Source organism: Neisseria sp. HMSC064D07 (assembly GCF_001837185.1).
Lineage (GTDB): Bacteria > Pseudomonadota > Gammaproteobacteria > Burkholderiales > Neisseriaceae > Neisseria > Neisseria flavescens_C.
In genome coordinates, this window is record NZ_KV831654.1 from 67,468 (window position 1) to 114,502 (window position 47,035).

Consider the following 47,035-nt stretch of genomic DNA (forward strand, 5'->3'; position numbering starts at 1 on the left):
AAAACGCTATCAAGCGGCCTATATCCTTGATTCTTTGAATGCGCTTACGCCCGATAATACTTATTTGACTGCGTTGGAAGCAGAAAGCCCGACCAGCTATAAAATCAGCGGTCATGCCATCAGCGACAATAAAATCGCCGTTATGATGCGCTCCCTGCCAAGTACAGGTATTTTCTTGCAGCCTGAATTGTTGAGCATTAAAAAAGTAGATAACTACCAAGAATTTACTTTGAAATCTTCAATCAACCAAGTGAATACGCCGGCTCCTGCACCGACTGCCCAAAGCAGCGGTGAAATGGCCGAATCTGTGGCAGAACCTGCTCCGGAGGCTCAATAATGGCATCTAAAAACTTAAAACAATTGGACGTACAAAACCTGTACCTGCTCAATATGCCTTCAAAACTTTTGCTGGCAGGTTTATTGATTGTTGGTATGTTGGCTTTGGGCTATGTCGGCGTATTTAAAGATCAGATTGAAACCTTGAATACGCAGGAAGCCAAAGAAGAAGAGCTGAAGGAAACCTTTACGCGTAAAAGCATTCAGGCGGCGAGCTTGAACAATTTGAAGGCTGAGTTGGCTTCTATTCGCTCTGCATTTGATGTTTTGTTGAAACAACTGCCGACCGATGCGGAAATTCCGAACCTGATTCAAGAATTGCATCAGGCAGGCTCAACCAACGGACTGCGTTTGGACAGCGTCGCACCGCTCCAACCTGAAAACGATGGCCCGATTCAAAAACTGCCGTATCAGATTTCCATTACAGGCAAATATTCACAGATCAGCCAATTTACCCGTGACGTAGGCGATTTATCGCGCATTATTACGCTGGATTCTTTGAAGCTCGTAAACGCAGGCGAGGATAAAGAAGGCAAAGGCAATAAAGGCGAGTTGACACTGAGCGCGATTGCGACGACTTACAAAGCCCGTCCGGCCGAAGAGATTGCTGCCGAATTGGCTGCGCAACAGGCACAAGAAGAAGGCAAACCTGCCGAGAATGAGCAAAAATAAAAGAATAGGGAAATCATGAAAAAAATCATCTTACTCTTAAGTCTTCTTCCCTTGGCAGCCTGTACGCAAAGCTATGAAGATTTGACTCAATGGATGACACAAACCCGTCAGGAAGCAAAATCCAAGATTATTCCGTTTGAAGAGCCGACGGTTACATTGCCTAAGCCGTATAGCCCGCCGAACTTTAAAGGCATGAATGCGTTTGATTCACGCCGTTTGGACACTGCCCCTAAAGGCGGCAATGCGCCGGATGTAAACCGTCCGAAAGAAACATTGGAAGCCTTCAGTTTGGAAAATATGGCCTTTGTCGGAACGCTGCAAAGCGGCGGCAAAGTTTCCGGATTTATCAAGGTCAACGACCATGTTTATACCGTTTATCCCGGAAACTACATCGGTCAGAATTACGGCAGAATCCAAAGTATTACCGAAGACAAAATTATCTTGACCGAGCAAGTTGAAGACAGCTACGGCAACTGGGTGTACCGGAAGGCCGAATTGCCATTGAGCAGTAAAGAGGCGGATTCTTCCAATAGCTCCGATAGTTCGAATTCAAATTAATTTAGGGGTCTCACTCGATTATGAAAACCAAGCACATGACAAAATTATTTGCCGGCTTCAGCGTTGCCCTCGCTGTTCAGACGGCCTTTGCAGGCAATATTACCGATATCAACGTTTCCACTTTGCCTGACAACCAAAAAATTATCAAAATCCGTTTCGACAAAGACGTCACTACACCTCATGGTTTTGTAACATCTACTCCGGCGCGTATCGCATTGGATTTTGCCAACACCAATATCCGTTTGCCTCAGCCTGTTTTGGAATATGCCGACCCATTGCTGAATCAAATTACTGCGGCACAAAACAATGACCGCGCACGCGTGGTTTTGGGTTTGAACAAAATCAGCCAATACAATACTGAGATTCGCGGCAACGAAGTTTGGGTGTTTGTAAACGAATCTACTGACCAAACCAATGCAGCCGTTGCAAATGAACGTGCGGCTACGCCGTCTACCGCGCGCGCTGCTCAGACTTATCAAGCCGTTTCAGCAGCCAATATTGATTTCCGCAAAGGCGCACGCAATTCCGGCATTATTGAATTGTCCGCCCCAGGTTTCAGCGGACAGCCGGACATTAAACAGCAGCGCGACCGCGTGGTTGTTACCTTGAAAAACCATACGCTGCCGACACAAGCGCAACGCAGTTTGGATGTGGCTGACTTCAATACGCCTGTACAAAACGTTACGCTCAAACGTATCGGCAATTCTACCCAGCTCATTATCCGCAACAGTAATGCGAATTGGGACATTAATACCAAAGCCTCTTCCGGCCGTTTTGTATTTGAAGTATCGCCTAAAGCCGCCAATACCGAATCCGGCGGCTTGAACCAAAATGCAAACAAATCGTTTAAAGGCCGTAAAATTTCCTTGGACTTCCAAGATGTAGAAGTCCGTACCATTTTGCAGATTTTGGCGAAAGAGTCCGGCGTGAATATTGTTGCCAGCGATACCGTCAAAGGCACCATGACCCTGTCCTTGAAAGATGTGCCTTGGGATCAGGCTTTAGACTTGGTCATGCAGGCGCGCAATTTGGATATGCGCCGTCAAGGCAACATCATCAATATCGCACCTCGCGATGAATTGTTGGCAAAAGACAAAGCCTTCTTGCAGGCGGAAAAAGAGATTGCCGAATTGGGCCCGCTGTATTCTCAAACCTTCCAGTTGAAATACAAAAACGTGGAAGAATTCCGCAAAATTCTGCGTTTGGAAGAATACGACAGCAATAATTCCAATACCCGCAACACTCTGTTGAGCAACCGAGGCAGCGCCTTAATCGATCCGGCCACCAATACGCTGATCGTGACCGACAACCGCGGCGTGATTGAGAAATTCCGCAAACTGATTGATGAATTGGACGTTCCAACCCGTCAAGTGATGGTGGAAGCGCGCATTGTGGAAGCAGAAGATACCTTCTTCCGCAACTTGGGCGTTAAATTCGGTTCCGGTGGTGCAAGTGGCCGTAACGCATGGGGTAGCAACTGGAGCAATGCACAAACCAACTACAATACCAATGCCTCATTTAACCGTGGCGACGTAGGCTACCGCACATGGACTTTGGATCCGAACGTCAGTCTGCCGACCGCAGCCGCAGTCAACAGCATTGCGCTGGTGCGTGCGTTCTCATCCGGTGCATTGGGTTTGGAAATCAGCGCGTCTGAAGAACAAGGTAAGAGCAAAACCATTTCCAATCCGCGCGTGCTGACACAAGACCGCAAAGAAGCCAAAATTGAATCCGGTACGGAAATTCCTTATCAAGAGGCTTCTTCCAGTGGTGCGACTTCGATTACCTTCAAGAAAGCCGTTTTGGGCTTGACCGTAACGCCGAATATTACGCCTGACGGTCAAATCATCATGACTGTGAAGATTAATCGCGATACCCCGATCGACTGTACCGTGGATTCTCTGACAACCAAGTGTATCAACACCAAACACTTGAATACCCAAGCCATGGTTGAAGATGGCGGTACGCTGATTGTCGGCGGTATTTATGAGGAAGAAAGCACCAATGCAGTGAACAAAGTCCCTGTTTTGGGCGATATTCCTGTTGTCGGCAATCTGTTCAAATCACGCGGCAAACGTGAAAACCGCCGTGAGCTGTTGATCTTCATCACGCCGCGCATTATGGATAATGTGGGTAACAATCTGCGTTATTGATTTTAGAATGACAAACAGGCATATCTGCAAAGGTATGCCTGTTTTCGTTTTCAGACGGCCTGAGATGAAAAGGCCGTCTGAAAAACGACGAACTTTTCCACGAAACCACCATATCGTATAAAATGACCCACATGGAAAAAATCAACGGCAATTTAATCTTAATCGGGCTGATGGGCGCGGGCAAAACCACTTTGGGCAAGCAGCTTGCCCAAATGTTTGAATGCCCGTTTTACGACAGCGACTACGAAATCTGCGCTTCTTCGGGCGTATCCATTCCGACCATTTTTGAGATGGAAGGGGAGGAAGGCTTCCGCAACCGTGAAACCAATATGCTGAAGAAGCTCGCTTCCCGGCGCAACATCGTTTTATCGACCGGTGGCGGCTCCGTATTACGCAGTGAAAACAGACAGATTTTGTGCCAAAACGGCACGGTTGTTTATTTGCATGCCAGCCCCGAAACCTTGCTGGAGCGTACCCGTTACGACAGCAACCGGCCGCTGTTGCAAGTTGCCAATCCTTTGGGCAAACTGCAAGAGCTGTATGACCAACGCGATATGCTGTACCGTCAAACCGCCCATCTCGTCATCGAATCCGACAGCTGTCACAAAACGCTCAAACGCCTGATACAGGCTTTAGGCGAATAAATACGCTTTGCAAAGGAATACTATGCGCACACTGACTGTCCAAACCCCGTCCCATCAATACCCCATCTTTATCGGGCATAAGCTGATTGAGCAGGCCGATATGCTGCTTCAGCCCTATCTAGGTAAAAAAGCAGCCATTATTACCAACGAAACCGTTGCGCCGCTTTATCTCAAACAGCTTCAGACGGCCTTAGACAGACTGGGCGTGCCGCATTTCAGCATTATCCTTCCCGACGGCGAAGAATATAAAAACTGGCAGACGCTCAACCTGATTTACGATGGCCTGATGCAAAACCGTGCCGAACGCAAAACCACTTTAATCGCTTTGGGCGGCGGCGTGATAGGCGATATGGTCGGTTTTGCCGCGGCGACTTATCAGCGTGGCGCACCTTTTATCCAAGTACCGACCACATTGCTCAGCCAGGTCGATTCCTCGGTCGGCGGTAAAACCGCCATCAACCATCCGCTCGGTAAAAACATGATTGGCGCGTTTTACCAGCCGCAAGCCGTTTTGGCCGATTTGACCGCCTTGCAAACGCTGCCGCAACGCGAACTTTCCGCAGGCATGGCCGAAGTCATCAAATACGGCGCATTGGGCGATGCCGAATTTTTTGCCTGGTTGGAAGAAAATATGGCCGACCTGATGGCGCAACATCAAGAAAAAATGGCGGAAGCCGTTTACCATTGCTGCAAAATGAAGGCCGATATTGTTGCCCAAGACGAAACCGAGCAGGGCATCCGCGCATGGCTTAATCTCGGCCACACTTTCGGCCATGCCATCGAAGCCGAAATGGGCTACGGCGTATGGCTGCACGGAGAAGCCGTTGCCGCCGGTTGCGTCCTCGCTTCCCGTTTGTCGCAAATCTTGGGCAAAACCCGACAGGCCGACACCGACCGCATTGCCGCTTTAATGGAAGCCGCTTCCCTCCCGTCTGCGCCGCCCGTTTTCTCCTTTGAAAAATGGATTGAACACATGAGCCACGACAAAAAAGTCAGCAGCGGCATCATGCGTTTTGTCGGTTTGGAATACTTGGGCAAAGCCAATATTACCGAAATTACCGATATGGAAATCCTCCGCCAAACCTTGCAACCGTATTTGTGAGGAATGAAGTAGGTTTGCTTCAAAATATAAAAAGGCCGTCTGAAAGTCATTTTCAGACGGCCTTTGGTTTTAAAACGTTTTCATTTATCGGATTAAAGCTAGATAAACCAATTTGGGCGGGTCAATTATTTAAAGCATCTTTTTATCCAACTCGGCAATAATCAACAAGCCGCTGTCAAAGCGTCGGCTGTCGGCCAGTTTCAGACGGCCTTGATGGCGTTTGACAATGGTGTCTGCGATGGACAGGCCAAGTCCGGTGCCTTGTTGTTCGGTGCCGAGAATACGGTAGAAAGGGTCGATAACGCGTTGGCGTTCGCTTGGGGGAATGCCGGGGCCGTTGTCTTCCACCCAGATGTTGAGGTATTCGGCGGTTTCGTCAAAGCCCAAATCGATGCGGCCGCCTTTGGGAGTATAGCGGATGGCGTTGTCGGTAAAGGTTTTGATGAGGGTGTAGATTTCGGTGTCATCGGCGTGGATTTGGCAGTCGTTTTCGACGGCGACGCCGATGTCTTGACCTTTGGCCAGCGCCAGCGGCATGAGTTCCTGCAAGACGCGGCGGAACTGGTTTTGCAGGCTGATCAGGGTTTTGGGGCGTTGGGTTTCGGGCGCTTGGGCGCGTGCGAGGGAGAGGAGTTGCTCGAGCAGGTGGCGGTTGCGCTGTATGCTTTGTTGCAACAGGGCGGACTGCTCGCGCGCTTCGGCGGACAGCTGCATATTGTTGAGCCTCTCTGCCTGAAGGGAAAGGGCGGTCATGGGGCTGCGCAATTCGTGTGCGGCATCGGCGATAAAGCGTTGCTGTTGGCGGACGTTTTCATCGGTACGTTGCAACAGGTTGTTGATGGCGACGACAAAGCCTTGGATTTCGCTGGGAATGTCTTGCGTGTCCATAGGCGAGAGGTCGTTGATTTGGCGCAGCTCCAAATCGTTGGACAGGGTTTTGACGGAACGCATGGTGCGGTGGGTAATCCAGACGGTGAGCAGGATAATCAGGGGCAGGGCGAGGAGCATGGGGAGGATGCTCTGCACGGCAGCCATTTCGGCCAGCTCTTCGCGGTAGTCGCTTTCCTGCATGACGGCAATGCGGCCTTGTTTGGTGGTGCGGGTATAAACGCGGTAGTAATCGTCGTCGTCATCAGACTGAATGGTGTGCAGGCCGTCTGAAATCTTCTCAGGCAGGCTGACAATGGGGTTGGGCGTATTGGGAAATTGAACGGAAATCTTGTTGTCGTTGTCGAGTGAGTGATTCTCGTCATCGGCATCGCTCGGGTCGAGATAGTTCGCGACTTGGCGCAACAGATCGTCTTGAACCTCTTGGGTCTCGTGATAAGTATCGTAATATGAAAATATGCCTGCAAGAATGGAGAGGGGTAGGAGCATACAGATCAGGGCGAAGCTGATCCGGACTTGCAGGGATTGTTTGATGGTGTGGATAAGGCGTTGCATGGTTTGTATGTTGATATTGTTGTGGTTTTTCAGACGGCCTGGTTGTTTTGTGCAACCAGCCAGCCGACCCCGCGGACGTTTTGAATCGCTTCTTTGCCGAGTTTTTTGCGTAAGGCGTGAATAAGGAAGTCAACGGCGTTGCTTTCGACTTCTTCGCCCCAGCCGTAAATTTTGTCTTCCAAATCGCTGCGCGACAGAATCATGCCCGGACGCAGCAGTAGGGCTTGGAGGACGGCAAATTCTTTGTTGCTGAGCATGATGGCCTGTTCCTGCCCGACCACTTCCGCCTGATGGGTGGAGGGGTTGAGTGTGATAATGCCGTTGCTCAGCAGCGTTTGCGCCTGTCCGCCGTGTCGGCGCAATACGGCGCGCATACGGGCTTGCAGTTCCGCCATGTCGAAGGGTTTGACGATGTAGTCGTCTGCGCCGCCGTCTAGGCCGTTGAGGCGGCTGTGCAAATCGTCGCGCGCGGTCACGATTAAGACGGGAACGGTACAGCCGCCGTTGCGGATCTGCGCCAATACGTCCAAACCGTCTTTGCCGGGCAAACCCAAATCCAAGAGCAGCAAATCGTATGCCTGCGCCGCCACTGCTGCGGCAACTTCCGAACCGCGGCTGACCCAATCGACAGCGTAGCCGGTGTCTTTCAGGTTGGCACTGACGGCTTGGGCAATCATGGCATCGTCTTCAACCAATAATACGCGCATGGAAGTTCTCCGGAGGATGGGTGGATAGTGATTATAACCGCACTCAATTAGTAAAAATTTAGGAAGGGTTGAAAAACTGATTTCCTGCAAAAGATGAGGCCGTCTGAAATTTCGGTTTTCAGACGGCCTGTATGCTTCAATACCGATTATTTAGGGTTTTTCTCAATCAAGGTAACCAATTGGTCGATATAGCCTTGAACAAAGCCGCGCGCGGATTCGATGAGCTGGCCGTTGTCGTCAAACAGGGTAGGCGAGTTGCCGAGGAACACTTCCGGCTGGCCGGTCAATGGCATATCGAAATACGAAAGGGCAAGGCGCAGATTTTTTTGCGCGCTATAACCGCCCATTTTGCCGACAGAATGACTGATGATGCCGGCAGGTGTTTTTTTCCAGGCAACATCGGCATTGGGTTTGGAGCCGATGTCGATGGCGTTTTTCAGGCAGGCTGGTACGGTACGGTTGTTTTCGGAAGTCACGAACAATACGCCGGCAGAGGCTTTGATGGTTTCGCGGAATTCTGTATAGCTGGACGGAGTGGGGAAGTCGGTAACGGCAGGATCGTCGTAGTCGAAGTTGTATAAAGGCAAATGGCCGATTTCGACGATTTGCGCTTCGTAGCCTTCGGGGAACATGGAAATGACGTTTTGTGCGATTTTTCGTGCGAACGAGCCTTTACGCAGGCTGCCGACCAAGATGCTGACTTTCTTTGACATGTTTTTCTCCTGTTTAATAATAAAAATGAAAACAATTCTAAATTTTAGTGTTATCTGGGGAAGCGGTCAAGGTTTCAGACGGCCTGTCAAAACGGTTTATGCTAAAATAACGGTTTCGCTGATATTTCAAATTATTATGCACGCTTCTGATTCGCAAAAGGACGCAACGGTACACGAATACTTCGCCGACAACCCCGACTTTCCTGCTAAAACTATTGTCGCCACCTTATTCATCGGCGCATTTTTCGGCTATCTCAACGACACGCTGCTGAATGTCGCGCTCACGCCGATTATGAAGGATTTCGGTGTCGATAAGACCACGGTTCAATGGCTGACGACGGGTTTTCTGCTGGTCATGGGGGCATTTACGCCGATTACGGCAGGCGTGATTCAATGGTTTGAAACGCGCAAAATGGGGCTGTTTACGCAGGCAACGTTTTTAGCAGGCTCGTTGATTTGCGCGTTTGCACCGACGTTTGGCGTATTGGTGGTCGGGCGTATGGTGCAGGCAGTGTCTGCCGCGTTTTTTGTCCCGCTTCTGTTTAACGGAGTGTTGTCGATTTTTCCGCCCAACAAGCGCGGAACGGCGATGGGTGTGATTACCATGATGTTTACCGCCGCGCCTGCAATGGGGCCGACGCTGTCGGGCATCATCATCGACCATACGCATTGGCGCGTGCTGTTCGGCTTTACCGCGCCGTTTATGTTGGCGGCGATGGTATTGGTGGGTAAATATTTGACGGTCAATTTGAGCAACATCAGCCGTCCGAAGATTGATGTGTTGTCGGCCGTTTTGTCGGTCGTGGGTTTCGGCGGGCTGGTGTATGCGAGCAGTAATTTTGCCCATCTGCCGCTGGTGGAATTCATCCTGCTCTTTGCCGCTTCCGTTGCGCTGGTGGGGTGGTTTGCGCACCGTCAGTTCCGTTTGGCGACGCCTTTGCTGAACCTTCGCGCATTTGAATACAAGCAGTTCAGATATTGCGTTGTGATTTTAGCCGGCGCGGTATTCCTGTTTTTGGGATTGGAACTGATGGTGCCGATGTACACGCAGCAAGTGTTGATGCTGACCGGTACGGCAACCGGCCTGATCCTGATGCCCGCCAGTATTGCCCAAGCGGTTGCCGCACCTTTGTTCGGCAAATTGTTGGACAAAAAGGGCGGACGCTTTGTCGTCTTGCCGGCCACGGTGATGCTGGTGGTGTCGTTGGCGGTATTGTGGCTGTTTTTACGGATTGACACGCAAGTGATGATGCTGACGGCGATGTTTACGCTGTTGGCGCTTTCCGTGTCTGCTTGTGTAACCGGCGAAACCCATGGTCTGAACGCGTTGCCGAAAACGCTCAATCCGCACGGCGCGGCGATTCTGACCACCATCAACCCGATTGCCGGTGCCATCGGCGCGGCGTTTTTTGTCGGTGCGACCAATATCGGCGAGAAACTTTCCAGCGCAGATATGCCACAACAGGCAATGCTGGACGGTATCCATTTGGCGATGGGTTGCGCTTTGGTTGTCGGCGTTGGGGTCGTCATGTTTGCTTTGCGTTTGAAAGCGCATCAGAAATAAATAAAAGGCCGTCTGAAACGTTCAGACGGCCTAAGTACCTCGTAAGAATTTATAAGATTTTTGTAACACAATGAAGTTGAAAAGTATTCTATCAATCGGCCTGATGATGGCGGTTTGTCCGTCATGGGCTTTGGATTTCGGGCGTATTCCTGAAAATGAGATTTCTGTTTATGTGCAGGAATTGGACAGCGGCAAAGTGATTGTCGAACACCGTGCCGATGAATTGCGCAATCCTGCTTCGACGATGAAGCTGGTAACGGCGTTTACCGCGTTTCGTATGTTAGGCGGCGATTATCGTTGGAAAACCGAGTTTAAAACCAACGGCTCGATCAACGGCGATACGTTGAAAGGCAATGTGTATTGGGTGGGGAGCGGCGATCCTGTGTTTGACCAGCATGATCTGGTGCAAATGCAGCAACAGATGCGCGATAAGGGCATACGCCATATTGACGGACATCTGATACTCGACCGCAGCCTGTGGGGCGATGTGAAGAATCCGGATGATTTTGCTTCCGATTTTGCCGAAAGCTTTATGACGCCGCCCGATCCCAATATGTTGGCGTATAAAACTGTTGAGCTTCGTGCTGAAAAAGAAGAAGACGGAAGCTTGGTCATCCGTACCAATCCGCCGCTGCCGAATCTGAACATTCAAAACAAATTGACGCTTGAGAATAAAGAAGGGAAGTGCAGTGTTTTAAAAAACTACATGAAGACTTTCTATAAAAACAATACGCTGACCGTATCGGGCAAGCTGTCGGAAAGCTGCTTGGGCAAAGAACTGTATCTGAATATGTACAGCATGAAAGAATTTGTCGGCAAAAGTTTTGTCAACCAATGGCGCCAACAAGACGGCACGATTTCAGACGGCCTGACGACAGGTGCTGCGCCTCATGACGCGCATGTGTTGGTGAGTCATCAATCCAAACCGCTTGCCGATATCCTCACCGATATGAACAAGCATTCCAATAATCTGATTGCCCGTTCGGTTTTCCTTAAATTTGCCGGAAACATGTCTGATTACAAACTGGCGCAGACTAAGGCTGCTTCTATCGTAAAAAGCGAGCTGGCGGTTGCCGGTATCAATACGGAAGGGCTGGTGTTGGAAAACGGTTCAGGCCTGTCCCGCGTAGAACGGCTCAATGCGCGAATGATGGCGCAAATGTTGGAAAAAGCCTACTTCAGCCCGTTTAAAAACGAGTTTATCAGTACGCTGCCGATTGCCGGTAAAGACGGCACGCTTAAAACACGCTTGAAACAGCCCGGTGAAAACCTGCGCCTCAAAACCGGTACACTCAAAGATGTCCGCGCACTGGCTGGGTATTGGTTGGGCGAAAAGCCGTTGTTGGTTGTCGTCATTATCAACAGCCAAAAGTCAACCGATTATTTACGCGACTTGGATAAGCTGGTGTCTAAAATTGTTCAGCCCGGTGGCGAACATTGGATTGATGCTAAGGCTTCCTGCATGATTAGGTATCAGGCTTGATAAGCTAAAAAAGGCCGTCTGAAAATGCATTGACGTTTTCAGACGGCCTTTGTGTAAGAAGGGGAGGCAAGTATTTATGTCTATTTTGAATAGATGATATAGGGATTTAATGGATAAGCGTTTGGTGTGAATCCGCTTGAGATAGATGGTCTTTCAGGGTTTAAACCGTATGTCTGCTTTATTGTGTTGTCCTGTTTATACTATCTAAAAAGCTCGATTTTTTATAAAAAGGCATAGGGTACAGACGAAAAAAATACCGGTAAAAACCGGTATTTTTTACTTTTAACTTGATGGCGCGGCGGACGGGGCTCGAACCCGCGACCCCCGGCGTGACAGGCCGGTACTCTAACCAACTGAGCTACCACCGCGCATCCATTGTCAGGGACAATGAAAAGGAAAGTGGTGGGTGATGACGGAGTCGAACCGCCGACATTCTGCTTGTAAGGCAGACGCTCTACCAACTGAGCTAATCACCCATGCGCAAAATTGCGAAGACGCTATTAAACCAAAAAATTCTGATGCGCGCAAGATTTATTTGCCGATAATTAGATATCTCCCTGCAAGCACCAGTTTTCAAAGGAAATAATTTCTTCCTGTTTGCCTGCGACAACCAAAATATCACCGTTTTCCAAAACAAAATCAGGGTCAAGGTCTTGGATTTTTCCGGTATTGCGGCGGATAAACAATAGTTTCAGATAATGCGCTGCCAATGGCAATTCACGGATGGTTTTGCCGATGGCGTGTGCTTCGCCTTGCAATGGGAAGGCATGGCGGCAGACGGCCTTACTGTCTTCGTCGGAGAAGCTGTCATCATCACTGCCGACAAATAAGTCTTGCAAAGATGCATAGCGGCTGTGACGGATGTGGGTTATGGTTTGATAAACATGGTTGTAGGAGAGGCCGTGGCCTAACATGGCATAGCTTGCCAGAACCAGGCTGGTTTCTTTGGTATCGGAGACGGTTTCTTCAGCACCCATTTCGGTAAAGGTTTTAACGTAATCGTCATTGGTGGCGCGAACATAAACCGGCATGCTCGGATGCATGGACATGATGTTGCCGAGAACATGTTGGGTTTCATGCATATTGTTCAGCGTGATGACCACCATTTTGGCGCGTCCCAAGCCGGCGGCTTCCAAGACTTCACGGCGTTTGGCATCGCCAAAGGAAACCGGTTCGCCTGCGTTACGTGCCACTTGTACGCGGGCAATGTCCAAGTCAAGGGCAAAGTAGGGGATGCTTTCTTGCGCCAATACACGGGCAACCGATTGGCCACCGCGTCCGAAACCGATAATCAGGACGTGTTCGGATTTGCTCATGGTTTCCACCAGCATGGAGTGCAAGTCCAAGGCTTTCATGTCCCAGTCGGATTTGACGAAGCGGCTGACGATAGCATCGCTGCTGCCCAAGATAAATGGAGCGGCAATCATGGAAAGCAAGACGGCAGCAGTGGCTGCTTGTTCCAATTCGGGCGAAACCATATTGATTTTGCTGGAAATAGCCAGCATTACGAAGCCGAACTCGCCGCCTTGTGCCAAATAAAGCGCACTTTTGAGGCTGTCGCTCGTAGGGTTTTTCATGCGCAAAGCGATGATGAAGACGACCAGTGCTTTCAAGACCAACAGGATTGCCAACAAAATCAGGATTTGCTGCCAGTTGCCGATCAGCGCCTGAATATCCAGCTTCATGCCGACGGTAATAAAGAAGAAGCCCAGCAGGATATCGCGGAATGGACGGATGTCGTCTTCCACCTGAATGCGGTATTCGGTTTCGGAAAGCAACATACCAGCGACGAATGCGCCCAATGCCATAGACAGGCCTTCAAGCTCTGTCAGATAGGCCACGCCCAAAGTAACCAGCAAAACGTTGATCATGAAGAGTTCGGACGATTTGCGTTTGGCAACCAGTCTGAACCAGCGCGACATCACTCGGCTGCCGACAACAAACAAAATGCCTAAGGTCAGCAACATTTTCAAACCGGCCAAGCCCAACTCTACCCACAAGTTGCCTTCGCTGCCGCCAGCAAGTGCCGGAATCAGAATCATCAGCGGTACAACGGCAATATCTTGCATCAGCAAAACACCCATGGCCATTTGACCATGCGGCTGACCCAGCTCGGTTTTCTCCGACAGAATGCGGCTGACGATGGCAGTGGACGACATGGTCAGTGCGCCCGCAGTGGCAAACGCCCAGTTAAACGGCGTGCCCATTGCCATCAAAATGCCCATAATTGAGAGCATGGTAATGATGACTTGCAAACCGCCCAATCCGAATACGAGGCGGCGCATGGCTTTGAGCTTGGGCAGGGAGAATTCGAGACCGATGCTGAACATCAAGAACACAATGCCGATTTCGCCCAAATAGTCGGTGGCGTGGCTTTGCGGAATCAGTTTGAACATACCCGGACCGGCAATAAAGCCGACTAAAAGATAACCGAGCATGGAAGGAATGTTGAATTTGCGACAGTAGATAACCGTAATGACGGAAACCAACAGGACAATGACAATAGGACCGAGGGAGAATTCGTGCATAGAGTGGGCGGCCTTTCGTTAAAAGTAGCTATTGTTATATAGGCCGTCTGAAACACGTCGAAAACCGACAGCAAACCCAAATAAAAACGCACAGAATGAACTTCATTTCTGCGATTTGATTTCCCGTATCATGCTTATTTGGACTTACTGTTTCGAGCGTTATCTAACGGATTATTAAGATTATATCAAGATAGAATGTAAAGTAGTGTTTTGATTGACAAAAAGGGCCATCTGAAATATTCAGACGGCCTTTAAATAAACAAACGGTTTAAGGCATTAACATGCCGCCGTTGACATGAAGTGTCTGACCGGTAATGTATTTTGCCTGATCCGAAGCCAAGAATAAGACTGCATCGGCAATATCTTGTGCTTCACCGAATTTGCCCAAAGAAGTTTGCGCTTCAAAGGTTTTGCGGGTTTCTTCCGGCAGGGCGCGGGTCATATCAGTGTCGATAAAGCCGGGGGCAACGCAGTTGACGGTAATGCCGCGGCTGCCGACTTCACGTGCCATAGATTTGGAGAAGCCGATTAAGCCTGCTTTTGCGGCCGTATAGTTGGTTTGACCGGCATTGCCCATCACGCCGACAACAGATGTGATGTTGATGATGCGGCCGGTACGCTGTTTCATCATGCCGCGCAATACGGCTTTGGAGGCGCGGAACACAGATTTGAGGTTAACCTGCATGATGTCGTCCCACTCTTCCTCTTTCATGCGCATCAGGAGGTTGTCGCGGGTAATGCCGGCGTTGTTGACCAGAATATCCAGTTTGCCGAATTCTTTTTCGATGTCGGCAATTAGATTTTCGATGGTTTCAGGTTCGGCAGAATTCAATGCACGGCCTTCGCCGCCCCATTGTGCCAAGCGTTCGCCGATTGCAGCGGCGCCGCTCTCACTGGTGGCTGTACCGATAACTTTTGCACCGGCTGCAGCCAAAGTATCGGCAATCGCCGCACCAATACCGCGCGATGCGCCGGTTACCAAAGCGATTTTGCCGCTCAAATCTTGTGTACTCATGTTTTATTCCTTAATTGCGATTGGAAAAATGGTTTCAGACGGCCTTATACCACGAATAGGTTTTTTAATCTAACTTTTGTCTGCACATGCTATGAATCAGCTTCGGGCAAGTCGATTGCTATCTGCGGCGGAATATTCAGAACATGGTTGATCAAGTTGCCGAAACTGTATTTTGCAAGCAAGATTTATCTCAAGACTAATTAAAAATTTAGAGTTAATGCAGGCAGCATTCGTTTACTTATCAATAAATACATGATTATCTACAACGGATGCTGTACCATACGGAATAATTTCAAAAAAAAATAAGGAAAACACATGGCCATTTTGGTTACCGGCGGTATGGGCTTTATCGGCTCGCATACCGCTATTTCGCTGATTGAAGCGGGCTACGATGTCGTAATTCTCGACAATCTGTGCAATTCCAGTATCAACATTCTGCCACGTCTAAAAAAAATCACTGGCAAGGATATTCCTTTTTATCAAGGAGATATCCGAGATCGTGCTATGCTGCAAAAGATTTTTTCCGAACATAAAATCCAAACTGTGATGCACTTTGCCGGTTTGAAAGCGGTAGGCGAAAGCAATACACTACCTATGAAATATTACGATTACAACGTGTCGGGTAGCTTGATTTTGGCAGAAGAAATGGCTAAGGCAGGAGTATTTAGTATTGTATTTAGCTCATCTGCCACAGTATATGGTGACCCTGCTCGCACGCCGATTACCGAAGATATGCCAGTAGGAGGTACAACCAATCCTTACGGCACATCAAAATATATGGTCGAACGTATTTTGACTGATATTCAAAAAGCCGACCCACGCTGGAGCGTGATTCTGCTACGCTATTTCAATCCTGTAGGCGCACACAAAAGTGGTTTAATCGGAGAATACCCAAATGGTATTCCAAATAACCTCTTACCGTATATCTGCCAAGTCGCTTTGGGTAAACTGACAGAGTTGTCAGTATTCGGAAACGACTACCCTACCCCTGATGGCACAGGTGTGCGCGATTATATCCATGTTGTTGATCTAGCTGATGGCCATTTGAAAGCTATGCAAAGCCATTCAACCAAGTCCGGCGTACATATATTCAATTTAGGTACAGGTAACGGCTATTCCGTACTAGATATGATTAAAGCCTTTGAAGCTGCTTCAGGCCTGAAAATTCCTTATCGAATTAAAGACCGTCGCCCTGGTGATATTGCTGTTTGTTACGCCGCCCCTGCCTACACCAAAGCGCAAACCGGTTGGGAAACCAAGCGTGATTTGGCGCAGATGATGGAAGACTCATGGCGTTGGGTCAGCAACAATCCAAATGGCTACGACGATTAAGTGGAACTATATATACAAATGGAGATCTTTGTAAAAATCTTGCCTATTCATAGAAAATGTTATTTGAGTTGTCAAGTAACATTTTATCCTTCTTAAGACGTTATTTTATCATATTTCTCTTTATTTTCTTCCTTTTAGGGGTATATTCCCCACCTTATATAGTTAGGATGATGGTAGTGATTAAATTTTTCTAGCTATTCAGGATGAACTCTATTTTAAAATATAAATTTTTAAAATTTCAATGTCTCTTATTCCTTGTTTTTTAACTTGTTGTACCTTTTCTTATTAAAATATTTGTAAAAAATAAGTTTTAAGTAGTTTTTGAATTTTTTAATAAATTTAAGTTGTTCATCATATTGTTTGATAGCTGGGGATACTAATGATTGAAAGTATATGTCATTTTTTTTGTAAAAATCATAGTGTTTATTATAAATTCTTAGCATATTATCAGATAATTTATTACTATTGGATAAATTGCTGACAGATGAATTGTCTGAACGTTGGCGATAATAAAATAATGATTTATGTATTTGTTTAATCTTGCCGCCATTTTTTATTATGGAAATAAATAATTCCCAATCTTCGAGTTGAGTCATGTTTATATCGAAACCACCTGCTGCATCATAATGAGACTTTCTAATGAGAGCAGTAACGTAGATGCAATTTTGTAATAAGAACCTTCTTAATTCAAATTTAGGTAGATTCCACGGTTTGTTTTTAGAGTCAAAAAGAATAGCATCGGTATATACAATAGATAGTTCTTTATCTTTTTCAGCTGCTTCTATACAAACTTTTAGATAGTCTATTCCTAAAATATCATCTGAGTCTAAACATACAAGATAATCACCTTGAGCATGTTGAATGGCATTTACGCGTGCTTTGACGTAATAAGTATTTTTTTGAGGAATGACTTTTAAGCGAGGCTCTTTTGTGGCACATTCATATAGAATATTTAGTGTATCATCAGTGGATCCATCATCTATGGCAATAATCTCAAAATTTTTATAGGATTGTTGATAAACACTAAATAAAGTTTCTTTAATATAAGCGGCTGAATTATAACATGGAATAATAATAGATACTAAGGGGTGGGAGGTATTCATTTTCTTTTCACTGTTAAATTAATTTAAAATTTTCTCGATATTTAAGATTATAGTAAATTTTGGTGATTTTAGTCTAAGATTATTTGTTTTTTAAACATGTTGTTTCTCCAGAGTGGTTGAGTCCGCTTGGGGCAGGGTAATGGGGATGTTGGGATCGATGTTAAAGGCACAGCTGATCCAGTTGCTAAAACTGTATTTGTGTTTCAGGCAGGGGGTAAGCGGTACATACGGCAAGGTCAGGAAGGCTTTGAGTCGTCAAGGTTGCTTCCATTCCAGTAGAACATATTGTTCGGGTGATAAAAATCGTAATGTACGATGGTCGAATTGGTCGTAATCAGTTTTTTGTCCAAACCAATCGCTTCGAAAATCCGCAAAGAGAGGCCGTAGTGCTTTCGGTTGAGGAAATCTACTAATACGGAGGATTTGGCTGCTTCTTCTAAGTTTTGACGATGGGAGAGGGCGTTTTCAAATGAGAAGAACTCGACTTCTGGAATGCCTAAAGCCGCTTTTTCTTCTTCAATTTTCTTACTGGCCAAGCGGAAATCTATTTCTAAACCGATTGAACGGGCAGCTTTACAAAATGCACGGATATCATTGTTGCGGTCGGCAGCGTACGAGCCGATAAACAAGATTTTGTTTTGCGGGTTTTCAGACGGCCTGAAGCTATCAAAGTAGAGGCTGGTGGTTGGAAAGAGTTTTTCGGTGTATTCAGGTTGTTTGCCTTGGTCAAACGGATCGAAAAAGTAAAATTTGTCGAAAAATTCGATGTTGTCGAAGTCTTCTTTTAAGAAGGTCAGGGCTTCCCAGTTGTAGTACACCATTAATTTGGAATGCGCTCTGAGCTTGGCGATGAAGTCTTTCGGGTAGGCGCCCAGCCAAATCATGAAGCAATAATCCGCTTGTTCGGAATGTTCGCTTAACAGGGTATTGAGGCGTTCTTCTACGGCGCGGAACATGGTCCGTTTTTTGAAGTCTTGTTGTCCAAGAATATTTCGATACCAGATTTTTTTTCAGCCGTTGAAATACATTTTTGTATTTGAACTCTTTTTCTTCATAGGTCAGAGACAGCACTTCAAATCCGCATTTTTCCAAGTTCTCAATAATGAGTTCGTGGATTTTGAAGAGTTCCGGCATGGCGAGAATGACTTTTTTCTTACTCATAATGTATTCAATATAATATTTTGTCAGGCAGGAGTATTTGCCATAGGCAATAGGGTTAATCAATGCCGAGCAGGCGGTTTAGCCATTGTGTAAATGAATAATAGGCTTTGATTTCAGGGGCAGGGTGCTGATACGGGCGCGCCAAAAATTCAGACAATGCGTCTAAATTACCGCCGTCCCATACGAACACGCGGTTTGGGTGGTATAGGTCGGTCTCCAAGATATGTTTGTTGGTGGTAATCAGTTTTTTATCGAAACACAACGCATCAAAGATACGGAATGATAAGCCATAATGTTCGAACTGTGCAAAATCGACGACCGCGCCGCAACTTTGCACTTGGCTGAGGTTTTCTTCAAAGCTGAGGATGCTGCTGCGGTCGAGATAGTGGATGCCGTTGTGTCCAAAAGCTTTTTCAGCCCTGTCATCTTTGCAGTAGATATGAAAATCCAAGGGTAGGTTGAGGCGTTCGGTTTCTTTGATAAAGCGTTTGGTTTGTTCTTCGCGTCTAAGTTCGTAGCCACCTAAAAAGTAGAGTTTGTTGGTGGGGGCATATTCCGCCACGGGAAAGTCAAAGTAAAAATTAGTGGTGGCTTTGAAATGGCATTGTGGATATTTTTGAATATCGTCGGGGTCGAAAACCCAGCATTGGTCAAAATAATCCAAATATTCAATAATATCTGGGAAACGACCTACGCCATCCCATTGATAATTCACACAAACATTGCTGTGTTCGCGGATGGTGGCGATGATTTCTTTGGGGTAAATATTGGCGCGGATACAGAGCGCATAATCGGCTTTTTTGCCGTTTAGCAAGGCCAATTTTTGCTGAATATCGTCGACGTGGCGGCTGTATTTAAGGTATTTTTTATAGTTGCCGTCTTTGGTGATGTGTTTGTGGTAGAGGTTTTTGAGTCTGCTGCCCAAGTTCGGGTAATAGGAATCTCGGTCGTCATAGCACAGATTAATGACATCAAAACCAAGAAAACGCAGATTTTTTTCGATACATTGATCCAGTCCGTACATGTAGGGAACGGCAAGAATAATGGTTTTTTTCATAATGTGTTCGGATTGGAGTGGGCTGATTTTTCAGACGGCCTTGCCTGACAGGATAAGGCCGTCTGAAAACGTTTTAGTGGGCTTCGATAAATGCAGCCACTTGATCGGCATTGGTCAATGCGCTGCACGCGGCTTCTTTGTTGATGCGTTTGGCGAGTCCTGCGAGGACTTTGCCGGGGCCGCATTCGGCGGATTCGGTGATGCCTTCGGAAACAAGCGCGTTGACGGTTTCTGTCCAGCGCACCGGGCTGTACAGCTGGCGTACCAAGGCATCTTTGATTTTGTCGGCATCATCGTAAGAGGCAACATCGGCGTTATGAATAACGCGGATTTGCGGTTGTTTGATGGTGATGTCTTTCAATGCTTCGGCAAGTTTTTTCGCCGCAGGCTTCATGAGGCTGCAATGTGAGGGAACGGAAACGGGCAGCGGCAGGGCGCGTTTGGCTCCGGCTTCTTTGGCGGCGGCCATGGCGCGTTCGACTGCGGCGGTATTGCCGGCAATCACAACTTGGCCTGGGGAGTTGAAGTTGACGGCTTCAACGACTTCGCCTTGTGCAGCTTCGGCACAAATGGTTTTCACTTGTTCGTCTTCCAACCCCAAAATAGCGGCCATTGCGCCTACGCCTTGCGGTACGGCAGATTGCATGAGTTCGGCGCGCAGGCGGACGAGTTTGACTGCGTCTGCGAAATCCAATGCGCCGGCAGCGACGAGGGCGGTGTATTCGCCGAGACTGTGGCCTGCAACGACGGAAGGGATTTTACCGCCGGCTTCTAAGTAGGCGCGGTAGGTGGCAATGCCGGCAGCCAGCATGATGGGCTGGGTGTTGACGGTTTGTCCGATTAATTCGGCATCTTCGCCGTTAATCATTGCCCACAGGTCTTGACCCAATACGGCGGAAGCTTCGTCAAATGTGGCTTTAACGATGGCTTGCTCGGTAAAGCCGTTCATCATGCCTAGGCTTTGTGAGCCTTGTCCGGGGAAGAAGAATGCGAAAGACATGGTAATTCCTTATTGGTTTGAATGTTTGAGGGTGTCCGCCAGCAGAAGGAGGGTGGCGACAGTATTGGTTGCGGCGGTCAGTCGGAAGGTGCGGACAAAACTGGGTTTGCTGGTTTTATGCCTGAATGCGACGCTGCCGCAATAACCGCCCGGCCAGCCGCCAAGCAGGTTGAGCAGGTGCAATTTTGCTTCGGGTATGCGTCTGCCGTGGTTGCGTGCGCGCTGTTTGTCTAGGTAGTAAAGCAGGAAAATGTATGTACTCAGTGCGAGATAGGCGATTGCCAGTTTGGGCAATATTACAGCCGTTATGCTTAAAAACAGGCAGTTGATGCAGAGTGCAAACGTTAGGGATTTCATGGGTTTGAGCAGAATAGGCCGTCTGAAAGGGATGTTCAGACGGCCCAGCCGTTAGTATTTCACCAAAACCGCACCCCAGGCAAAACCGCCGCCGATGCCTTCGAGCAAAAGGTTTTGTCCGCGTTTGATTTGGCCGTTTTTAATACCGACATCCAGTGCCAGCGGAATGGAGGCAGCGGACGTGTTGCCGTGGTCTTGGACGGTTAAGATCACTTTGTCCATGCTCAAGCCTAAGTGTTTGGCGGTAGAGTCGATAATGCGCTTATTGGCTTGGTGCGGCACAAGCCAATCGATTTGATTGGTGGTATAACCGGCTTCTTTGATAACGTCATCTGCGATTTTGGACAGCATTTTGACGGCAAACTTGAATACGCCGGGGCCGTCCATGCTGATGTAGGGCGAACCGCAAATCTGGCCGTTGGCAATTTGTCCCGGGACGTTCAAAAGGTTGAGGTAGTTGCCGTCGGCTTTGAGTTTGCTGTGGATGATGCCTGGTTCGTCAGATGCGCTTAAGACAACCGCGCCCGCACCGTCACCAAAGAGGACGCAGGTGGTGCGGTCGTTCCAATCGACGATGCGGCTGAAGGTTTCCGCGCCGATGACCAAAGCGTTTTTTGCCATGCCGCTTTTAATGTAGGCATTGGCAGTGGTCATGGCATACATAAAACCGGCGCACACGGCTTGGACGTCAAAGGCGGGGCAGCCGTTGGCAATGCCCAATTTTTGCTGCACGATGGTTGCCGTAGAAGGGAACTGCATATCGGGAGTGGCTGTGGCGACGATAATCAGGTCGATATCGTCAGCCTGCAAGCCGGCATCTGCCAAGGCGCGGCGCGCTGACTCGGCGGCCAAGTCGCTGGTTTTTTCGCTGTCGTCTGCAATATGGCGAAATTTGATACCTGTACGCGTGGTAATCCACTCGTCGGAAGTGTCCACTTTTTTGGCAAGGTCGTCATTGCTGACGCGGTTGGCAGGAAGGTAGCTGCCTGTACCGGAAATTTTGGCATATTGCATGAGAACGGCCTTTTTAGAGAGTTGATTCAGATAATCGGGTATTGTAAGCGAAAATGGGGAAATTCCCAATATTAAGAATGAAGTCGGTGATTAAAGATAAAAACAGGCCAAAAACAGGCCGTCTGAACATTGTGAAGTTTCAGACGGCCTGTGTATATCAGCCTTAAGCTTCCGTTGCTGGAGCAGCGGTTTCTTCCAGTTCGGCTGCTGCTTTGGCGGCTTCCAAAGCGGCTAACTGGGTGGCTACGCCTTGTTCGATTTGAGCGAGGCCGGCGGATTTGGCTTCGTGGTAGGCTTCTTCCAAGGCATAACGGAAGCCGACTTCGTCGGTTCCGCCGTGGCTCTTAATCACGATGCCGCGTAAGCCAAGTAGGATGGCGCCGTTAAATTTACGCGGATCCAGTTTGCCTTTCAAACCTTTGAGCGCGGGCAGGGCGGCAATGGCGGCAAGTTTGTTGAACAGGGTACTTTGGAATTCACGGCGGATGGCGCCGCTCATGAATTTAACCGCGCCTTCGATGGTTTTGAGCATAACGTTGCCGACAAACCCGTCAGCGACAACGACATCGGCTTCGCCATACAAAACGCTGTTGCTTTCGATATTGCCGATAAAGTTGAGTTTGCTGCTGCTCAACAGTTTAAAGGTTTGTTTGACGGCATCCGTACCTTTGATGTCTTCTGTACCGACGTTCAAAAGGGCGACGCGCGGGCTGCCTTTTTCAGGGTGCAGCGCGTGTACCAGCTCGCTGCCGATGATGGCAAATTGAACCAGTTGTTCGGGCGTACAGTCGACGTTGGCACCCAAATCCAAAGCCAAAGTAACGTGTTCGCTGTCGGAAGGCAGGAATTTGGCGATGGCAGGGCGCTCAATGCCGGGAATGGTTTTGAGGACGAATCTGGCGGTCGCCATCAGTGCGCCGGTATTGCCTGCCGATACGGCGGCTTGCGCGTTGCCTTCTTTGACTTGGTTGATGGCGATGCGCATGGATGATTCTTTTTTGTTTTTCAGCGCAGATTGCGGCGCTTCATCCATTTCGACGACTTGCGCTGCATGGCAGACGGTAATGCGGTCCATAGGCGCGCCTGCCGAGCTTAATGCTTGGCGGACTGCTGCTTCATCTCCGACCATAATCAGGTGTACGTCGGATTGCTGTTTCAGGAAATCCACTGCACCGGGGACGGTAATCGCAAGGCCTGCATCTCCGCCCATGGCATCTACGGCCAGTGTAATCATGTTGTTCTCCGGTTTGTGTGTTTCAGACGGCCTCAGAAAATCGGACAAGCACACTCATCTGATTCTCAGGAGATTGAATGGAAAATCAGATGAAAAGGCTTGTTGCGACGGTTGTGCCAGATTATTGGTTTTGCGCGGCCAATTTGTTGTGTTCGTCAATGTCTAGCGCGTCCCAAGGATAGTTGATCCACCAGTCTTCAACGGTAATGCCGCTGAAATAAGGGACACCTTCAGGAATTTTACCGACTTTGGCTTTGATTTTTTCATGCAATACTGCTACGCCGACGGTGCCGAAATCTTCTTTCAACAATTCGTTCAGGCAGAATTCCATGGTAACGCGGCTGTCGTCCACTTCGTCAACAACCAGTACGTTTTTGCCTTTCAGTACATCGGGAACGGGATCAAGCCATTGGACTTTTTTCACTTCCTCGGTCACCTGACCTTCGTGATCGTTGTCGTAGTAGGCTGTGGTGACGGCGTAAATCGGGATTTCCAAGAAGCAGCGCAACATGCGGGCAGGGATAAAACCGCCGCCGCCAATGGCAATCATGGCATCGTATTTTGTGCCGGAGTTTTGGATTTTTTCCGCCAATCCTTTGATTACGCGGTGGATGTCGTCGTAGGTGTACCAGATTTTACGTTTCATGGTGTGCTTCCGAAGAGGAAAATACAGGGTGCAATGCAAAAAAGCCAGTCATTGCATGGCAATATTCTGGCTTTTTCAGTCAGACGAACGGATTATTCGCCTTTAGCTTTTACCACTTTACGGCCACGGTACATACCGTTTGGAGAAATGTGGTGTGGACGATGTACTTCGCCGGTTGCGCTGTCAACAGACAGAGAAGGCGCAGTCAGAGCGTCGTGTGAACGGTGCATACCGCGTTTAGAAGGGGATTTTTTGTTTTGTTGAACGGCCATTTCAAGCTCCTAGATAAATAAACTGTGTCCTAATTAACTGCTTTTCAAACCTGCTAAAACAGCGAAGGGGTTTGGTTTGTCCCGATTGACTTCGTCCAGTGTTCCATTGTTGCCGCAGTCTTCGTGTCGAGGGGAGAAAGGGAGCGACATCAGGATTTGGTCTTCAACCAGAGTCCGCACGTCAAGCTCTTTTTCGAGCAGCATGCCTTCCAATTCTTCATCGGCAAGCATGGCTTCGTCCAAACTCTCTTCATCGGCAAACAGGACGATACGGCTGGTTTCATCGAGCAGAAACGGCATGGGCGTAATGCAACGCTGGCAAATCAGGGGCATGTCGGCTTTGACGTTTAAATCGAGAAACAGACGTTGCAACCGGTCGCGACCGCCTTGCAGCGTAAACGACACGCGTGTCTGTTTGTCGGCCGGATAATCGTGCGAACTGACTCGTTCATCCAATTCTTCGAGCAGGAAGCTGCCTTGCAGATTCTGCCCTTCGGCGGCGAAAACTTCTGGGTCAATCAAATTAGGGTATGACATAAACGGAGTATGATATAATTTCGGCAGTCTAACGTCAATGTTTTTAAGTAAAAATATGGAAGTAAAACTGCCTTTGGTTTTAGGGTCGAGTTCGGTTTTCCGCTGCGGACAGCTTCGCCGTTTGGGTATCGATTTTCAGACGGCATCGCCTGATTTTGACGAAACGCCTATTGCGGGCGAGCATGCGGGCGAGACGGCGCTGCGTTTGGCTGAAGGTAAAGCCCGTTCATTGGCGGCAACTTTCCCTGCCGCGCTGATTATCGGTGCAGACCAAGTCGCATGGTGCGAAGGACGTCAATTGGGCAAGCCGATGAACGTCGCAAATGCACAACAGATGCTGGCGGACTTGAGCGGGAAACGGATTGAATTTTACAGCGCAATCGTGCTTTTGAATACTGCTACGGGCAAGGTTCAGCATCATGTCGATCATACGGTGGTTGCCATGCGACAGTTGGCGCAGGCGCAAATCAGCCGATATTTGGAACGCGAGCCGGATGCGGTTTATTGTGCCGGTGCGGCGAAGAGCGAGGGTTTGGGCGCCGCTTTGTTGGAGCGGATTGAAAGTACGGATCCGAATGCTTTAATCGGCCTTCCGATTTTCCGTCTGATTGATTTTTTGAAAAACGAAGGTGTGGAAGTTTTATAGTTTGAGGCCGTCTGAATGTGTTCAGACGGCCTGAGATTTTTTGGAGTTGCAAGAATGAAACCGATTTTGTATTTGATTCCTACCCCTTTGGGTGCGCCTGATACGTCATGCCTGTTGCCGCATGAACAACAGGCGATTGTCGGGCTGACTGATTTTGTCGTGGAAGCGGAAAAAACGGCGCGTGCGCATTTGAAACATTTGGGCGTGACTACGCCTATCCGCGAGCTGAATCTGCAAACGCTAAATGAACACACGGATTTGAAGACTTTGCCGGAACTGCTGAAACCTTTGCAAGAAGGGCGCAGTATGGGCATTGTCAGCGAGGCGGGTTGTCCGGCTGTTGCCGATCCGGGCGCGAATTTGGTGGCTTTGGCGCATAAACACGGTTTTGAAGTACGGCCTTTGGTCGGCCCGTCCAGCTTGTTGCTGGCACTGATGGCTTCGGGTGCGAATGGGCAAAACTTTGCGTTTAAGGGTTATCTGCCGTCTGAAAAAAATGAGCGCATTCAGAGTTTGAAGGCTTTGGAGCAACGTTCGCGCCAGCAGAATGAAACGCAGCTGTTTATCGAAACGCCTTATCGCAACGATGCGTTGTTGGCTGATGCGGTGGAAAACTTGCATCCCGAAACGCGCTTGTGCGTGGCTACGGACTTGACCTTGCCGACACAGGAAATCATCAGCCAGACGATTGCGCAGTGGCGAAAAAGAAAAGAAATGCCGAACTTGAAAAAACGCCCGACGATTTTTGTGTTGCATGCCGCTTAAAACTGGATTGGGTTCAATCTCAAATTGTATTTGTTTGAGGAAATAAAAAAAGGCCGTCTGAACAACAGACGGCCTTTGTGTTACCTAAACCTTTATCAAGAAACGACTTCGCCTTGGGCGCGTTGTTTTTCGATGCTGCGGTTGATGTGCCATTGTTGGGCGATGGTCAATAGGTTGTTGACTACCCAGTACAGAACCAAACCAGCAGGGAAGAAGAAGAACATGATGGAGAAAACCAAAGGCATGATTTTCATCATTTTCGCCTGCATAGGGTCGGTTGACGGCGGATTCAGATAAGTTTGTGCAAACATGGTCGCCGCCATAATCAAAGGCAGGATGTAGAAAGGATCCGGACGGCTCAAGTCGGTAATCCAACCCAACCAAGGCGCTTGGCGCAATTCTACGGAGGCGAACAATGCCCAGTACAGGCCGATGAAGACGGGGATTTGCAATAGCATAGGCAGACAGCCACCCAGCGGATTGATTTTCTCGTCTTTATAAAGCTGCATCATGGCTTGTTGTTGTGCCATGCGGTCATCGCCGTATTTCTCTTTGATGGCTTGCAATTTAGGTGCGGCGGCACGCATTTTTGCCATAGAGCGGTAAGAGGCGTTGGTCAATGGGTACAGTACGGCTTTGACGATGATGGTCAAAACGATGATTGCCCAGCCCCAGTTGCCGATGATGTTGTGCAGTTGGTTCAAGAGCCAGAAGAGTGGGGAGGCGAACCAGTGTACTTTGCCGTAGTCTTTGGCCAGTTGCAGTTTGTCGGCGATGTTGGCGATAACGGAAGTGGTTTGCGGACCGGCGTACAGGTTGATGGCGGTTCCTGCTTTTGCACCGGCTTGGATGGCGGCTAAAGGCACGCTGACACTTGCGCTGTACAGGTTGTCGTTGCGACGTTTGATGTCGATGTTGCACTCGCCTGCAGTGCATACGCTTTGGCCGTCTTTAGGCTGCAAAATCCAAGTGGACATGAAATGATGTTCAATCATGCCAAGCCAGCCGGTCGGGGTTTTGCGGATGTATTCGGCTTCGGATTTGCCGGATTTGGCATCGTCGTCCAAATCGGAGAAGCTGACTTTTTGGAAGCCGCCTTCCGGGGTGTAAACCACCGGGCCGACGTAAGAACGGGTGAAGTAGCCTTGGCCTTCAGGTTCGCTGTGGTCGCGAACGATGCGGTAGTCTGCGTTCAGGTTGACGGGTTGGCCGTTGCTGTTGGTGATGTCAAAGCGGACATTAACCAAGTAGCTGCCTTTGGTAAAAGTATAAACTTTGTCGATTTTCAGGCCGTTGGTTTCAGGTGCGCTCAGGCGGACTTCAACTTTGTCGCCTTCCAAACTGTATTGTTTTTGCGGAGCGGTAAAGCTGATGCCTTTCAGAACGTTGTTGCCTTGTGCGTCCAAAAGCTCGGATTGGGCAACGTAGGTGTATTCTTTGCCGTCGTTAAACAGGACGAAAGGTTTGTGTTCGTCGCCGGTTGCTTTGTATTGCAAGAGGGTCAGCTGACGCAGGTCGCCGCTTTTCTCATCGATGACGGCTTTGACCGTGTCTGTGGTAACGGTAATGGGAGAAGCCGGGGCAAGCGCGGCTTCGGCAGCGGCTTTTGCCGGAGTGGCGGCCGTTTGCTGTTGCGTGGCTTGTTGCGCCGGATTAGGTTTGGGGCTGGGGAAAAAATGTTCCCAGCCGGCAAAGATTGCCACTGAAATGGCAAAAAACGCCATTAGTCTTTTAAAATCCATAAGAGATTCCTGGAATTGACGGATAGGTAATCGAGATGAAAACTGCTTCAGACGGCATTATATAGAAACCGACGGGAAATTAAAGGAAATCGTGTTCTTTAAATGGTTGACAGCAGCATTATGGAACAGGGTCATGACCGTGCCCGCCGAAAGGATGGCATCGTGCGATGCGTTTGATTGCCAGCCATCCGCCTTTGAATGCGCCGTATTTTTTGACGGCTTCGACTGCGTATTGTGAACAGGTCGGGGTATAGCGGCAGCGCGGCGGAATGAGGGGGCTGATGCAGTATTGGTAAAAGCGGATGAGTGCAAGGATGAGCTTGGAAAGCAGGGTATTCATCGGCGTTTTTTCATCAGCTGGGCAAGTTGGTTTCGGGCTTCCGGAGCAGTTTCCCGATTAAACGCCTGACGCACGCGCACAACAAAATCATGCGGCGGTAGCTGGTGTTGATTCAGCCTGAACCAGTCGCGGATGACGCGCTTCATGTAATTGCGGTCATGGGCGCGTTTGGCGGTCTTTTTGCTGACGACCAAACCAAGGCGCGGATGGCCGAGCGTATTGTCTGCGGACTGGGAGACTTGCAGCAAATCGCGGCTGCGTCGGTTTTTCAACGCAAAAACGGATGAAAAATCATCCGTTTTTAATAAGCGATACTGCTTCGAGAAGCCGTAATTCAAAATTATACAGCCAGGCGTTTGCGGCCTTTGGCGCGACGAGCAGCCAATACTGCGCGACCACCGCGGGTTTTGGAGCGAACCAAGAAGCCGTGGGTGCGTTTGCGTTTGGTAACGGAAGGTTGATAAGTGCGTTTCATGATGTTTCCTAAAAATTGGTAGATAATTAAACCGTGAATTACACTCCAATTTGCCGCTTTTGTCAATCAATATAAAAACTTTTCGTTGGCCAAAGTGTGACAACGGGTTTTATGCATTGATAGAATTTGTGGATAAAATTTTGCGGCGGTTGTGGATAAAAAAGAGCGGAATGGGTATAATCGCCCAACCTTGCCTTTCTCTGTGCGCAAGGCCGTCTGAAAGCAGCGGGAGTATCGTAAAAATTTGATTTTTATCGGATTGCCGTCTGCTCTGCCTTCTTGTATTTCCCAAATCTTCCATTTTCCGAGCTTAATCTCATGACGTTAGCTGAATTTTGGCCGCTGTGCCTTTGCCGCCTTCACGAAATGTTGCCTGCCGGGCAGTTTGCGCAATGGATTGCGCCTTTGACCGTGGGCGAGGAAAACGGCGTATGGGTGGTGTATGGTAAAAACCAATTTGCCTGCAATATGCTCAAAAGCCAGTTTGCCGCTAAAATTGACGCCGTGCGTGCCGAATTGGTGCCCCAGCAGGCTGCTTTCACGTTTAAGCCGGGCGTAGGTGCGCATTATGAAATGGCGGCTCAGGCTGTTGCGCCGGTGCAAGTGCAAGAAGTCATTGAAGTTGAAGAATTTGTAGAGTCTGTTCAAATGCCTTTGCAAACTGCTGCAATGGAAGAAGATAGGCCGTTTGAAACGGTTTCCAAACCTGCCGCTGCCATGACGGCTGCCGAGATTTTGGCGCAACGCATGAAAAACCTGCCGCATGAGCCTCAAGTGCAAACTGCTGCTCCGGCTGAGTCTAAAGCAGTGGCCAAAGCCAAAACCGACGCACAACACGATGCGGAAGAAGCGCGCTACGAACAGACCAATCTGTCGCGCGACTATACATTTGAAACCTTGGTGGAAGGTAAGGGTAACCGCCTTGCCGCCGCAGCCGCCCAAGCGATTGCTGAAAATCCGGGGCAGGGCTATAACCCGTTTTTCTTATACGGCAGTACCGGTTTGGGTAAAACCCACTTGGTACAAGCCATCGGCAACGAATTGCTGAAAAACCGTCCTGATGCCAAAGTGCGCTATATGCACTCGGACGACTATATCCGCAGCTTTATGAAGGCAGTGCGCAACAACACTTATGATGTGTTCAAGCAACAATATAAACAATATGACCTGCTGATTATCGACGATATTCAGTTTATTAAAGGCAAAGACCGTACGATGGAAGAATTTTTCTATCTGTACAACCATTTCCACAACGAGAAAAAACAGCTGATTCTGACGTGCGACGTATTGCCTGCCAAAATCGAGGGCATGGACGACCGTCTTAAATCCCGTTTCTCATGGGGTTTGACTTTGGAACTCGAGCCGCCCGAATTGGAAATGCGCGTGGCGATTTTGCAGAAAAAGGCAGAAGCAGCCGGTATCAGTATCGAAGACGAAGCCGCATTGTTTATCGCCAATCTGATCCGTTCCAATGTGCGTGAGTTGGAAGGCGCGTTTAACCGTGTCAGCGCCAGCAGCCGTTTTATGAACCGCCCAGTCATCGACATGGATTTGGCGCGTACGGCTTTGCAGGATATTATTGCCGAGAAACACAAAGTCATTACCGCCGACATCATCATCGATGCCACAGCCAAATACTACCGTATTAAAATCAGCGATATATTAGGTAAAAAACGCACGCGCAACATCGCCCGTCCGCGCCAAGTTGCCATGAGCCTGACCAAAGAGCTGACCACGCTCAGCCTGCCTTCTATCGGCGATGCCTTTGGCGGTCGTGACCACACGACTGTGATGCACGGCGTCAAAGCAGTGGCGAAATTACGCGAAGAAGACCCCGAATTGGCGCAAGACTACGAAAAACTGCTGATTTTGATTCAGAACTGACCCAATGCAATTTCAGACGGCCTGATGTCAATATGAGGCCGTCTGAAAACAAAAAATATTTTAAAATACCCAAATCAACCGATTTCAAATTCAAAGGAATGGAACATGCTGATTTTACAAGCCGATCGCGACAGTCTGCTCAAGCCGTTGCAAGCCGTTACCGGTATCGTTGAGCGTCGCCATACTCTGCCAATTCTGTCCAATGTGTTGCTGGAAAGCAAAGACGGACAAACCAAACTTTTGGCAACCGACTTGGAAATCCAAATCAATACCGCCGGCCCTGAGAGTCAGGCAGGCGATTTCCGCATTACGACCAATGCTAAAAAATTCCAAGACATCCTGCGCGCCCTGCCAGACAGTGCGTTGGTGTCCTTAGATTGGGCGGACAACCGTCTAACTTTGCGCGCGGGCAAATCCCGTTTTGCCTTGCAAACCCTGCCGGCCGAAGACTTTCCGTTGATGAATGTCGGCAGCGACGTCAGCGCGACTTTCTCGCTGACTCAAGAAACCTTCAAAACCATGCTTTCGCAAGTGCAATACAGCATGGCGGTTCAAGATATCCGCTATTACCTCAACGGCTTGCTGATGCAGGTTGAAGGAAACCAACTGCGCCTTGTTGCAACCGACGGCCACCGCCTTGCTTATGCGGCCAGCCAAATTGAAGCAGAACTGCCGAAAACGGAAGTAATCCTGCCGCGCAAAACGGTATTGGAACTCTTCAAGCTATTGAACAATCCGTCCGAGTCCATCACCGTTGAGCTTTTGGACAATCAAGTACGCTTCCAATGTAATGGTACGACCATTGTCAGCAAAGTCATCGATGGCAAGTTCCCTGACTTTAACCGCGTGATTCCTTTGGATAACGACAAGATTTTCCTCGTGTCCCGTACCCAGTTTTTGGGTGCGCTCGAGCGTGCTGCCATTCTTGCCAATGAAAAATTCCGCGGCGCACGACTGTTCCTGCAGCCTGGTTTGCTGAGTGTCGTATGTAGCAACAACGAGCAGGAAGAAGCGCGCGAGGAGCTGGAAATCGCTTACCAAGGCGGAGAACTCGAAGTCGGTTTCAACATCGGCTACCTGATGGATGTGTTGCGTAACATCCACTCCGACGATATGCAGCTTGCTTTCGGCGATGCCAACCGTTCAACGCTGTTTACCGTGCCAAATAATCCGAATTTCAAATACATCGTGATGCCGATGCGTATTTAATTGGTGTGTGAATAAATAAAAAGAGCGTGTACGGTACACGCTCTTTTTTATAGGTTTGAATCAAAAGGCCGTCTGAAAATTGTTTTTCAGACGGCCTTTTGATTAAACCGGGATGATTCGGTTAAATAGGAAAACTGGGATTAACGTGGACGTGGTTCGCAGTTTTTCACCAGGAATGAGCCGTTAGGGGCGTTCACACCGACAACTTCAGAAGTAGTGTGGGTGTTTTTGTCGATGAAACCGGCAGACATTACATAGCCGCGACGGTTGGTGAAAGTAGTGCCAGTGCTGTCAGAACGTTTTTTGTCGACAACCAAAGAGGCTTTTTTGCCACCGGCGTTTACGTCAGCAGTAACTGCACGGCCGCTACGGTCAAAGCCGTACATCACGTTCAGTGATTTGCCACCGTCACAACGGTAAGAAACGAAGCCGGCAGGTGCAGCGGCAGCAGAGAAGGAAACAGTAGCCAATGCGGCTGCAGTGATAACAGAAAGTAATTTCATGATCTAAGCTCCATATGAGGGTTGTGTGTTATCTTGCAAAGTGAGAAAGGGTTTCCGTTTGCAGATGAAGCGTATTTTAGGCGTTTTGTCGGTAGTGGCAATTAGGTAAATTGCAAAACAGTGTTTACTTATGATTACCCGATTGTTTATTAATAGAAAGTTGTTTGTAATTTGGTGTTGCAAAGTGGTTATGCAGGTTGTTGCGGAATATATACATTAATGATTCTTTAAGAAATATAGCGAAAGAATACAAAAAAGGCCGTCTGAATGTTCAGACGGCCTTTGATATGAAGCGGTTTACAAGAAGAAAATTGCAGCCACAGTCACGGCGATGATGCCGTAGATGGTCATCGGGATGACAGTTTTCTTGATAATGGCACCTTCGGCGTTGTTCACGTTCAACACGCTGCACACGGCGATGATGTTGTTGATGCAGACCATGTTGCCCATTGCGCCGCCGACAGATTGCAGGGCGAGGATGAGGGTAACGGACAGGCCGGTATCAAGCGCGATTTGTTGTTGAATCGGACCGAAGGTCAGGTTGGATACAGTGTTGGAGCCTGAGAAGAATGCACCGATTGCGCCAAGGTAAGGGGAGAAGTACACCCAGTGTTCGCCTGCCATCGCGGCAAACTCTTTACCGATGATTTTCACCATGGAGTCGTCACCGCCAACCATCATCAGTTGAACCATAATCAGCGCACCCATCAGGGCAAGCAGAGGTTTTTTGGTTTGGTTGAAGGTTGCAGCGTAGAAAGACCATGCATCTTTGAATTTAGTTTTGTACAGCAGGATGCAAATCCAAACGGTGAAGACAAACGGAATCCAAGCCGGAACGTAGAGGGTTTGGTAGGAAGCGTTTACGCCTTGGCCGAAGATGTTGCCGAAGGTGATGGTCAGGGAGTCACTGACGGTGATTTTGGACAAATCAAACGGCAGTTGGAAGCTGAACCATTCTTCTTTGCTGGTCAGCAGGCCTTTGATGCCCAACTGTTTGATACGGGTGACCACCAGCATGCCGATCAGCATACCCAAAGGAGCCAGTGCTTTGGCAACTTGTGCGAAAGGTACTTTTTCTGCATTCGGGTCTTTGGCGTAATCTTTGCTCAAGCCCCAGCCGCGGTTTGCTGCGAATACGGACACCATCAGGCCGATTGCGCCGGCAACCAAAGATGGGAATTCTTCATTGACCATTGCCAATGCAACGTAAGGAAGGGTACAGGAGAATACGGCGATACCGATAAAGCCCAGGTTTTTACGGATTTCAGCCCAAGGTACGATGAAGCTCAAGCCGATAACAGGGATGATGAAACCAGCAAAGAAGTGCATTACGCCGGTTTGCATACCGATTTCCATAATGCTCTTTTGATCCAAGCCCAAAGGCGCAAAGCCGAACCAAGTTGGGGTACCTACTGCACCGAAGGATACGGGTACGGAGTTCATCACCAAAGCGAAGATGGCTACTTTTAACGGGTTGAAGCCCAAGCTCATCAGGATTGGCGCGGCAATGGCGGCAGGCGTACCGAAACCGGACGCGCCTTCAATCATAAAGGCGAAAGACCAGCCGATGATCATCAATTGGGCAATCGGGTTCGGGCTGATGGTAGCCAGCCATTTGCGGATGACGTCGATACAGCCGGTGGTTTCCATCATGCGGTTGAACATAATGGCACCGAAAATCACGGTAATCGGGGTCAGGGTAGAAACGAGGCCTGACGCTGCCGTTGCGTTGAGCAACATGGCGTTGTCGCCGAAATAAAACAGTTTGATGACGTAAATCAGCGCGGCGGTAATCGGCAGCGCAATGTAAGACGGCATACTGTTTTTCTTAACCATCAGCCAAATCAGCAGGATGATGGGGAAAATGCTGAGAAAGAGAGCCATAGGAATATCCTCGGGGCAACGGGCACCATAACCGTCAATCAATGGCGGTTTGATGCGATGTGTTGAGTAATAGATGTTTTTCGAATAAGGATTGCCACTTTTTAGATGCAACCAGTTATCAGGTAAATTGGTTTTACCAATTTATGAAAACTGTTGCACACTTTACGTAATCTTATGTAATCGGTCAAGAGGTTTGTAACAAAAAAGGCCGTCTGAAATTGGGTTTTCAGACGGCCTGAGTGCATTGCCAGTAGTGCATTTGGTCGAATATCGAATGGTATTTACATTCAATATTTTGTAAAGGTTTTGTTTTTAATTGATTTCAAACGAATTATTCTATTCCTGCCCATTTATGCGTCTGTACGCTCAGTTGCCAATGGACGGGGGCGTCGGCTCGGCTGTTTAATACGCCGATTTGGCGGATGGTGTCGTAGATATTCATCACACCGTCTTGTTCGCAAGGCGAGAGGTAGTAATGTTGGGCGCGGATTTTGCGTTCCATTTCCTGACAAAACGCAATGACTTCGCCGTCGGCGACAATGCGCACTTCATCTGCTTTCTCGATGCAGCTTTTTTCGTATTTGGCGGCGTAGCAGGCCTTAGGGCTGGTGGCAACGTAGTCGATTTGCGGCGGCGCGGGGTTGAGGCCGTTGGTTTCAATACACAGAAAATAGCCTTCGGCTTTGAGTGCATTGAGCAGGGTATCCAAATGCGGTTGGATGGTGGGTTCGCCGCCGGTAATGATGATGTTGCGTGCCGTGTAGGTTTTCAGACGGCCTAAAATATAGGACAGGCTCATCATGCCGAATTTGAGGTAGTCGGTATCGCACCAGCTGCAGGCGAGATTGCATTTGCCCAAACGGATGAAAACGGCGGGCATGCCTGTATTCCAGCCTTCGCCTTGCAGGCTTTCAAAGATTTCGACAATGCGGTATTGGGGATTGTTTGGTGTGATTTGAATGGTCATGAATGTCGGGTGTGTGGGATTTAATTGTTGTGGTGAAGCGTTTTGAGAAATCGGTTGAGGCAGCCATTCTTTCTGTTAGTTCGAGGGGAAAGAATGGCTGGTGTGTTTAAGCGTAAATGACGGCTGCGGCGGCCAAAAATGCCGGCAAGCCTTGTTTGAACAAAATGCCTTTGTTGCCGGATGAAAACGCGCCCCATGCGGCGGCGATGAGGACGAAGCCGAGGAATAGGATGGTCGCGCCGTAAACGGCGTTGTCGGGTGCGGCAAAGCGCGCCCATACTAAGCCGATGGCGAGGAAGCCATTGTACAGGCCTTGGTTGGAAAACAGGGTTTGTACGCGTTTTTGTTCCATAAATTCGTAAGGCATATTGAACAGCTCTGACGTTTTTTCGCTTGGGATTTGCGTCATTTCGAGCCAGGCGATGTAGAAATGTTCGACAGCGACGAAGAGGACGAGGAGGGTGGAGATGATTTTCATGAAGATTCCTTTTGATGTTTAGCGTATGAGGTATTTATGGGAACAGGCTGTCTGAAAAATACAAAATGCCGGTTTATTCCCCTTCATATTCTGCACATGAAGTCGGCGTTTCCCATAGTTTCACGCTGCACACTTTGACACCGGCGTTTTTCAGACGGCCATACATTTCTACACTCATGTTTTCGGCGGTGGTGCGGCAGGGCAGACGCAGGGTTTTCATGTTCCAGCCTTCCAAAAGCGCGGCGATTTGGCTTTCGCGTTCGTTGTTGCCGTGATAGATGAAGGCATGGTCGAATGGGTCAGTAATGTGTTGTTTGACGATGGCTTTCAGGTCGGTAAAGTCCATCACCATGCCGTCTTTTGCGCCGCCTTGGATAACGGGTGCGGAGACGGTGATTTCGAGTTTGTAGGTGTGGCCGTGCAGGTTTTGGCATTTGCCGTCATGCCCGTCGAGCATGTGCGAGGAATCGAAGGTAAAGATTTTGGTGATTTTCATGAGATGAGGGAAGCCGATCAGGCCGTCTGAACGGTGTAAAACCTGTTTCAGGCGGCCTTGGGATTATTGTTCGGAAGGGAGTTTGAGGAAATGCTCGCGATAATGGCGCATTTCTTCGATGCTTTCGAGGATGTCGTCCAATGCCTTGTGCGAACCGCGTTTGACCACGCTTTTAGCGACGGCCGGATTCCAGCGTTTAGCCAATTCTTTCAGCGTGGATACGTCCAAGTTGCGGTAGTGGAAATAGGCTTCCAAACGCGGCATGTATTTGACCATGAAGCGGCGGTCTTGATGGATGGAGTTGCCGCACATGGGTGTGGATTTCTCGGGTATCCATGCGGACATGAAGTCCAACAGGTTTTGCTCGACTTCGGCTTCGGTCAGTTTGGATTCGCGTACACGTTGGGTCAGGCCGGTGCGGCCGTGGGTGGCGGTGTTCCACTCGTCCATGCCGTCGAGCAACTCGTCGCTTTGATGGATGACGTAAACGTCCGATTGCGCCAGTACGTTTAAATCGGAATCGGTAATGATCATGGCGACTTCGATAATGCGGTCGTGTTCCGGGTTGAGGCCGGTCATTTCCATATCGAGCCAGCAGAGATTGTTTGCGTTTTGGGTCATTTCAGACGGCCTTGTGTTTTCAGTTGGCAGTATTATAAAGGATAAAGGTTCGGGCCGTCTGAAAGCATTTGTAACAAGTTGTGCAATCTCTTGATATAATCGTCCGTTACACAAAAAATCACCGCCAAAAATCATGAACCCAAGCCCTTTGCTCGATATTATCGATACGCCTCAGGATTTGCGCCGTCTGGAGAAAAAACAGCTGCCGCAAGTCGCCGCCGAATTGCGCGAATTTCTGTTGGATTCCGTCGGTAAGACGGGCGGCCATTTCGCCAGTAACTTGGGCGCGGTCGAGCTGACGGTTGCACTGCATTATGTGTACGACACGCCAGAAGACCATTTGGTCTGGGATGTCGGCCATCAAAGCTATCCGCACAAAATCCTCACCGGTCGCAAAAATCAAATGCACACCATGCGCCAATACGGCGGTTTGGCGGGTTTTCCGAAACGCAGCGAGTCGGAATACGACGCGTTCGGCGTGGGGCATTCTTCCACATCCATCGGCGCGGCCTTGGGCATGGCCGTTGCGGACAAACAGTTGGGCAACAACCGCCGCAGCGTCGCCATCATCGGCGACGGCGCCATGACGGCGGGTCAGGCGTTTGAAGCCCTGAACTGCGCAGGCGATATGGATGTCGATTTGCTGGTTATTCTCAACGACAACGAAATGTCGATTTCCCCCAATGTCGGCGCGCTGCCGAAATACCTCGCCAGCAACGTCGTGCGCGATATGCACGGCCTATTGAGCACCATCAAAGCCCAATCGAGCAAAGTATTGGACAAATTGCCCGGCGCGATGGAGCTTGCCCAAAAAGTCGAAAACAAAATCAAAACCTTGGCAGGCGAAGCGGAACACGCCAAACAGTCGCTGTCTTTGTTTGAAAACTTCGGTTTCCGTTATACAGGCCCGGTGGACGGCCACAACGTTGAAAATCTGGTGGACGTATTAAAAGACTTGCGCGGCCGCAAAGGCCCTCAGTTGTTGCACGTCATCACCAAAAAAGGCAACGGCTACAAATTCGCCGAAAACGACCCTGTCAAATACCACGCTGTCGCCAAGCTGCCGAGCGAAGTGCCTGTGCCGGAAGTCAAACCTGCCGCGGCCAAACCGACTTATACGCAAGTGTTCGGTCAATGGCTGTGCGACCAAGCGGCGGCGGACGAGCGTTTGGTCGCCATCACGCCTGCCATGCGCGAGGGCAGCGGCTTGGTTGAGTTTGAACAGCAATTCCCCGACCGCTATTTCGACGTCGGCATCGCCGAGCAACATGCCGTTACCTTTGCCGGCGGTTTGGCATGTGAGGGCATTAAGCCCGTCGTGGCGATTTACTCCACTTTCCTGCAACGCGCTTACGACCAGTTAGTACACGACGTTGCCTTGCAAAACCTACCTGTTTTGTTCGCTATCGACCGCGCTGGTATTGTCGGTGCAGACGGCCCGACCCATGCCGGTTTATACGACTTGAGCTTTTTGCGTTGCGTGCCGAACATGATTATTGCTGCACCAAGCGACGAAAACGAATGCCGCCTGCTGCTTTCAACCTGCTATCAGGCAAATTCTCCGTCCGCCGTCCGTTATCCGCGCGGTACAGGCACGGGCGCAACCATTTCAGACGGCCTAGAAACCGTTGAAATCGGCAAAGGCATCATCCGTCGTGAAGGCGAGAAAATTGCCGTTATCGCCTTTGGCAGCATGGTTGCCCCATCATTGGCCGCGGCTGAGAATCTGAACGCGACCGTTGCCGATATGCGCTTTGTCAAACCGATAGACGAAGAACTGATCGTCCGTCTCGCCCGAAGCCATGACTACATTGTTACAGCCGAAGAAAACGCCGAACAAGGCGGCGCAGGCAGCGCGGTGTTGGAAGTGTTGGCGAAACACGGCATCTGCAAACCGGTGTTGCTGTTGGGTGTAGAAGACAAAGTTACCGAACACGGCGACCCGAAAAAACTGTTGGACGACTTGGGTTTGAGTACCGAAGCGATTGAAAAGCGCATTGCCGGCTGGATCAAGGCCGTCTGAAAATTACTAAAATATCTCAATACATTGCATAATTTATGGGAAAAAAATTAATCAGCATCAGCATGGTGCGCAACGAAAACGACGTGATCGAATCGTTTGTCCGTCATAATCTCGATCTGATGGATGAAATGCACATCATCGATCACGGCAGCAGCGATGGAACAAGGGAAATCCTGATTCAATTGAAAGAAGAAGGTTTGCCGATATTTATCTATCAATATCAAGGGCTCAAGTACAATCAAGAGCAATTGGTCAACCAGCTGATGAAGCAGCTTGTAGCAAAAGATGAAGCGATAGATTTCGTTTTTCCGCTGGATGCGGACGAATTTATTTCATGTCATAGCCGTATCATGCTGGAACAACTTTTGGATGTCATCGGCGAAAACAGGATCGGCATGTACCTTTGGCGCGGCTATTTGCCGACATCGTTGCAATACAACCCTGATTTCACCACACAATTTACCGAGCAACGCCTCGAAACGCTCTTTACCCCCAAAGTCATTATCCCCAGATGGGCTGCCGAATCTTGCAGCGTGATTATCGGCTGCCATTACATGCTGGATAAAGATGGCAACAAGGTTAAATCAACCCTGTTTCATTCGCCGAATTATCGAGGTTTACATTCCTGGTTTATCGAGGTTTACATTCCTGGTTTATCGAGCAGTTTGCCGCCCAATTTGCGGAGACCGATTTGTTGTGGCTGGGGCATTTCCCAATCCGCTCCTTGAACCAGCACATCAAAAAAATCCTCGAAAAGTCCATCTTGATTGCCATTAAAGACGGAAGCAATGATATTGCCTGGGAAAACCAGTTGCGCGAATTGTTGGATAACGGCATGAAGATGGACTTGAACGATTTACGGCTGTTGGCATACAGATACCGCGCCGGTTCTACAAGTTTAGAGGCCTTACAGTGTGAAGTCAGCCGTTACGAACCCTTGCGTAAAAAACCGCTGATGCTGAAATACACCTCGCCGGAAGCAGGCGATCCTTTGATGACTGTTGGACATCTGGTACTTGCATTGGCAAGCAGCGCACAAGATTCCTCTTTAGGCCTTAAGGCCGTCTGAAAAACACAGCCCGCACACACAATAATAGGAAAATTATGATCAGCATCTTTGATATTTTCAAAATCGGCATCGGCCCGTCCAGCTCGCACACCGTCGGCCCGATGAAGGCCGCGGCCGCCTTTGCTGATTTGCTGCATGCCGAAAACTTGGATACACAAGTGGCACGCATTGTCATTGAAGTGTACGGCTCGCTTGCTTTGACCGGTATCGGACACGGTACATTCGATGCATTATTGCTCGGTTTGGAAGGCAGTCTGCCGCACGATATTCCGCTTGCAGACATCCCACAACGCTTGGAACGCATCCGCACGCAGCACGTTTTAAAGCTCAACGGCCGCGAAATGGCCTTCAATCCCGAAAAAGATTTGGATATCCGCGGCGACAAAGTGTTGCCCAAGCATCCGAACGGTTTGAACTTTATCGCCTACAATTCAGACGGCCTGAAGCTGAAAGAACAGATCTATTATTCGGTTGGCGGCGGTTTTATCGTAACAGACGAAGGGTTTGCACAAGAGGCGCAGGAAAATTCGGACGTGCCATATCCTTACAAAAACTGCGACGAGTTGCTGGCACAATGCCGTCTGAACCAGTTGAATATTTCCGAAGTCGTGTTGGCCAATGAAGCGGCGTTGGCAGGTTGCGATGAGACGGAAGTGCGCTGCCATGTGGCTGCTGTGGCCGATGTGATGGAAAACTGCATCAAGCGCGGCTTGGGTGCGGAAGGGCAGCTGCCCGGCGGCTTGAACGTCCGCCGCCGCGCGCCGCAGTTGGCAGCCAAACTCAAAGTCCTGCGCGAGAGCGAAATCGTCAATACCCAACTTTGGCCGATGGTGTACGCCATGGCAGTTAATGAAGAAAACGCCGCCGGCGGACGCGTCGTAACCGCACCGACCAACGGCGCGGCAGGCATTATTCCTGCCGTCTTGCACTATTTCCGCAAATTTAATCCGCACGCCAACCAATCGCGCGTCGAAGATTTCCTGCTGACTGCCGGCGCTATCGGCATTTTGTACAAAACCAACGCGTCGATTTCCGGTGCGGACGTCGGCTGCCAAGGCGAAGTCGGCGTGGCATGTTCTATGGCGGCGGGTGCATACGCCGAAGTTATCGGCGGTACACCAAAACAAGTGGAAAACGCCGCTGAAATGGCCATGGAGCACCACTTGGGTTTAACCTGCGATCCTGTCGGCGGCTTGGTGCAAATCCCCTGTATCGAGCGCAACGGCATCGCCGCCGAAAAAGCCCTCAAGCTAGCCACCCTCGCGCTTTTGGAAGACGGCACAGACAAAAAAGTCTCACTTGATGAAGTGATTCAAACCATGTTGCAAACCGGCCGCGATATGAAGGCAACCTACAAAGAAACCTCACTCGCAGGCTTGGCCATTACCTTGCAGAAAAAAGCCGTGCCGGTATCTGTACGCGTTGTGGAATGTTAGCAATAGGGTAAGGGATCTGCCCGATAAAAAAGGCCGTCTGAAAAACTTTCAGACGGCCTTTTTTGTATGAATTGAATAACTAACTGTTTTTTTGATAAGGGTTTTCCAGTCCGGCCATTAAGTCGCGGAAGTATTCGCGCAACTGTTTTTCGGAACAACCCATCAGCAGTGCGTCTTCAAATGCGTCCTGCGCTATTTGGTACAGTTCGTTTAAGTTTTCGGTCATGACTTTGACTTTTTCGGTGCAGGAAACAATCTGACCGTCATCGTCATACCATTTAGGCATTTGCGGCATTACCATCGTACACCTCAATTCAAGAAACGGGATGGATCATTTTTCTTCACGCGACGGGCAAAGGCGTATTTCGCGCTCCAATATTTGTGGCCGAGGCTGGTAATTTCGATACGTTTGCCCGTTCTCGGCGCATGAATGAAATTGTTATTGCCGATGTAAAGGCCAACGTGGGAAATACGGCCGCGACCCATGGTGCGGAAAAAGACCATGTCGCCCGGCTGCAATTCCGAACGGCTCACGGCAACGCCCATTTGCGCCTGTTCGGCAGAGGTACGCGGCAGGTTTACGCCCATGGCGCGTTTAAAGATGTGTTGCATGAAGCCGCTGCAGTCAAAGCCGGTAGAAGCCGATGTGCCGCCGTAGCGGTAGGCCACGCCGAGCAAGCCCATGGCGCTGCCGATCAATTCGTCTGAATTACCTGAAGGTGCGCGCGTATTGTTGCTTGCGGCAGAATAGGTATTGGTGGGATGGACAGGGGTTGCCTGACGCGTATTGCCGTAAACGTTGGCGTTGTCGTTGAATTGGTTTAAAACACGCTGACGGGTGGTAATCAGGTTTTCCAAATCATCGGCGTAAGAAAAATTGACGCTCGCGAGCATGGCGACCGAAGTCCAAACTGCTGCGAGCCGGAGTAAAAAATTCATTATAAAAACTTCCGTTTCAGAAGGCACTCCCTGCCGATTGCAGGCACACTGCCGGTTTCTGAGATGTTATCCCGTATCATTCTCTTGTTATCTGCTTGATTGTATTCAAAAACCGTCTTTTTGGCAAAAAAACTGCTGTTATTTTGCGTTAAACCCTTGTTTCCAAACAAACTAGAAAAACATTAAACGCGGTTTCGCTTGATTTATCCTCCGCTGCAACCATATAAGCGGCATTCATTGATTTATTTTCAGAGACTGACATGACACAAAATCACAGCGATATCCGTACACGCTTTATCTTCGACGATATGCCTATCCGCGGTATGCACATCCGCCTCGAAAAGGTTTGGCACCACATCGTCAACCAAAAACATTATCCTGTCGCCATCCGTCGCGCATTGGGCGAATTGTTGGCCGCCGGTTCTTTATTGTCTGCCAACCTTAAAAACGAAGGCACGCTGATTGTTCAGGTTCAAGGTCAGGGCCGTCTGAAAATGTTGGTGGTGGAAGCGACTTCTGAAAATACTGTCCGTGCTACCGCGCGTTGGGACGAAACCGCTGAAATTCGTGATGATGAAAGCCTGACTGCGCTGTTGGGCGAAAACAGCGTGTTCGTTTTGACCCATCAGCCTAAAGATGCCGACCCATGGCAAGGTGTTGTCCCTCTGGAAGGCGACAGCATTGCGCAAATGTTGGTCAACTATATGAAACGTTCCGAGCAGCTCGATACCTATATTACGCTTGCCGCCGACGACCAAGCCGCAGGCGCATTATTGCTGCAACGTCTGCCGGAAGAAGAATTGGATGATGCCGCTTGGGAGCATGTGACCACGCTTGCGCAAACGCTTACTCTGCAAGAATTGACCGGTTTGGATGCGCATCATGCCCTTTACCGCCTTTACCATGAAACCCCGCCCCGCGTTTTTGAACCGGAAGCCATTGAATTTTCCTGTACCTGCTCCCGCGGCAAAGTCAGCGATATGCTGTTGATGCTTGGTGGTCAGGAAGTCGGCGGCGTGGTGGCAGAACAAGGCAGCATTCAAATCGATTGCGATTTCTGCCATACCAAGTATGTGTTTGATGAAACCGATGTCAACGCTTTGTTTGGCGCAGATGTGGTGAATGCCGTCCGTCAGGAAAATGAGCGTTTGCAGTAAGCACGGGATAAAAGTTTCTTAAGGAAATTGGCTTAATAGAAGGGCAGGTGTAATACCTGTCCTTTCTTTTGGGGAAAACTGAATATCATCAATAGAAAATGCCGTCTGAAAAAAGCGTGGGCTGATTTCAGACAGCATGATTGTTTTAAACGATGCGTTTAATGTTTAAAGATTATTTCCAAACCAACAAAGCATGGTTGCGTTTGCCGCGGCGGACGATGGTGTATTTGCCGAAACGTTTGTGTTCGTCGGTCAGCATGTAGGCATCGTCAGGTTTTTCAGCGGCATGGTTCGGATTGTTGGCTTCGGCAGGTTTGCCGTTGAGCAAAACCGCTTTGTTGTTGTTGACAAAGCTGCGTGCTTCTTTGTTGGAAGACGCCAAACCGGTTTTCACCAAAGTTTCCACCACGTTGAGGCTCTCGGAAACTTCAAAAGTCGGCAGGCCGTCGAGTGCCAGCTGCTCGAAGTCGCTTTCGGTAAGATGGCTTTGGTCTTCGGCAAACAGGCTTTCAGAAATACGTTGGGCGGCGGCAAGGGCTTCTTCGCCGTGAATCAGGCGGGCCATTTCCTCGGCGAGGATGCGTTGCGCTTCAGGTTTGGTGCCGCTGGCTTTATCTTTCGCTTCGATGGCATCGATTTCTTCGATAGACAGGAAGGTAAAGTATTTCAGGAATTTATATACATCGGCATCGGCCACTTTCAGCCAGAATTGGTAGAACTGATACGGAGAAGTTTTCTTCGCGTTCAACCATACTGCGCCACCTTCGGTCTTGCCGAATTTAGTGCCGTCTGATTTGGTTACCAAAGGCAGGGTCAGGCCGAATACTTGTTTTTGGTGCAGACGGCGGGTCAAGTCGATACCGGCAGTGATGTTGCCCCATTGGTCGGAACCGCCGATTTCCAAAACTGCGCCATGACGTTTGTTCAATTCGGCAAAGTCGTAGCCTTGCAGCAGGGAATAGGCGAACTCGGTAAAGGAAATGCCCACATCGTCGCGCTCGATACGCTGTTTGACGGACTCTTTGTTCAGCATGGCGTTGACGGAGAAATGCTTGCCGATGTCGCGCAGGAAGTCGAGGCAGTTCATGCTGCCGAACCAGTCGGCGTTGTTCGCCATAATAGCTGCGTTGTCGCCTTCAAAGCTCAAAAAAGGTTTCAGTTGGTTGCGGATGCTTTCTACCCAGCCGGCAACGGTTTCGGCAGAGTTTAAGCTGCGCTCCACAGCTTTGAAGCTTGGGTCGCCAATCATGCCGGTCGCGCCACCCACCAATGCAATCGGCGTATGGCCGGCTTGTTGGAAACGGCGCAATGCCAATACAGGCAGCAAGTGGCCGATGTGCAGGCTGTCGGCCGTCGGGTCAAAACCGCAATAGAGGGAAATTTTTTGTTCGTTTAGCAAAGCGTCTAAGGCTTCGATGTCGGTAGTTTGGGCGATTAAGCCACGCGATTGTAGGTCTTTGATGACGCTCATTGATATCTTCCAAAAAAATTAGCAGTTTTACAAACTGCTAATTGTAACAAATTTCATCGGATGAATGGCTATGGCTTACTGAAGAAGCGTGTGTTTTTCAGAAAAACGTTTGGCCAATTCTCTGCCGCCGTAAGGGTTGATGTGGTCTCTATCGGAATAAACCGGCAATCCGTTGATTTTGAAATTTTCCGGAATATAGGCGGTAGCATCGACAATGTGCACATTGGTATATTTTTCCGCCAATTCTTTGATGCGTTCATTTCCTTTTGAAGTGACTGTTTCATCAATGGCAAGATTTTGACTAAATCCCGGTATGCGGTAAGACAGAATATAGGCGCGCAAGCCGTTGTATGACAGATTAGGGTTGTCTATCATCAGGTAAACCGCTTGTTTTTCCGAAGAAAGTTTTTGCAACATGAGGTCGAATTTTTTGAAAAAATCGGCATCGTAAGCAAGGGAGTTGCTGTTTTCAGACATTTGGCTGCCCCAGCGCATGGCCAAAAGTACTTTTGAGTATTGGGGCAGATGCTCTTTGGCATACTGATAAACGGCACGGCAGGAGGCGTTTTTCTTGAATACGGGCGCGGCATAATCTTCTACATAGGCACAACTGTCCGCAGAAACCATCGCTGCCGACCATTTTTCTTTTTTGCCGACGGTATCAAAAAACGTTTTATATTGGTCGGCATGAGAATCGCCTAGAATCAGTAATTCCGGCTGTTTGTCGGTATCGCCCCAAATACATTGTTTGTCGGTGTTGTTGTGACAAGAAGTGTAGGAACGCGCCAATCCCATACGGTCGTATTGCTCCATAAACGGAAGCTTCATGGCAAGAAAAGGCGTAATAGCCAAAACAAGCATGGGGACGGCATAAACCCATGTCACAGATTGGGCAAAAGAGCCTTTCCAGTTTTTAAACGGCTTCTCGACAAAATAATAAGAAAACAGAGAGAGTGCAAACATTAAGACAATCGCGGCCGCAGTCGAATACGAAGGCAGATTATTTGAACCGATGTATCTCATAAAAGCCAATACAGGCCAATGCCACAGATACAGCGAATAGGAAATCAAGCCTATGCCGACAGTAATCTTCCATTGGAAAAATTTTTTCAGCCGGTGTTCAAATTGATTGAAGTAAATGAATGCGGCGGCGGCCAAACAAGGAATGATGGCGGCAGGCCCCGGGAAATAGGCAGTTTTTTCCGTATAGGTAAACAGGCAGGCAAACAGTACGCATACGGAAAGTAATGAGCCTGCCGCTGCATATTGTTTGCCGGTATCCAGCCCTTGTTGTTGCCGATATTGCATCCACACTGCCGTCAACGATCCGATCAGCATTTCGCAGGCGCGCAGATGGGGAAGGTAATATTTATCCAGCGCAGTCGGTATAAAAGAAGCCAAAATACTGAATACGCATAGCGTGATGAGGAAGGCAAACTGGGTGCGCCAGCTTTTGCGGACAACCAGCAACAGCAATATCGGGAAGACGAAATAATATTGTTCTTCGACCGATAAAGACCAAATGTGAAGCAAAGGTTTTTCTTCTTGTATGGGATCGAAATAGCCCTGACCCTTTGCAAAAAAGATATTGGAGATGAACCCCAAGGTGGACAGGGCTGTCCTCCATAAAAGGAAGAAATCATCTTTGGTGAATAAAAGAAAGCCGCATATCAGCGTTACCGTCAATACGGTAAAAAATGCGGGCAGTATCCGCTTGATACGGCGGATGTAAAACTTTTTGAACGAAAAAATCCCACTGCTCATTTCACGATGGATAATCATCGTGATCAGAAAGCCGGAAATGACAAAAAAGATATCGACACCAAGAAAGCCGCCAGGCAGCCAGTTTTTTTCAATATGGAAAACGACAACGGATAGAACAGCAACGGCACGCAATGTATCAATATCTGGGCGGTAAGATAAAACTTTTCTCATAATATTTTGATTTTAATTAGTTTATTTTAATAGCGTCGTCTGAAAAGTGATTCCTGCCGAGAATGGTAGCATTTCAGAGATCAGCCATCGTTTGTCAGTACTGGGCAGTTTGTTTGCCTTCTTAGAATGATTGCTGATGATATGCGTTTGAATAGGATTAGATTAGAGTAGGAATAAAGTTGATAGTTTCAACATAATATTTAATATGTTGTTTTTATAATGAATCAATACGATGTGATATTGTTTAATTATTTATTGTCATATCAGTGGTATTGTTATTGATGATGTAACCTTGCGCTATTTTTAGGTGAAGCGTCGGTAATAAATGGGAGGAGACCTTTGCAAAAAAGCCCTTCCTTCGACA

Annotated in this window: 47 protein-coding genes and 2 tRNA genes; 18 read left to right on the top strand and 31 right to left on the bottom strand. The window is 48.9% G+C overall.

Annotated features, from left to right (window positions below; all coding sequences use genetic code 11):
- The 6 genes from HMPREF2608_RS02540 to aroB form a co-directional block, all read left to right on the top strand.
- Nucleotides 1-337, top strand: a 337-nt coding sequence (locus HMPREF2608_RS02540) for a PilN domain-containing protein (protein ID WP_141761451.1), incomplete at its 5' end; no start/stop codon positions are given.
- Nucleotides 337-1,008, top strand: coding sequence for a type IV pilus inner membrane component PilO (pilO, locus tag HMPREF2608_RS02545; RefSeq protein WP_004520855.1), 672 nt, complete (start codon nt 337-339; stop codon nt 1,006-1,008). The genes HMPREF2608_RS02540 and pilO, both read left to right, overlap by 1 nt.
- A gap of 15 nt (nt 1,009-1,023) precedes the next feature.
- Nucleotides 1,024-1,566 carry a pilus assembly protein PilP gene (locus HMPREF2608_RS02550; protein WP_003684527.1) on the top strand — a complete coding sequence of 181 codons (543 nt, stop codon included), beginning with the start codon at nt 1,024-1,026 and terminating at the stop codon, nt 1,564-1,566.
- A 20-nt stretch (nt 1,567-1,586) separates the two neighbouring features.
- The gene (pilQ, locus tag HMPREF2608_RS02555; protein WP_049336963.1) at nt 1,587-3,719 is read left to right on the top strand and encodes a type IV pilus secretin PilQ; all 2,133 of its coding nucleotides are present in this window, start codon (nt 1,587-1,589) and stop codon (nt 3,717-3,719) included.
- Between the two features lie 122 nt (nt 3,720-3,841).
- Nucleotides 3,842-4,363 carry a shikimate kinase gene (locus HMPREF2608_RS02560; protein ID WP_083296575.1) on the top strand — a complete coding sequence of 174 codons (522 nt, stop codon included), beginning with the start codon at nt 3,842-3,844 and terminating at the stop codon, nt 4,361-4,363.
- A 22-nt stretch (nt 4,364-4,385) separates the two neighbouring features.
- Nucleotides 4,386-5,465, top strand: coding sequence for a 3-dehydroquinate synthase (aroB, locus tag HMPREF2608_RS02565; protein ID WP_070503951.1), 1,080 nt, complete (start codon nt 4,386-4,388; stop codon nt 5,463-5,465).
- Nucleotides 5,466-5,594: 129 nt separating this feature from the next.
- Here the strand turns inward: aroB and HMPREF2608_RS02570 are convergent, their stop codons facing one another.
- The 3 genes from HMPREF2608_RS02570 to HMPREF2608_RS02580 form a co-directional block, all read right to left on the bottom strand.
- Complete coding sequence (locus HMPREF2608_RS02570; RefSeq protein WP_070825874.1) at nt 5,595-6,908, bottom strand: sensor histidine kinase; 1,314 nt, start codon at nt 6,906-6,908, stop codon at nt 5,595-5,597.
- A 29-nt stretch (nt 6,909-6,937) separates the two neighbouring features.
- On the bottom strand, nt 6,938-7,615 hold the full coding sequence (locus HMPREF2608_RS02575; protein ID WP_070460434.1) for a response regulator: 678 nt from the start codon (nt 7,613-7,615) through the stop codon (nt 6,938-6,940).
- A 146-nt stretch (nt 7,616-7,761) separates the two neighbouring features.
- Nucleotides 7,762-8,328 carry an NADPH-dependent FMN reductase gene (locus HMPREF2608_RS02580; RefSeq protein WP_070825875.1) on the bottom strand — a complete coding sequence of 189 codons (567 nt, stop codon included), beginning with the start codon at nt 8,326-8,328 and terminating at the stop codon, nt 7,762-7,764.
- 136 nt (nt 8,329-8,464) lie between these two features.
- Here HMPREF2608_RS02580 and HMPREF2608_RS02585 point away from each other — a divergent pair, with 136 nt between their 5' ends.
- Together HMPREF2608_RS02585 and dacB are read left to right on the top strand one after the other, a co-directional pair.
- The gene (locus HMPREF2608_RS02585; RefSeq protein ID WP_070825876.1) at nt 8,465-9,892 is read left to right on the top strand and encodes an MFS transporter; all 1,428 of its coding nucleotides are present in this window, start codon (nt 8,465-8,467) and stop codon (nt 9,890-9,892) included.
- Between the two features lie 70 nt (nt 9,893-9,962).
- The gene (gene dacB, locus HMPREF2608_RS02590) at nt 9,963-11,375 is read left to right on the top strand and encodes a D-alanyl-D-alanine carboxypeptidase/D-alanyl-D-alanine endopeptidase (RefSeq protein ID WP_070825877.1); all 1,413 of its coding nucleotides are present in this window, start codon (nt 9,963-9,965) and stop codon (nt 11,373-11,375) included.
- A 291-nt stretch (nt 11,376-11,666) separates the two neighbouring features.
- On the opposite strand, the gene HMPREF2608_RS02595 is transcribed toward dacB, so the two are convergent.
- The 4 genes from HMPREF2608_RS02595 to fabG all read right to left on the bottom strand — a co-directional run bounded on the left by HMPREF2608_RS02595 (nt 11,667) and on the right by fabG (nt 14,918).
- Nucleotides 11,667-11,743, bottom strand: a tRNA-Asp gene (locus tag HMPREF2608_RS02595).
- 32 nt (nt 11,744-11,775) lie between these two features.
- Nucleotides 11,776-11,851, bottom strand: a tRNA-Val gene (locus HMPREF2608_RS02600).
- 69 nt (nt 11,852-11,920) lie between these two features.
- Nucleotides 11,921-13,903: a monovalent cation:proton antiporter family protein gene (locus tag HMPREF2608_RS02605; RefSeq protein WP_070825878.1), complete on the bottom strand. Its 1,983-nt coding sequence runs from the start codon at nt 13,901-13,903 to the stop codon at nt 11,921-11,923.
- A gap of 268 nt (nt 13,904-14,171) precedes the next feature.
- Entirely contained in the window at nt 14,172-14,918 is a 747-nt protein-coding gene (gene fabG / locus HMPREF2608_RS02610; protein ID WP_070825879.1) for a 3-oxoacyl-ACP reductase FabG, read from the bottom strand.
- Between the two features lie 315 nt (nt 14,919-15,233).
- Here fabG and galE point away from each other — a divergent pair, with 315 nt between their 5' ends.
- Complete coding sequence (gene galE, locus HMPREF2608_RS02615) at nt 15,234-16,250, top strand: UDP-glucose 4-epimerase GalE (protein WP_070825881.1); 1,017 nt, start codon at nt 15,234-15,236, stop codon at nt 16,248-16,250.
- A 248-nt stretch (nt 16,251-16,498) separates the two neighbouring features.
- Here galE and HMPREF2608_RS02620 read toward each other — a convergent pair whose 3' ends face one another.
- From HMPREF2608_RS02620 to HMPREF2608_RS02665, 10 genes are all read right to left on the bottom strand, one after another.
- A complete protein-coding gene (locus tag HMPREF2608_RS02620) occupies nt 16,499-17,353 on the bottom strand; it encodes a glycosyltransferase family 2 protein (protein WP_084824536.1) in 855 nt (284 codons plus the stop codon).
- Between the two features lie 236 nt (nt 17,354-17,589).
- Entirely contained in the window at nt 17,590-18,309 is a 720-nt protein-coding gene (locus tag HMPREF2608_RS02625) for a WaaS/CpsH family glycosyltransferase (RefSeq protein ID WP_283122280.1), read from the bottom strand.
- 260 nt (nt 18,310-18,569) lie between these two features.
- Nucleotides 18,570-19,571, bottom strand: coding sequence for a WaaS/CpsH family glycosyltransferase (locus tag HMPREF2608_RS02630; RefSeq protein WP_070825883.1), 1,002 nt, complete (start codon nt 19,569-19,571; stop codon nt 18,570-18,572).
- A gap of 73 nt (nt 19,572-19,644) precedes the next feature.
- Nucleotides 19,645-20,571: an ACP S-malonyltransferase gene (gene fabD, locus HMPREF2608_RS02635; RefSeq protein WP_070825884.1), complete on the bottom strand. Its 927-nt coding sequence runs from the start codon at nt 20,569-20,571 to the stop codon at nt 19,645-19,647.
- 9 nt (nt 20,572-20,580) lie between these two features.
- Nucleotides 20,581-20,928 carry a DUF1294 domain-containing protein gene (locus HMPREF2608_RS02640; RefSeq protein WP_070825886.1) on the bottom strand — a complete coding sequence of 116 codons (348 nt, stop codon included), beginning with the start codon at nt 20,926-20,928 and terminating at the stop codon, nt 20,581-20,583.
- A gap of 51 nt (nt 20,929-20,979) precedes the next feature.
- Complete coding sequence (locus HMPREF2608_RS02645; protein ID WP_070825887.1) at nt 20,980-21,942, bottom strand: beta-ketoacyl-ACP synthase III; 963 nt, start codon at nt 21,940-21,942, stop codon at nt 20,980-20,982.
- A 163-nt stretch (nt 21,943-22,105) separates the two neighbouring features.
- A complete protein-coding gene (plsX, locus tag HMPREF2608_RS02650; protein ID WP_070825889.1) occupies nt 22,106-23,176 on the bottom strand; it encodes a phosphate acyltransferase PlsX in 1,071 nt (356 codons plus the stop codon).
- A 121-nt stretch (nt 23,177-23,297) separates the two neighbouring features.
- The gene (locus HMPREF2608_RS02655) at nt 23,298-23,822 is read right to left on the bottom strand and encodes a phosphoribosyltransferase (protein ID WP_070825891.1); all 525 of its coding nucleotides are present in this window, start codon (nt 23,820-23,822) and stop codon (nt 23,298-23,300) included.
- A gap of 92 nt (nt 23,823-23,914) precedes the next feature.
- Nucleotides 23,915-24,094: a 50S ribosomal protein L32 gene (gene rpmF / locus HMPREF2608_RS02660; RefSeq protein WP_002240035.1), complete on the bottom strand. Its 180-nt coding sequence runs from the start codon at nt 24,092-24,094 to the stop codon at nt 23,915-23,917.
- A 33-nt stretch (nt 24,095-24,127) separates the two neighbouring features.
- Nucleotides 24,128-24,631, bottom strand: a complete 504-nt coding sequence (locus HMPREF2608_RS02665) for a YceD family protein (RefSeq protein ID WP_004520416.1) — start codon at nt 24,629-24,631, stop codon at nt 24,128-24,130.
- 55 nt (nt 24,632-24,686) lie between these two features.
- Between HMPREF2608_RS02665 and HMPREF2608_RS02670 the strand changes: the two genes are divergently transcribed.
- Together HMPREF2608_RS02670 and HMPREF2608_RS02675 are read left to right on the top strand one after the other, a co-directional pair.
- The gene (locus HMPREF2608_RS02670; protein WP_070825911.1) at nt 24,687-25,277 is read left to right on the top strand and encodes a Maf family protein; all 591 of its coding nucleotides are present in this window, start codon (nt 24,687-24,689) and stop codon (nt 25,275-25,277) included.
- A gap of 54 nt (nt 25,278-25,331) precedes the next feature.
- Nucleotides 25,332-26,042 (top strand): SAM-dependent methyltransferase, encoded by a 711-nt coding sequence (locus tag HMPREF2608_RS02675; protein WP_070825893.1) that lies wholly within the window; start codon nt 25,332-25,334, stop codon nt 26,040-26,042.
- Nucleotides 26,043-26,137: 95 nt separating this feature from the next.
- Here the strand turns inward: HMPREF2608_RS02675 and yidC are convergent, their stop codons facing one another.
- From yidC to rpmH, 4 genes are all read right to left on the bottom strand, one after another.
- Entirely contained in the window at nt 26,138-27,784 is a 1,647-nt protein-coding gene (gene yidC, locus HMPREF2608_RS02680) for a membrane protein insertase YidC (RefSeq protein ID WP_070825894.1), read from the bottom strand.
- A 118-nt stretch (nt 27,785-27,902) separates the two neighbouring features.
- Nucleotides 27,903-28,124 (bottom strand): membrane protein insertion efficiency factor YidD, encoded by a 222-nt coding sequence (gene yidD / locus HMPREF2608_RS02685; protein ID WP_063069052.1) that lies wholly within the window; start codon nt 28,122-28,124, stop codon nt 27,903-27,905.
- Nucleotides 28,121-28,462, bottom strand: coding sequence for a ribonuclease P protein component (rnpA, locus tag HMPREF2608_RS02690; protein WP_070825895.1), 342 nt, complete (start codon nt 28,460-28,462; stop codon nt 28,121-28,123). The genes yidD and rnpA overlap by 4 nt, the downstream gene beginning before the upstream one ends.
- 2 nt (nt 28,463-28,464) lie before the next feature.
- The gene (gene rpmH, locus HMPREF2608_RS02695) at nt 28,465-28,599 is read right to left on the bottom strand and encodes a 50S ribosomal protein L34 (RefSeq protein ID WP_002214728.1); all 135 of its coding nucleotides are present in this window, start codon (nt 28,597-28,599) and stop codon (nt 28,465-28,467) included.
- Between the two features lie 318 nt (nt 28,600-28,917).
- Here rpmH and dnaA point away from each other — a divergent pair, with 318 nt between their 5' ends.
- Both dnaA and dnaN read left to right on the top strand, forming a co-directional pair.
- Nucleotides 28,918-30,483: a chromosomal replication initiator protein DnaA gene (dnaA, locus tag HMPREF2608_RS02700; RefSeq protein ID WP_070825896.1), complete on the top strand. Its 1,566-nt coding sequence runs from the start codon at nt 28,918-28,920 to the stop codon at nt 30,481-30,483.
- Between the two features lie 105 nt (nt 30,484-30,588).
- Nucleotides 30,589-31,692: a DNA polymerase III subunit beta gene (gene dnaN, locus HMPREF2608_RS02705; RefSeq protein ID WP_070825897.1), complete on the top strand. Its 1,104-nt coding sequence runs from the start codon at nt 30,589-30,591 to the stop codon at nt 31,690-31,692.
- A 140-nt stretch (nt 31,693-31,832) separates the two neighbouring features.
- On the opposite strand, the gene HMPREF2608_RS02710 is transcribed toward dnaN, so the two are convergent.
- From HMPREF2608_RS02710 to orn, 6 genes are all read right to left on the bottom strand, one after another.
- Nucleotides 31,833-32,195 carry an ACP-like domain-containing protein gene (locus HMPREF2608_RS02710; protein WP_003748906.1) on the bottom strand — a complete coding sequence of 121 codons (363 nt, stop codon included), beginning with the start codon at nt 32,193-32,195 and terminating at the stop codon, nt 31,833-31,835.
- 297 nt (nt 32,196-32,492) lie between these two features.
- The gene (locus tag HMPREF2608_RS02715) at nt 32,493-34,079 is read right to left on the bottom strand and encodes an L-lactate permease (protein ID WP_049332627.1); all 1,587 of its coding nucleotides are present in this window, start codon (nt 34,077-34,079) and stop codon (nt 32,493-32,495) included.
- A gap of 331 nt (nt 34,080-34,410) precedes the next feature.
- Complete coding sequence (locus HMPREF2608_RS02720; RefSeq protein ID WP_070825898.1) at nt 34,411-35,046, bottom strand: 7-carboxy-7-deazaguanine synthase QueE; 636 nt, start codon at nt 35,044-35,046, stop codon at nt 34,411-34,413.
- 106 nt (nt 35,047-35,152) lie between these two features.
- Nucleotides 35,153-35,524, bottom strand: a complete 372-nt coding sequence (locus HMPREF2608_RS02725; RefSeq protein ID WP_070825899.1) for a DUF1304 domain-containing protein — start codon at nt 35,522-35,524, stop codon at nt 35,153-35,155.
- 73 nt (nt 35,525-35,597) lie between these two features.
- Entirely contained in the window at nt 35,598-36,020 is a 423-nt protein-coding gene (gene queD / locus HMPREF2608_RS02730) for a 6-carboxytetrahydropterin synthase QueD (protein ID WP_003748900.1), read from the bottom strand.
- Nucleotides 36,021-36,083: 63 nt separating this feature from the next.
- Nucleotides 36,084-36,641, bottom strand: coding sequence for an oligoribonuclease (gene orn / locus HMPREF2608_RS02735; RefSeq protein WP_039862353.1), 558 nt, complete (start codon nt 36,639-36,641; stop codon nt 36,084-36,086).
- Nucleotides 36,642-36,774: 133 nt separating this feature from the next.
- Between orn and dxs the strand changes: the two genes are divergently transcribed.
- The 4 genes from dxs to HMPREF2608_RS02750 are packed head-to-tail and all read left to right on the top strand — an operon-like array spanning nt 36,775 to nt 41,169.
- Entirely contained in the window at nt 36,775-38,664 is a 1,890-nt protein-coding gene (gene dxs / locus HMPREF2608_RS02740) for a 1-deoxy-D-xylulose-5-phosphate synthase (RefSeq protein ID WP_070825900.1), read from the top strand.
- A 35-nt stretch (nt 38,665-38,699) separates the two neighbouring features.
- Entirely contained in the window at nt 38,700-39,392 is a 693-nt protein-coding gene (locus tag HMPREF2608_RS02745; protein ID WP_283122281.1) for a glycosyltransferase family 2 protein, read from the top strand.
- Entirely contained in the window at nt 39,389-39,733 is a 345-nt protein-coding gene (locus tag HMPREF2608_RS11610) for a hypothetical protein (RefSeq protein WP_283122282.1), read from the top strand. The genes HMPREF2608_RS02745 and HMPREF2608_RS11610 overlap by 4 nt, the downstream gene beginning before the upstream one ends.
- A gap of 35 nt (nt 39,734-39,768) precedes the next feature.
- A complete protein-coding gene (locus tag HMPREF2608_RS02750; protein ID WP_070825901.1) occupies nt 39,769-41,169 on the top strand; it encodes an L-serine ammonia-lyase in 1,401 nt (466 codons plus the stop codon).
- Nucleotides 41,170-41,248: 79 nt separating this feature from the next.
- Here the strand turns inward: HMPREF2608_RS02750 and HMPREF2608_RS02755 are convergent, their stop codons facing one another.
- Both HMPREF2608_RS02755 and HMPREF2608_RS02760 read right to left on the bottom strand, forming a co-directional pair.
- Nucleotides 41,249-41,470, bottom strand: coding sequence for a hypothetical protein (locus tag HMPREF2608_RS02755; protein ID WP_070825902.1), 222 nt, complete (start codon nt 41,468-41,470; stop codon nt 41,249-41,251).
- 8 nt (nt 41,471-41,478) lie between these two features.
- Nucleotides 41,479-42,108, bottom strand: coding sequence for a C40 family peptidase (locus HMPREF2608_RS02760; RefSeq protein WP_070825903.1), 630 nt, complete (start codon nt 42,106-42,108; stop codon nt 41,479-41,481).
- A gap of 260 nt (nt 42,109-42,368) precedes the next feature.
- Here HMPREF2608_RS02760 and hslO point away from each other — a divergent pair, with 260 nt between their 5' ends.
- Entirely contained in the window at nt 42,369-43,265 is an 897-nt protein-coding gene (hslO, locus tag HMPREF2608_RS02765; protein WP_070825904.1) for an Hsp33 family molecular chaperone HslO, read from the top strand.
- Between the two features lie 172 nt (nt 43,266-43,437).
- Here the strand turns inward: hslO and tyrS are convergent, their stop codons facing one another.
- Nucleotides 43,438-44,736 carry a tyrosine--tRNA ligase gene (gene tyrS, locus HMPREF2608_RS02770; RefSeq protein ID WP_070825905.1) on the bottom strand — a complete coding sequence of 433 codons (1,299 nt, stop codon included), beginning with the start codon at nt 44,734-44,736 and terminating at the stop codon, nt 43,438-43,440.
- 75 nt (nt 44,737-44,811) lie between these two features.
- The gene (locus tag HMPREF2608_RS02775; RefSeq protein ID WP_070825906.1) at nt 44,812-46,671 is read right to left on the bottom strand and encodes an acyltransferase family protein; all 1,860 of its coding nucleotides are present in this window, start codon (nt 46,669-46,671) and stop codon (nt 44,812-44,814) included.
- Nucleotides 46,672-47,035: the final 364 nt, after the last annotated feature.

Bases quoted from the DNA above. Each gene is read 5' to 3' on its own strand.
- plsX (WP_070825889.1), bottom strand. From the start codon at position 23,176: ATGATTACACTGGCCGTAGATGCCATGGGCGGAGATGCAGGCCTTGCG.
- hslO (WP_070825904.1), top strand. From the start codon at position 42,369: ATGACACAAAATCACAGCGATATCCGTACACGCTTTATCTTCGACGAT.
- HMPREF2608_RS02720 (WP_070825898.1), bottom strand. From the start codon at position 35,046: ATGACCATTCAAATCACACCAAACAATCCCCAATACCGCATTGTCGAA.
- HMPREF2608_RS02645 (WP_070825887.1), bottom strand. From the start codon at position 21,942: ATGCAATATGCCAAAATTTCCGGTACAGGCAGCTACCTTCCTGCCAAC.
- HMPREF2608_RS02710 (WP_003748906.1), bottom strand. From the start codon at position 32,195: ATGAAATTACTTTCTGTTATCACTGCAGCCGCATTGGCTACTGTTTCC.
- yidD (WP_063069052.1), bottom strand. From the start codon at position 28,124: ATGAATACCCTGCTTTCCAAGCTCATCCTTGCACTCATCCGCTTTTAC.
- HMPREF2608_RS02665 (WP_004520416.1), bottom strand. From the start codon at position 24,631: ATGTCATACCCTAATTTGATTGACCCAGAAGTTTTCGCCGCCGAAGGG.
- dnaA (WP_070825896.1), top strand. From the start codon at position 28,918: ATGACGTTAGCTGAATTTTGGCCGCTGTGCCTTTGCCGCCTTCACGAA.
- HMPREF2608_RS02725 (WP_070825899.1), bottom strand. From the start codon at position 35,524: ATGAAAATCATCTCCACCCTCCTCGTCCTCTTCGTCGCTGTCGAACAT.
- HMPREF2608_RS02670 (WP_070825911.1), top strand. From the start codon at position 24,687: ATGGAAGTAAAACTGCCTTTGGTTTTAGGGTCGAGTTCGGTTTTCCGC.
- fabD (WP_070825884.1), bottom strand. From the start codon at position 20,571: ATGTCTTTCGCATTCTTCTTCCCCGGACAAGGCTCACAAAGCCTAGGC.
- rpmH (WP_002214728.1), bottom strand. From the start codon at position 28,599: ATGAAACGCACTTATCAACCTTCCGTTACCAAACGCAAACGCACCCAC.
- dxs (WP_070825900.1), top strand. From the start codon at position 36,775: ATGAACCCAAGCCCTTTGCTCGATATTATCGATACGCCTCAGGATTTG.
- HMPREF2608_RS02585 (WP_070825876.1), top strand. From the start codon at position 8,465: ATGCACGCTTCTGATTCGCAAAAGGACGCAACGGTACACGAATACTTC.
- HMPREF2608_RS02715 (WP_049332627.1), bottom strand. From the start codon at position 34,079: ATGGCTCTCTTTCTCAGCATTTTCCCCATCATCCTGCTGATTTGGCTG.
- HMPREF2608_RS02640 (WP_070825886.1), bottom strand. From the start codon at position 20,928: ATGAAATCCCTAACGTTTGCACTCTGCATCAACTGCCTGTTTTTAAGC.
- HMPREF2608_RS02575 (WP_070460434.1), bottom strand. From the start codon at position 7,615: ATGCGCGTATTATTGGTTGAAGACGATGCCATGATTGCCCAAGCCGTC.
- tyrS (WP_070825905.1), bottom strand. From the start codon at position 44,736: ATGAGCGTCATCAAAGACCTACAATCGCGTGGCTTAATCGCCCAAACT.
- pilO (WP_004520855.1), top strand. From the start codon at position 337: ATGGCATCTAAAAACTTAAAACAATTGGACGTACAAAACCTGTACCTG.
- HMPREF2608_RS02775 (WP_070825906.1), bottom strand. From the start codon at position 46,671: ATGAGAAAAGTTTTATCTTACCGCCCAGATATTGATACATTGCGTGCC.
- HMPREF2608_RS02745 (WP_283122281.1), top strand. From the start codon at position 38,700: ATGGGAAAAAAATTAATCAGCATCAGCATGGTGCGCAACGAAAACGAC.
- HMPREF2608_RS02625 (WP_283122280.1), bottom strand. From the start codon at position 18,309: ATGTTCCGCGCCGTAGAAGAACGCCTCAATACCCTGTTAAGCGAACAT.
- HMPREF2608_RS02630 (WP_070825883.1), bottom strand. From the start codon at position 19,571: ATGAAAAAAACCATTATTCTTGCCGTTCCCTACATGTACGGACTGGAT.
- rpmF (WP_002240035.1), bottom strand. From the start codon at position 24,094: ATGGCCGTTCAACAAAACAAAAAATCCCCTTCTAAACGCGGTATGCAC.
- orn (WP_039862353.1), bottom strand. From the start codon at position 36,641: ATGACCCAAAACGCAAACAATCTCTGCTGGCTCGATATGGAAATGACC.
- HMPREF2608_RS02755 (WP_070825902.1), bottom strand. From the start codon at position 41,470: ATGGTAATGCCGCAAATGCCTAAATGGTATGACGATGACGGTCAGATT.
- dacB (WP_070825877.1), top strand. From the start codon at position 9,963: ATGAAGTTGAAAAGTATTCTATCAATCGGCCTGATGATGGCGGTTTGT.
- HMPREF2608_RS02570 (WP_070825874.1), bottom strand. From the start codon at position 6,908: ATGCAACGCCTTATCCACACCATCAAACAATCCCTGCAAGTCCGGATC.
- HMPREF2608_RS02760 (WP_070825903.1), bottom strand. From the start codon at position 42,108: ATGAATTTTTTACTCCGGCTCGCAGCAGTTTGGACTTCGGTCGCCATG.
- pilQ (WP_049336963.1), top strand. From the start codon at position 1,587: ATGAAAACCAAGCACATGACAAAATTATTTGCCGGCTTCAGCGTTGCC.
- dnaN (WP_070825897.1), top strand. From the start codon at position 30,589: ATGCTGATTTTACAAGCCGATCGCGACAGTCTGCTCAAGCCGTTGCAA.
- HMPREF2608_RS02560 (WP_083296575.1), top strand. From the start codon at position 3,842: ATGACCCACATGGAAAAAATCAACGGCAATTTAATCTTAATCGGGCTG.
- HMPREF2608_RS02620 (WP_084824536.1), bottom strand. From the start codon at position 17,353: ATGAATACCTCCCACCCCTTAGTATCTATTATTATTCCATGTTATAAT.
- HMPREF2608_RS02655 (WP_070825891.1), bottom strand. From the start codon at position 23,822: ATGAAACGTAAAATCTGGTACACCTACGACGACATCCACCGCGTAATC.
- fabG (WP_070825879.1), bottom strand. From the start codon at position 14,918: ATGAGTACACAAGATTTGAGCGGCAAAATCGCTTTGGTAACCGGCGCA.
- galE (WP_070825881.1), top strand. From the start codon at position 15,234: ATGGCCATTTTGGTTACCGGCGGTATGGGCTTTATCGGCTCGCATACC.
- HMPREF2608_RS02750 (WP_070825901.1), top strand. From the start codon at position 39,769: ATGATCAGCATCTTTGATATTTTCAAAATCGGCATCGGCCCGTCCAGC.
- HMPREF2608_RS02675 (WP_070825893.1), top strand. From the start codon at position 25,332: ATGAAACCGATTTTGTATTTGATTCCTACCCCTTTGGGTGCGCCTGAT.
- aroB (WP_070503951.1), top strand. From the start codon at position 4,386: ATGCGCACACTGACTGTCCAAACCCCGTCCCATCAATACCCCATCTTT.
- HMPREF2608_RS02605 (WP_070825878.1), bottom strand. From the start codon at position 13,903: ATGCACGAATTCTCCCTCGGTCCTATTGTCATTGTCCTGTTGGTTTCC.
- queD (WP_003748900.1), bottom strand. From the start codon at position 36,020: ATGAAAATCACCAAAATCTTTACCTTCGATTCCTCGCACATGCTCGAC.
- yidC (WP_070825894.1), bottom strand. From the start codon at position 27,784: ATGGATTTTAAAAGACTAATGGCGTTTTTTGCCATTTCAGTGGCAATC.
- HMPREF2608_RS02550 (WP_003684527.1), top strand. From the start codon at position 1,024: ATGAAAAAAATCATCTTACTCTTAAGTCTTCTTCCCTTGGCAGCCTGT.
- HMPREF2608_RS02580 (WP_070825875.1), bottom strand. From the start codon at position 8,328: ATGTCAAAGAAAGTCAGCATCTTGGTCGGCAGCCTGCGTAAAGGCTCG.